We start from the raw sequence: 57443 nt of genomic DNA, 5'->3' as shown, positions 1-57443 counted from the left end.
GCCGCGGGTGCGCCGCCTTGCGTTTCCACCTTGAGGACCAGCGAGCCCTTCGACACCTTGTCGCCCACCTTGACCACGATTTCCTTCACGACGCCAGCGTGGCTGGAGGGAATCTCCATGCTCGCCTTGTCGGATTCGACGGTGATCAGGGACTGGTCAACCTTGACCGCGTCGCCCGGCTTGACCATCAGTTCGATGACTTCCACATCCTTGAAGTCGCCGATGTCCGGAACGAACACATCGACGACAGCCGGGCCTGCGGCGGGTGCCGGTGCCGCAGCGGGTGCCGGGGCTGCTGCCGCAGGCGCGGGCGCGGCGGCTTGCGGTGCCGGCGCTGCTGCGCCTGCGCCCTCTTCCAGCAGGAGAACCAGGGTGCCTTCCGCCACCTTGTCTCCCACCTTGACTTTGATTTCCTTCACGACGCCGGCGTGACTGGAGGGAATCTCCATGCTCGCCTTGTCGGATTCCACCGTGATCAGCGATTGATCGACCTTGATCGTGTCGCCCGGCTTGACCATCAGCTCGATGACTTCCACTTCCTTGAAATCGCCGATGTCCGGGACTTTGACTTCTACCATGCTCATAGCTTTAGCTCCGTTCTCACCCTCCCTCTCAGGGGGAGAGCCGGGGTGGGGGTGGGTTTCAGTCGCACATAGAGAAAGAAACCCATCCCCGCCCCAACCCTCCCTTTGAAGGGGAGGGAGTGTCTTATTGTTTAGGGAGTTACAACGTCACCGGATTCGGCTTGTTCGGATCGATGCCGTACTTCGCAATCGCCTGCGCAACCACCGATGCTTCGATCGTGCCGTCTTCCGCCAGTGCCTTGAGCGCCGCGACCGTGACATAGTAGCGGTTGACTTCAAAGAACTCGCGCAGCTTCGCGCGGCTGTCGGAACGGCCGAAACCGTCGGTGCCCAGCACCTTGTAGTTGCGGCCCTTCGGAATGAAGGCGCGAATCTGTTCGGCAAACAGGCGCATGTAATCGCTCGTCGCAACGACCGGGCCGGTGGTGCCTTGCAGCAGCTTGGTCACGTGCGGCACACGCGGCGCGTCGGTCGGATGCACGAGGTTCCAGCGGTCCGCGTCCTGCCCGTCGCGTGCCAGCAGCGTGAAGGACGGTGCCGACCAGATGTCCGCGGCAATGCCCCAATCTTCCTTGAGCAAGTCCGCGGCCGCGATGGCTTCGCGCAGGATGGTGCCGGAACCCAGCAGCTGGACACGCTTCTTCGACTTCTTGTCGCCTTCCTGCAGCAGGTACATGCCCTTGAGCAGGTCTTGCTCGGTGCCCGGCTTCAGGCCCGGATGCGCATAGTTCTCGTTCATCAGGGTGATGTAGTAGAACACGTCTTCCTGCTTCTCGACCATGCGCTTGAGGCCGTCGTGGATGATCACGGCGACTTCGTGGGCGAAGGTCGGGTCGTACGGAACGCAATTCGGAATCGTTGCTGCCATCAGGTGGCTGTGGCCGTCTTCGTGCTGCAGGCCTTCGCCGTTCAGCGTTGTGCGTCCGGCGGTACCGCCGAGCAGGAAGCCGCGTGCACGCATGTCGCCCGCGGCCCATGCGAGGTCGCCCACGCGCTGGAGGCCGAACATCGAGTAATAAATGTAGAACGGGATCATCACGCGGTTGTTCGTCGAGTACGACGTCGCCGCGGCGATCCACGAACTCATGCCGCCCGCTTCGTTGATGCCTTCCTGCAGGATCTGACCGGCCTTGTCTTCGCGGTAGTACATCACCTGGTCCTTGTCGACCGGTTCGTACAGCTGGCCCTGCTGATTGAAGATGCCGATCTGGCGGAACAGGCCTTCCATACCGAAGGTACGGGCTTCATCAACTAGGATGGGCACCACGCGCTTGCCAAGGCTCTGGTCGCGCAACAATGCGGTGATGATGCGAACGTAGGCCTGGGTCGTCGAAATTTCACGGCCTTCCGGGGTCGGATCGAGCACAGCCTGGAAAGCGGAGATCTCTGGCACGACCAGCGTTTCATCCGCCTTCACGCGGCGCTGCGGCAGGTAACCACCGAGTGCCTTGCGGCGCTCGTGCAGGTACTTCATTTCCGGTGCATCGTCGGACGGCTTGAAGAACGGGATTTCCGGCAGCTTGTCGTCCGGAATCGGGATGTTGAAGCGGTCGCGCATTTCGCGAACGGCTGCATCGTCCAGCTTCTTGGTCTGGTGGGCGGTGTTGCGCGCCTCGCCGGACTTGCCCATGCCGAAGCCCTTGATGGTCTTGACCAGCAGCACGGTCGGCTGGCCCTTGTGTTCCTGGGCGTTCTTGAATGCAGCGTAGATCTTGTGCGGATCGTGGCCGCCGCGATTCAGGCGCCAGATATCGTCGTCGGACATCTTGGACACCATTTCCAGCAGCTTCGGATGCTTGCCGAAGAAGTGCTTGCGCACGTAGGCGCCGTCCTTGGCCTTGTAGTTCTGGTATTCGCCGTCGCAGGTTTCCATCATCACGCGCTGCAGGATGCCTTCCTTGTCGCGTGCCAGCAGTTCATCCCAGTAGCCGCCCCAGATGACCTTGACCACGTTCCAGCCGGCGCCGCGGAAGTCGGCTTCCAGTTCCTGGATGATCTTGCCGTTGCCGCGCACCGGACCGTCGAGACGCTGCAGGTTGCAGTTGACGACAATGACGAGGTTGTCGAGCTTTTCGCGGCCGGCCATGCCGATCGCGCCCATCGATTCCGGCTCGTCCATTTCACCGTCGCCGCAGAAGGCCCAGACCTTGCGGTTGTCGGTCTTGGCAATGTCACGTGCGTGCAGGTACTTCAGGAAACGTGCCTGGTAGATCGCCATCAGGGGCCCGAGGCCCATGGACACCGTCGGGAACTGCCAGAACTCCGGCATCAGCTTCGGGTGCGGATAGGAAGACAGGCCCTTGCCGTCGACTTCGCGGCGGAAGTTCAGCATCTGGTCTTCGGTCAGGCGGCCTTCAAGGAAGGCGCGGGCATAAATGCCGGGGGAGGAGTGACCCTGGATGTACAGCAGGTCGCCGCCATGCTCTTCGGTCGGCGCATGCCAGAAATGGTTGAAGCCGATGCCCAGCATGTTGGCCAGCGAGGCAAAGGAAGAAATGTGGCCGCCCAGGTCGCCGTCGGCACGGTTGGTCTTGACGACCATCGCCATCGCGTTCCAGCGCATCCAGGAGCGCAGGCGCTCTTCGTATTCGAGGTTGCCGGGGCAGTGTTCGCCGAGGTGGGCGGGGATGGTGTTGACGTAGGCGGTATTGGCGGAGAACGGGATGTGGGCGCCGCGGCGGCGGGCCAGGTCGACCATGCGCTCCATCAGGTAATGCGCGCGTTCGGGGCCTTCGGTTTCGATCACGGCTTCGAGCGCGTCAAGCCACTCTTGCGTTTCCATTACATCGGGATCGTTGGCGGCTTGCGCCAACACTTGGTCGAGCTGGGCGGACATGGATGTGTCTCCTAGGTTAAGTGCCGGTTCCTGCCGAGTGGCGACAGGAAGATTTTTTTGACAAGAAATAGCCTGGATGGTGCGCGGTGAAAAGATTCTAACAGCACTTTTACAACTTTTCAAATTACGAGATCGTATTTTATATTATGAAATTTCATGCGGCATCGCAGCAATCCTGCCCCCTTTGCTTACAGCCCGACAAGGCCCGCGGACTTATAATCTTGTTTTAATCCGTACTCACCCTAACCACAACCATGCCTGCACAACTCATCGACGGAAACCTCCTCTCCCAGCAACTCCGCGCCGACGTCGCCAAGCGCGCCGCCGCCCTGACCGCGAAGGGCAAACAGCCCGGACTCGCCGTGGTCCTGGTCGGCGACAACCCGGCGTCCCAAGTCTATGTCCGCAACAAGGTGAAGGCATGCGAGGACAACGGCATCCATTCGGTCATGGAGAAGTACGACGCCGACATGACGGAAGAAGCGCTGCTGGCCCGCATCGATGCGCTCAACAAGGACCCGAAAATTAACGGCATCCTCGTGCAACTTCCCTTGCCGGCCCATATCAATTCCCACAAGGTGATTGAAGCGATCGCAGCAGAGAAGGATGTGGACGGCTTCCACGTCAGCAACGCCGGCCTGCTGATGACCGGACAGCCGCTGTTCCGCCCCTGCACGCCGTACGGCGTAATGAAGATGCTGGAGTCGATCGACTACCCGGTGCGCGGCGCCAACGCCGTCGTCGTGGGCGCGTCCAACATCGTCGGCAAACCGCAGGCCATGCTGCTCTTGCAGGCGGGCGCTACCGTCACCATTTGCAATTCGAAGACCCGGGACCTCGGCCATCACACGCGGCAGGCCGACATTCTTGTGGTCGCAACCGGCAAGCGTAATATCGTCACTGCCGACATGGTCAAGCCCGGCGCGGTGGTGATCGATGTCGGCATGAACCGCGACGATAACGGCAAGTTGTGCGGCGATGTCGACTTCGCGAATGCCAAGGAAGTCGCGGGCTACATCACTCCGGTGCCGGGCGGTGTAGGGCCGATGACGATTACGATGCTGCTCGTCAACACCATTGAAGCCGCAGAAAGAACCTGAACATAATGACTTCCGACCTGAATCCCCTGCTCGATTTTTCCGACCTGCCCCGTTTTGCGGACATCAAACCGGCGCATGTGACCCCGGCGGTTTCCGCCCTGCTCGACGAAAACCGCGCTGTCGTCGCGCGGCTGGAAGCGCCAATGGACAGGGTCACCTGGGACAACTTCGTCGAACCGCTCGAGAATGCGACCGAAAAGCTCGGCCGGGCATGGGGCGTCGTCGGACATTTGAATGCGGTGGTCGATACGCCGGAACTGCGCGCCGCATACAACGAGAACCTGCCGAAGGTGACCGAGTTCTGGACGGCACTGGGCCAGAACCTGGCGCTGTTCGACAAATACAAGGCACTCAAGGCGGGCAGCGAGTACGCGTCGCTGTCGCCGGCGCGCAAGAAGATCATCGAGAATGCATTGCGCGATTTCCGTCTCGGCGGCGCCGAACTGCCGGACGACAAGAAGGTGCGCTTTGCCGAGATCCAGGAAAAGCAGGCGGCACTGTCGACGAAGTTTTCGGAAAACGTACTCGATGCCACCAACGACTACGGCTTGTTCGTCGAGGATGAAACCGAGCTGGCCGGGCTGCCGGAAGATGTGAAGTACGCCGCCCGTGCCGCCGCGGAGAAGGATGGCAAGCCGGGATTCAAGTTCACCCTGCACTTCCCCTCCTACTTCCCGATCCTGCAGTATGCGGACAAGCGCGAGCTGCGCGAGCAGATCTATCGTGCGAACGCGACCAAGGCCTCCGAGCTGGGCGCAAAGCCGGAATGGGACAACACGCAGAACATCGTCGATATCCTGAAGCTGCGCGACGAAGAATCGAAACTGCTTGGCTTCCCGAACTTCGCCGAGGTGTCGCTGGTGCCCAAGATGGCTGAAACCCCGCAACAGGTGATTTCCTTCCTGGAAGACCTGGCGAAGCGCGCCCGGCCGTTCGCAGAGAACGACCTTGCCGAATTGCGCGCCTTCGCCCAAAAGGAATTGGGCCTCGACAAGCTCGAAGCGTGGGATGTCACGTACGCGTCGGAAAAGTTGCGCCAGCAGCGCTACGCATTCTCCGAACAGGAAGTGAAGCAGTACTTCCCCGAACACAAGGCCATCGAGGGCCTGTTCCGTGTGATCCAGACCCTGTTCGCCGTCGATGTGAAACCGGACACCGCACCGGTCTGGCACAAGGATGTGAAGTTCTTCCGCATCGAAAAGAACGGCCAGCTGGTTGGCCAGTTCTACCTTGACCTGTACGCCCGCCACGGCAAGCGCGGCGGCGCCTGGATGGACGATGCCCGCGGCCGCCGCAAGCGAGGAACAGGGGTGCAGACGCCGGTAGCCTACCTGACCTGCAACTTCTCGGAACCGACCGTCATCGACGGCAAGGCGAAACCTGCCCTGTTCACCCATGATGAAGTGATCACCCTGTTCCACGAGTTCGGCCACGGCCTGCACCACATGCTGACGCAGGTCGACGAACTCGGCGTGTCGGGCATCGCGGGCGTGGAATGGGATGCGGTGGAACTGCCGTCGCAGTTCATGGAAAACTTTTGCTGGGAATGGGACGTGCTGCAGCACATGACCGCGCATGTCGATACCGGCGCGCCTCTGCCGCGTGAACTGTTCGACAAGATGATCGCCGCAAAGAATTTCCAGTCCGGCCTGCAGACGCTGCGCCAGGTGGAATTCGCGTTATTCGACATGCACCTGCACTTCGACCACGATCCGTACGGCAGCAAGTCCGTACAGGAAGCGCTCAACGAAGTGCGCCACAAGGTGGCAGTCATGATCCCGCCCGCGTTCAACCGCTTCCAGAATTCCTTCGGACACATCTTCGCAGGCGGTTATGCCGCAGGTTACTATAGCTATAAATGGGCTGAAGTCCTGTCCGCCGACGCCTACAGCGCCTTCGAAGAGGCCGCAGCGGCCGGTGGAAACGTGCTTTCCGCGGAAATCGGCCAGAAATTCCAGCGCGAAGTGCTCGCCATGGGCGGGTCGCGCCCGGCGCTGGAATCCTTCAAGGCCTTCCGCGGACGTGAACCGAGCATCGATGCGTTGCTGCGGCACAACGGGATGACAGCCTGATCATCAGGGAAGAAAACCATGAAACGCATACTGCAATCCTGCTCCATCCTCATGCTGCTGTGCGTCAGCTCTGCAAATGCCCAGTTGTACAAGTGGGTCGGCCCGGACGGCAAGGTGACGTACAGCGATGCGCCGCCGCCGTCGGTCGCCACGAAAGTCGAAACCAGGTCGCTGACCACCTCGGGTGTCAACACCGCAGATCTTCCATATGAAGTCGCCGAGGCCACGAAGGCGCACCCTGTCACGCTGTACACCACCAGGGACTGCCAGCCGTGCGATGAAGGCCGCAAACTGCTCACCGAGCGCGGCATTCCCTTCACTGAAAAAACCGTCAACTCCAACGACGACATCGCGCAATACAAGCAGGCCGGCGGCGACGGGCAGCTTCCCCTTCTTACGGTAGGCAAGTTCCGGGAACGTGCCTTCGAAGCGGGTGCCTGGAACAATGTACTGACGACGGCAGGCTACCCCGAAAGCAGCAGGCTGCCGAAGAGCTACCGCAACCCGCCCGCGCAGGCAGCGGCCCCGGCAGCGCCGGCCGAGGAAAAGCGTGCGCCGGCGAATGCGGGCGCAAACAATACCGGTTCACGTCCCACAGCTACCGACCTGCCCCCGGCCATCGGCAACGCGCCGCCCGGCTTCCGCTTCTGACGCATGGCATGACTGACATGACCCGCATCGATTTTCACAGCAACGTTCCCGACAGGATCGCTTACGCCTGCCGTCTCACGCGCAAGGCGCGCGCGGCGAACTGCCAGGTCGTGCTGCTGGCAAAGGACCGGCAGGACCTGATGACGCTCGACCAGGCACTGTGGACGTTTGCCGAACAGGAATTCCTGCCGCACGTGATGGCCGGCGACCCGCTCGCGGCGCAGACGCCGATCATCCTGACCGACCGGGACGACGCCGAATTGCCGCATTACCATGTGCTGGTCAACCTGACCCCGGCCACACCCGCGCACTTCGCACGCTTCGAGCGCATGATCGAGGTCATTTCCTCCGACGAGTCGGAAAAGATCGCGGGGCGTGAGCGCTTTCGCTTCTACAAGCAGCGCGGATATCCACTGACACACTTCGAAGCAGACAAGGCATGAGCTCGACCACCCCGGACGCCGGCATCCCCCTCCTGACGGAAATCATCCCGGGCCCGGCGCCCGCCGACACCAAGCGTGCGGTCACGCCGCAAGCGGCGGTCGACGCCGTCAAGGACGATATCTCCACTCTCGAGGCACGCGCGGCCGCGATACTGGAAGAAGAGGAATGGGACCGCCTCGAACGCGAGATCCGGGAACGCGTGCTGTACCAGATCATCGAACGTATTGACTTCGTCCTCGAGCAACGCGTCCGCGACAGTCTGGCCGACGTGCTGCAGACTGCGGTCGAAGGACTCGCTGCGGATATCAAGGGCGGCCTGCATGCGTCCATGCGCGATGTGGTCACGCGCGCGGTGACCCATGAAATCACCAAGCTGAAATCCGCAAAAAAATAAAAAACTGGAATTTCTTTTTTCATGAAAGTCATCGTACTCGGCTCCGGCATACTGGGAACCGCCTCTGCGTGGTTCCTGAACAAGGCTGGGCATGAAGTTACCGTCATCGAGCGCCAGCCCGGCGTCGCACTGGAAACCAGCTTTGCCAACGGCTGCCAGATTTCCGTGTCGCATGCCGAGCCATGGGCGAATCCGTCGGCGCCCCTCAAGATACTGAAGTGGCTGGGCCGAGAAGATGCGCCGCTGCTGTACCGTTTCCGCCCCGAGTGGCTGCAATGGAAATGGGGCATGCACTTCCTGCGTGAATGCCTGCCCTCACGGACGGCGGCAAATATCCGCCAGATCGTCGCCATGGCAGAGTACAGCCGCCAGACGCTGCAGGCGGTGCGCGCGGAAACCGGCATTGCCTACGACCAGCTCACCCGGGGCATCCTGCACTTCTACACGGACCAGCATGAATTCGATCATGCCCAGGCGACTGCGGCGCTGATACGCGAACTGGGTTGCCCGCGCAGTACGGTCGATGCCGATGAAGTAGTCCGGATCGAGCCTGCGCTCGCCGGCATCCGCAGCAAGATTGTCGGCGGCGACTATACCCCCACCGACGAATCGGGAGATGTCTACAAGTTCACCACCGGCCTGGCGCAAAAGGCCGCCGAAGGAGGCGTGGAATTCCGGTTCAATGCCACCATTACGCGCCTGCTCACCGAAGGAACCGGTGCCACGGCAAAAGTGACGGGCGTCGAAATCATCGATGGCGAGGGACGGCACAATGTCTTGCGCGCGGATGCCTTCGTCGTCGCTCTGGGCAGCTTCTCCGCTGCCCTGCTCAAACCACTCGGCCTTGACCTGATGATCTATCCCGGCAAGGGCTATTCGGCGACCTACCGGATCACCGATCCCGATGCCGCTCCGACCGTATCGCTGACGGACGACGGACACAAGCTGGTGCTGTCGCGCCTCGGCGACCGCCTGCGGGTAGCCGGCACCTGCGAACTCAACGGATACACGCGGGAGCTCAATTCGACCCGCTGCGAGGCCATCACCCGCCGCACGCGCGAACTCTTTCCCGGTGCGTGCGACTACGAGAACCCCGTCTACTGGACCGGCCTGCGCCCGCTCACGCCGTCGAACGTGCCCTACGTCGGCAAGACGCGTTACGGCAACCTGTTCCTGAACACCGGTCACGGCACGCTTGGCTGGACGATGGGTTGCGGTTCCGGCCGCGCCATCGCCGACATCATCTCCGGCCGCCGACCAGACGTCGACTTCGCGTTCACGGGGATGAAGCCGCACGGGGATCATGGCATGAAAGCAGCCCGGCCCGCTCGCGCCTGAATCGCTTTTCCAGATAAAAAAACCGCCGTTTCTCCCGACCGGCGGTTTTTTTATCGACCTGTCATCCTCTTCGCCGCACGGGCGTTATAGGACAACAGGCTATTTCGCTACACGGACCTGCACTTCCGCCGCCTTCTCGTCGAAGGCGACGCGCGTGGCGAACTTGGCCCGCTTCATCGGGAAGCGCGACTGGAAATGGCGCACGTTGCCCGAGCCGGAAATCACCTTCCGCACGAATTGATAATAGGCATCCATATCGATCACATGCACCACGAGGAAATAGTCGTATTCACCGGAAACGAAATAGCACTGCATGACCTCTGGTTCCTTCGCCATGCGCGCCTCGAATTCCTGCATGTGCTCGTCGGACTGGTTGTTCAACGACACTTCAAGGAAGGCAAGCATGCCGTATCCCAATGCAAAGGGATCGACCAGGGCCACATCCGCACTGATGATGCCCGCGTCGCGCAGGTCGCGGATGCGGCGCAGGCAAGTCGGCTGGGAGATGTGCACCTTCTCGGCCAGGGTGCGCGTCGGCATCTGGTTGTCCTTCTGAAGCAGGTTCAGCAGCTTGCGGTCAACCTTGTCGAGTGCACGAAATTTAGGCATATAAAAATTGATGATTTTTGCAAAAAACCGCAGAAAAACTCTTTTCGAACCGTTTTTTCTGTTGTACCGTCTGCCTGTTCAGAAATCTGAATGGTAACAGTATGTCATGGGGCAGCCTTTTCCTACCCGGACAAGCCGCCTCTGGCCAATAAGCTACGGCTCTTCTCATCAAGGTGAAGACGAGTAGAAAACAAGTGAGTCTTGCAGCAACCTTGTGTTTTATCAATCCTTAGGAGGATATTTTATGCAGTTCACTACAAAAATGATTCCGTTGGCTGGCGCTGTAGCATTTGCCTTTGCAGGTGCGGCATCGGCACAGGAACAGGTCGTCAAGATCGGCCACGTCGGCCCGATCTCCGGCGCCATTGCACACCTGGGCAAGGACAATGAAAACGGCGCCCGCATGGCGATCGACGAACTGAACGCCAAGGGCGTGACCATCGGCGGCAAGAAGGTCAAGTTCGAACTGCTGGCCGAAGACGACGGCGCCGATCCGAAGCAAGGAACTGCAGCTGCACAGAAGCTGGTCGACGCCAAGGTCAACGGCGTGATCGGTCACCTGAACTCGGGCACCACCATCCCGGCCTCCAAGATCTACCACGACGCCGGCATCCCGCAGATCTCCCCGTCCGCGACCAACCCGAAGTACACGCAGCAAGGCTTCAAGACGGCCTTCCGCGTGGTGGCCAACGACGGCCAGCTGGGCGGCACGCTGGGCCGTTACGCCGTGCAGATCAACAAGGCCAAGCGCATCGCCGTCATCGACGACCGCACCGCTTACGGCCAGGGCGTGGCTGAAGAATTCATCAAGGGCGTCAAGTCCAAGGGCGGCGGCGCCGAGATCGTGGCGCAGCAGTACACCAACGACAAGGCAACCGACTTCAACGCGATTCTGACCGCCATCAAGGCCAAGAATCCGGACACCGTGTTCTTCGGCGGCATGGACGCTGTGGCCGGCCCGATGCTGCGCCAGATGAAGGCACTGGGCATCAACGCCAAGTTCATGGGCGGCGACGGCATCTGCTCCGAGCAGCTGGCCAACCTGGCAGGCGACTCGATGGGCGACGGCCAGGTGGTGTGCGCCGAGGCAGGCGGTGTGGAAGAAAATCAGAAGAAGGGCATGGAAGATTTCCGCGCCGCGTTCAAGAAGAAGTTCAACACCGATGTGCAGATCTACGCACCGTACGTCTATGACGCCGTGATGGTGATGGTCGAAGCCATGAAGAAGGCCAACTCCGCCGAACCGGCGAAGTACCTGCCGGAACTGGCCAAGATCAGCTACAAGGGCGTAACCGGCAACGTCGCTTTCGATGCCAAGGGCGACATCAAGGAAGGCACGCTGACCCTGTACACCTACAAGGGCGGCAAGCGCCAGCAACTGGCTGTGACGAAGTAATTCATATCGTCCCGCAAAAAGCCCCGGTCATTGGCCGGGGCTTTTTGTTTTGTGGAGCGGATAACAAAAAAGCGCTCGCAAGGAGCGCTTTTCATTGATGCCGGCCTGAAGCAATCACTTCTGGGTCATGACCCACTTCACCAGCGTACGTGCTTCCGCCTCGTTGACCTGTGCGTTCGCGGGCATCGGAACCGCGCCCCAGACACCGCTGCTGCCCTTCAGGACCTTCTGGGTCAGCTTGTCTTCAGCATCCTTCTGGCCTGCATACTTTGCAGCCACATCCTTGAATGCCGGACCGACAACCTTGGTGGCAACTGCGTGGCAGGCCATGCAGTTCTTGGCCTTGGCCAGGTCGGCGTTTGCCATTGCGGCACCAGAAGCCAAAGCAGCTGCAGCGAAAACCAGCAAAGAACGTTTCATTACTCTCTCCATAAGAAAAAACCCGCGTCATTTTACAGCGTAAGTGGCGTGTGCAAATGCGCCTTACCACCCCGAAACGCACTATACGACAAACCGGTTGACCCCGCGAATTGACCGTTACAAACTTTCGCAATATCCTGCAGGAAAGGGAGATGCCATGCCACTGATTATTGTCATTGTATTATTGTCCGCGCTCCGCTATTTCGAAGTCGGTCCTGTCGCCGCACTGTCGTGGTGGTGGATCATCGGATTGTTCGGAGTCGCCTTTGCCTGGTTCGAATTCGGCGAACGCATGCTCGGCCTCGACAAGCGCAAGGCCCACGAAGAACTCGAACGTGCCCGCAAGGAGCGGGTGACAAAGACCTTCAAGAAGTAATAATCCCCTCCTGAAAGCAAAACGGGGCTGCCTGAGCCGCCCCGTTCATTCCACCTTACTTCCACCTTATCTCTTCAGCTGCGACAGGTCGCGCACGGCCCCACGGTCGGCGGATGTCGCCAGCGCCGCATAGGCCTGCAGCGCCTGCGACACGATGCGTTCGCGGTTCTCAGGCTTCCATGCCTTGTCGCCCTTGGCATCCATCGCTACACGCCGCTGCGTCAATTCCGCGTCGCTGACCTTCAGATTGATGCGGCGTTCCGGGATATCGATTTCAATCGTATCGCCATCGTTCACCAGGCCGATCGCGCCGCCTTCCGCCGCTTCCGGCGAGGCATGGCCGATCACCAGTCCGGAAGAACCGCCGGAGAAGCGTCCGTCAGTAAACAGCGCACAAACCTTGCCCAAGCCCTTCGACTTGATATAGGACGTCGGGTACAGCATCTCCTGCATGCCGGGGCCGCCCTTCGGGCCTTCGTAACGGATGATCACGACGTCGCCCGCTTGGACCACGTCACCGAGGATGCCTTCAACGGCCGCGTCCTGGCTCTCGAACACGCGCGCCTTGCCGGTGAACTTGAGGATGCTCTCGTCGACGCCTGCGGTCTTCACGATGCAGCCCTTCTCCGCGATGTTGCCGTACAGGACAGCAAGACCGCCATCCTTCGAATAGGCATGCTCCTTGTCGCGGATGCAACCGTGTTCACGGTCGGTGTCGAGCTTGTCGAAGCGTTTGTCCTGCGAGAACGCGACCTGGGTCGGCACGCCGCCCGGTGCGGCGAGGAAGCGCTGGCGAACCGCATCATCCTTGTTCAGCATGATGTCGTTGCTGGCAATCGATTCGGCCATGGTCTTGCTGTGCACGGTCGGGACAGTGGTGTCGAGCAGGCCGGCACGGTCGAGTTCGCCGAGAATGCCGACGATGCCGCCGGCACGATGCACGTCTTCAATGTGGTAGTCCTGCGTCGCCGGCGCCACCTTGCACAGGCACGGCACCTTGCGCGAAATGCGGTCAATGTCGGCCATGGTGAAGTCCACGCCGGCTTCCTGCGCTGCCGCAAGCAGGTGCAGCACGGTATTGGTGGAACCGCCCATGGAGACGTCCAGCGCCATCGCATTCTCGAAAGCTGCCTTGTTGGCGATGTTGCGCGGCAGGACCGATGCGTCTTCCTGCTCGTAGTAACGCTTGGCGAGTTCCACGACCAGGCGGCCGGCACGGAGGAAGAGCTGCTTGCGGTCTGCGTGAGTTGCAACGATCGTGCCATTGCCCGGCAGGGACAGGCCCAGCGCCTCGGTCAGGCAGTTCATGGAGTTGGCGGTGAACATGCCGGAGCAGGAACCGCAGGTCGGGCAGGCGGAACGCTCGATATTGGCGACCTGTTCATCCGACACCTTCGGATCGCCGGCCTGGATCATGGCGTCGATCAGGTCGACCTTGATGATCTTTTGCATGCCTTCCTGCTTGCCATGCAGCGCTTCGATCACCTTGCCGGCTTCCATCGGGCCGCCGGAAACGAACACGACCGGAATGTTGAGGCGCATCGCGGCCATCAGCATGCCGGGGGTGATCTTGTCGCAGTTGGAGATGCAGACCATCGCGTCGGCGCAGTGCGCGTTCACCATGTACTCCACCGAGTCGGCGATCAGTTCGCGGGAGGGCAGCGAATACAGCATGCCTCCATGGCCCATGGCGATGCCGTCGTCCACGGCGATGGTATTGAATTCCTTGGCCACGCCGCCGGCCGCTTCGATCTCGCGTGCCACCATCTGGCCGAGGTCCTTCAGGTGGACGTGGCCCGGCACGAACTGGGTGAAGGAATTGACCACTGCGATGATCGGCTTGCCGAAATCGCCGTCCTTCATGCCGGTCGCGCGCCAGAGGGCGCGGGCGCCGGCCATGTTGCGGCCATGGGTGGTAGTGCGGGAGCGGTAGTGAGGCATGTTCAGTCTCCGGAATAATCTGTTCAGGCAAGCCGATTCCGTTCGGAACCGGGGGAAAGACGGCTAGTGTCCCTTGCCCTTAGCTGCGTGTCAAATATATGATTCCTTACCTATTAATATGAATTGCATATGAATATTGAACTGCGGCAATTGCGGTATTTCGTGGCGGTGGCGGAGGAGCGCCACTTCGGCCGGGCGGCTGCCCGCCTCCACATGACGCAGCCGCCGCTGTCGCAAACCATCCAATCGCTGGAAGCGGCGCTCGGCACGCCGCTCTTCGCGCGCACCAAGCGCAGCGTCGTCCTGACGCCCGCCGGTGCGGCGCTGCTGCCCGAAGCGCGCCGCATCCTGCAGCAGGCTGCCGCCCTGCCCGATCTTGCCCGCCGGGCAGCATCCGGCGAATCCGGCCTGCTGTCGCTATCCTTCGTCTCCACGGCAGACTACAGCGTGCTGCCGCCATTGCTGCGCGAGTTCCGCGAAAGCTACCCGCAAGTGCAGATCGACCTGCGTGAAGCGACCACCGACGTGCAACTGGAAGACTTGATGCAGGGGCGCATCGATGCCGGCCTGCTGATCCCGCCGTTGCACGAGAAGGCCCGGACCGAGCTGGACTACCTCACCGTACTGTCCGAGCCCCTGGTTCTCGCCGCGCCCCACGGATTGAAAGGACTGCGCGGCAAGAACGCCGTCTCGCTCAAGGCGGTGGCCGACATGCCACTCATCATTTTCCCGCGCCGCATCGCACCGGCTTTCCATGACGCGATTGTCGGCTGCTTCCGCGACGCAGGATTGACGCCACGCATCGGCCAGGAAGCCATCCAGATGCAGACTATCGTTGGCCTCGTGTCTGCCGGCATGGGCATTGCGCTTGTGCCACAATCCGTGTCGAACCTGAAGCGGCCGGGCGTCGAATACAGGCCGCTGACGGACAGGACGGCGGCATTCGAAACCGGCCTTGCCTGGCGCCGCGACAATGGCTCGCCTGTGCTGCACACCTTCCTCGAACTCTTGCGAAAGAAACGATAGATGCTGATCCATCCCCTTCCCGACCCGATCGCCTTCTCGCTCGGCCCCTTGTCCGTGCACTGGTACGGCCTGATGTACCTGGTCGCCTTCGTGCAGTTCCTGGTACTCGGGCGGATCCGCATGCGGCAGCCGCATCTTTCCGCGGCAGGATGGAAGGCGGAGGATCTGGACGACATGCTGTTCTATGGCGTGCTCGGCGTCGTGATCGGCGGACGTCTCGGTGAAGTCCTGTTCTACAACCCCGGCTATTACTTCTCGCATCCCCTCGAAATCTTCGCGGTGTGGAAAGGCGGCATGTCCTTCCATGGCGGCTTCCTCGGCGTAATGATCGCCATGGCGCTCTGGGCACGGAAAAAAGGCCGGGCCTTCTGGGAAGTCATGGATTTCATCGCCCCGCTGGTACCGCTCGGTTATGCGGCAGGCCGCATCGGCAACTTCATCAATGCGGAACTGCCCGGCCGCGTCGCCGATGCGTCCCTTCCCTGGGCCATGATCTGGCCGAACGTGGACAACCTGCCGCGTCACCCATCGCCCTTCTACCAGGCGCTGGTCGATGGCGTGCTGCTGTTCATCGTGCTCTGGCTGTATGCACGCAAGGCCCGGCCGGTGATGGCAGTCAGCGGCGTGTTTGCGCTCGGCTACGGCTGCGCGCGCTTCTTCACCGAATACTTCCGCACGCCGGATTACATCGTCTCGCTCGGCGGCCTGGACATCTCGGCGGGGCAAATGCTGTCCCTGCCCATGGTCGCCCTCGGGCTCGTTCTATTGCTGGTAGGATACAAGCTGCAAAGGAGCCGTTAGAGCCATCTGAAGCACAACAATATCAAGGAGACATCGCAATGAAACTCGCACGTGGGTTGCTGTTTGTCGCAGGTCTGCTTCTGTCCTTCACCGCCGGTGCGCAAGCCTGGCCCAACAAGCCCGTCACCTTTATCGTTCCCTTCCCCGCCGGCGGCGGCACCGACGCATTTGCCCGCCCGCTCGCCGCCCAGCTCACGAAGCAGCTGGGCAAGCAGGTCATCATCGACAACCGCGGCGGCGCCGGCGGAACGCTCGGGGCCGGCATTGCCGCGAGGGCCGCACCCGACGGCTACACCTTCTTCATCGGCGGAGCCCACCATGCGATCGCCCCGTCGATCTATCCGAAGCTGGACTATGACATCCAGAAGGATTTTGTTCCGGTTGCGCTGGTGGCCACACCGCCACAGGTCATCGTTGTGAACCCGCAGAAGGTGCCCGTAAACGACCTGAAATCCCTCCTAGAATACGTGCGGAAAAATCCCGGCAAGCTCAATTACGCCTCCGCCGGCAACGGCACGTCGCATCATCTTGCCGGCGAGCTCTTCAAGCTGCAGACCAAGACCTTCATCACCCATATCCCGTACCGCGGCGCGGGCCCTGCCCTGCAGGACCTGATCGCCGGGCAGGTCGACATGATGTTCGATGGTCTCGGCTCGTCGGCCGCGCACCTGAAAGGCGGCCGGATCAAGGCGCTCGCCATCGCCGCGCCTGCCCGTGCGCCCGGCTTCCCCGACTTGCCTACCGCAGCCGAAGCCGGCGTTCCCGGCTACGAGGTTTCGACCTGGTACGGTATGTGGGCTCCGAAGGGGACTCCCGCGGATGTGGTGGACCGTATGTCCGCCGAAGTACAGAAAGCGCTCGCGACGCCGGAAGTGAAGAACACCTGGCACAACATCGGATCGGATACGCCGAACCTGGTGCAAGCGCAGTTCGGCGCGATGGTTGCATCCGAAATCGTGCGTTGGGGGCAAGTCGTCAAGGAAGCGGGCGTGAAGCTCGACTGAACACCATGGAAAAAATCCGCATCGACAAGGATGGCGTCATCGCTACCGTGACGCTGTCGAATCCCGGCAAGCTCAATGCCATCGACATCTCCATGTGGCACGGACTTGCCGATACCTTCCGCGCTCTGTCCAAGGATGAATCCCTGCGATGCGTGATCGTTACGGGCGCCGACGGCAATTTTGCCGCCGGCGCCGACATCGAGGAATTCTCGTCGGTGCGCAGCAGCTATGCGCAAGGCGTCGACTATCACACGAAAAGCATTGCACAGGCGCTCGATGCGATCGCCCGGTGCATCCATCCCACTGTCGCCGCGATCGAGGGCGTGTGCGTGGGCGGCGGACTCGAGATCGCTTCGTCCTGCGACCTGCGCATCGCGTCGCCGGCATCGCGCTTCGGCATACCGATCAACCGGCTCGGCTTCCCGCTTGCCCCTGGCGAGTTGCAGGGATTGCTGCAACTGGTCGGCAAGGCAGTCGCGCTGGAAATTCTCCTCGAAGGCCGCGTGTTCGACGCAGCGGAAGCTAAAGAGAAAGGACTCCTGCACCGTATCGTCGACGACGTGCAGGCTGAGGCAAGGCAGACGGCTCAGCGCATCGCCCAGGGCGCGCCACTCGCCGCTCGCATGAACAAGAAGCTGGCGCGCAGGCTGTCACCGCCTGTACCGCCGCTTTCCGAAGAGGAATTGCGCGATGCGTTTTCCTTCTTTCATTCCGGCGACTACCGCGAAGGCGTCCGTGCCTTCCTCGAGAAAAGAAAACCCGAATTCAACGGCCACTAACTTTCCCCCATGAACGCCAACCTCTACGCACTTTTCGAATCCCGTTTTCCAGAAGACCGGAGTGCCTGCTGCATCGAAACCCACGACGGCCTGTACTACTCGTGGAACGACCTGGACCGCGCCACCGCCAAGCTGGCCAACCTGCTTGCCGGGCTCGGCCTGCCGAAGGACTCTCGCATCGCAGTGCAGGTGGAGAAATCACCCGAGGCGTTGATGCTGTACCTGGCGACGATACGCGCCGGTTATGTCTATCTTCCGCTCAACACGGCCTACCGCGCCGCGGAGATCGAATACTTCGTCGAGAATGCCGAACCGGCTGTCGTGGTGTGTTCGCCGCAGAATTTCGGTTGGGTATCGCAGATCGCATTCAAGTGCGGAACGAAGCATGTGTTCACCCTCGGCGACGACCGCCAGGGTTCGCTCCTTGCACGCGCCGCATTGCAGTCGAACAGTTTCGAGACGGTGGAAAAACAGCCGGACGACCTTGCCGCCATCCTGTACACCTCGGGAACCACCGGGCGCAGCAAGGGTGCCATGCTGACGCACGACAATCTGGCATCGAACGCAAAGGTCCTGCAGGATTACTGGCACTGGGAAACGGGCGACGTGTTGTTGCATGCGTTGCCGCTGTTCCATGTGCACGGCCTGTTCGTTGCCTCGCATGGCGCGCTGCTCAACGGCAGCAAGATGATCTTCCTGCCGAAGTTCGATGCCGCCGAGGTCATGCGCCACCTGAAGCGGTCAACCGTGTTCATGGGTGTGCCGACCTACTACGTACGGCTGCTGGCGGAGGCATCCTTCGGCAAGGACGCGTGCGCGAACATGCGGCTCTTCGTATCCGGTTCCGCGCCGCTGCTGACCGAAACCTTCAATGAATTCGCCCGCCGCACCGGCCACACCATCCTGGAACGCTATGGCATGAGCGAAACGACCATGCTCGTGTCGAATCCGTATGAAGGCGATCGCATCGGCGGCACCGTTGGCCTCCCATTGCCAGGCGTTTCGGTGCGTGTAGTAAAGGGCGACGGCTCGCCTTGCAATACCGGCGAAGTCGGCGACATCCAGGTCAAGGGCCCGAACGTATTCAAGGGTTACTGGCGCATGCCGGAAAAGACGGCCGAGGAGTTCACTACCGATGGCTACTTCAAGACCGGCGACGTCGGCAAGTTCGACGAGAACGGCTACCTGTCCATCGTCGGCCGCAGCAAGGACCTGATCATTTCCGGCGGCTACAACGTCTACCCGAAGGAAATCGAATCCTTCATCGATGAAATGGACGGCGTGGTCGAGTCGGCAGTGGTCGGCGTGCCACACCCGGATTTCGGCGAGGCCGTGACTGCCGTGGTTGTTCCTCAACCCGGAACCGTGCTCTCGGAGGCGGCAGTCATCGGCTTACTCAAGTCCAAGATCGCCAACTTCAAGGTGCCCAAGCGCGTGTTCTTCGTGCCGGAACTGCCGCGCAACACCATGGGCAAGGTGCAGAAGAACGTGCTGCGCGACCAGTACAAGGAAGCCTGATCTACCGGAATGCCTTGTACAGCATGTAACCCGCGAGGGCGAACAGCAGGATCGCAAATATCTTCTTCAGTGTCTTTACCGGAAGACTGTGCGCCGTCCTCGCGCCAAGCGGTGCCGTCGTCACACTCGCCAAGGCAATTACCAGCAAGGCCGGCAGGTAAATGAAGCCCAGTGAGCCGGACGGCAAACCTTGTTCATGCAAGCCGAAGTAGATGTTGGACAGCGTACCGGCCAGCGCGATCGGGAAACCGAGTGCCGCGCTGGTCGCCACGGCATTGTGGATCTTCACATTGCACCAGGTCATGAAAGGCACGGAGACGAAGCCGCCCCCTGCCCCAACCAGGCCCGCCAGCGTACCGATCACGCCTCCTGCACCGAACATGCCAGGCGTATCGGGGAGATTGCGCGATGCGGCCGGCTTCTTGTCGAGCAGCATTTGCACTGCCGAGAAGGTGACGAACACTGCGAATGCCAGGGCGAGTCCCGACGAATTCAGCTGCGCGCCAATCCACGGGCCGATCCACGAACCGACAAGAATGCCAGGCGCAAGCAGTTTCACGATGTCCCAGCGCACCGCTCCGCGCGCATGGTGCGCGCGCACCGACGAGATCGAGGTAAACATGATGGTCGCGAGCGAAGTCGCGATCGCCATGTGGACGATGTGCTCCGCCGGGAATTCTTTCGCCGTCAGGATCATGGTCATGAACGGCACCAGCAGCATGCCGCCTCCGATGCCGAGCAGGCCTGCAGCAAATCCGACTGCGGCGCCCAGCACCAGCAGCCCCGCGATCAGCGAGATATCCATCCGTTTGTTTCCGTTCGTTATTTGATGTGCCGGATGATACACCGCCATTCGGCAGGCGTTACCGGAGTGATGGAAAGGCGATTGCCTTTCCTCAGGATCTGCATGTCGGCGAGTTCGGGAATGGAGCGCAGTTCGGGAAGCGTCATCAATCGCGTCTTTTGCGTCGCCCGCACATCGACCAGCATCCAGCGAGGATTCTCGCGTGTGGCCTTCGGGTCGTAATACTTGCTCTTCGGATCGAATTGCGTTTCATCCGGATACGGGGTGCTGGACACTTCGGCGAGTCCAGCAATACCAGGCTCGTCGCAGCTCGAGTGATAGAAGAGGACGCCGTCACCAATCTGCATCGCATCGCGCATGAAATTGCGTGCCTGATAGTTGCGCACGCCGAACCATGCGACTGTGCTGCCGGGTGCAGCCAGTGCATCGTCAATGCTTACCTCTTCCGGTTCTGACTTCATCAACCAGTACTGCATCGCTGTTCCCCAAAGTAAGTACCAACGTCGATGACAAATATTGCGCGCATAAAAAAGCGGCTGCACGTATGCAGCCGCTTCTGAATTTAGTCCCGCCTGTGCCGTCTTTGCCGGCATCCCGAACCTTACGGTCCAAGGTGGTCACAGTTAGTTCAATTTCGGGTTCATCGGACTAGCGACGAAGCTCGCCCATCGAACAAAATCCCGCGACCTATGCTCATAAATGGTTCAAGGAATATATGGCAATCGCGAACACGGCAGGAGGCTTTAGAGTATCGCCATTCGCTTTTGATGTCAAAGCCTTTGCGGAAAATTTCCGATTGATTTTGTTGATCTAAAAAAGGTTTTCCTGTGGTGCAAGGGCCGCGTCGAGCACGGTATGCATCGCTGCGATTTCCTGCTTGACTTCAGCGAGCGTCATGCCGGCGAACGGGCCTTCCGCCGACTTCGATGCAAGCAATTCCGCAGCGATGCCGAGTGCCGCCATGACGGCGATGCGATCATTACCCTTGACCTTGCCTGCATCGCGAATATTGCACATGCGGTCGTCGAGGTATGCCACCGCCTGCTTCAGCGTATCCTCTTCGCCTTCCTTGCATGCAAGGCGATAAGGCTGGCCCATGATGGTGACGTCGAGCTGGATCATGCCGCCTCCTCATCCTGTTCGTCGGCAGCCGGGATCTTGTCGAGCAAGGCAGACACGCGTTTGTAGGCTTCCTCGATGCGCTTTGCCAGGTCCGCGTTTTCGGCGGTGAGCGAAGCGAGCGTCAATCGCAAGTCGGCGTTCTCGCGGCGCAGTCCCTGCGCCAGTTCGGCCAGTTTGACGATTTTTTCGGAAAGTTGATGAAAATCGGAAATCATGGCGTCACTATAGTAGGGCAATCGAATTTCCGTCAATAGATTCAATCACTTGGGGATGTTTTTTGAAGACAGCTCTCATCTGGAAGCTGGCGACTTCCCCCATTCATGGGAATCGCATTCCTTTGATGTTGGCCACTTGCATGCCCTTGTTCGACTCAATACAATCAATTCACATGGGGCGGTAGCTCAGCTGGGAGAGCGTCGCGTTCGCAATGCGAAGGTCGGGAGTTCGATCCTCCTCCGCTCCACCATCCTCGATGCACATCTGGCAACAATGTGGCGGACCTTTCTTCTCCTGCCTTCCGCCATTGGAACTCGTGCTTCCGCAGCGGCATCCATTCCATAAACAAAATTACGTCACCTGCATTGAGTGCAGGGTTTGACGATGGCTGCGCGACACCGTTCAAGGCGCTCGCCGCGCAGCGATGTGTTTCTGTATGATAAGCCGTGTCCCTGCGCCGCCCTTTCCAGGAAGAGCACCAGCGCATCACAGGCCGGAGAAAAAATGTTTAAAGACCTGAGCATTCAAAAAAAACTATACGCCGGTTTCGGTGCCATCATCGTCATCCTCCTGACGCTACTGCTTGCCAGCTATAACAGTTACTCAAATCTTGTCGACGCGAACCGGCTGGATCGCCATACGCTGCAGGTCCTGCTGGAAAGCCATTCGATCGAGACATCTCTTCTCGACATCCAGGCGGAATACCGCGGCTTCCTGTTGACCGGTAACGAGCGATTCCTGAGCCGGATCGATGAAAACGAACGCGATCTGAAACGTTTCGTCCAGAACGTGCGGACGTTGACGAGCGATAACCCGAGGCAGCAGGAACGAATCAAGAACATCGAAGGGCTGACGGCAAAATGGCAGGAAGAAGTTGTTCATCCTCTCATTGCGAAGCGCCGCGATCTGGGGCGCAGCGGGACGCCGGCCGACCAGATGGCACGGGAGCCGCTTGTATTACAAGGATTCGGTCACGTCACGGCCATCCACAATCTTCTGGTGCAATTCAACGAAGAAGAGAACCGTCTGCTTGCCGAGCGTGCCAGCAACGCTATCGAATCGAACAGGAACATGCTGGTGTTGCTGGTCGGAGGCGGTCTTGCAGGCGTAGCGGCCGCGATGGTAATCGCGTTCCTGTTGGCCCATGCCATAATGCGTCCGATCGGCAACCTGACGACGACCATCAGCGAGCTCGCAAGGGGAAACCAGTCCGCGCGCGCAGACGTGCTAAGCAAGGATGAGCTTGGCCAGGTTTCGACAGAGATCAATCGCATGGCTGCGGCAATACAGGAAGCACAGCAGCGCGAACAGGCGTTGACCGACGATCTGAAGAGAAAGGTCGATTCCCTGCTCGAAGTCGTCGTCAAGGCGACTGCCGGCGATCTCACCGGCAAGATCGCGGTGTCCGGGAGCGATGCCATCGGACGACTCGGTGACGGGCTGTCGACCATGTTCAACAATCTGCGCACCCTCCTCAACCGGGTGCAGAAGGCAGGCATCCAGGTCGCCACCTCGACCAATGAAATCGCCGCATCGGCACGGCAGCAGGAAGCGACGGGCGTCGAACAGGCGCAGACCAGCATCGAGGTCCTGAGCACGACCAAGGAAATCTCGGCCAATACCTCTCAACTCCTGAAGGCGATGGAAGAAGTCACGCGCGTCTCCGACTACACGACATCGGCCACGACCGAGGCGCAGACCAACCTGCAGCGCATGGATTCGACGATGCAACGGATGGTCGCCGCTACCGACACAATCAATACCAAACTCGCTGCGCTTTCCGAAAAGGCGAGCAATATCAACAATGTGTTGACCACTATCACCAAGGTAGCGGACCAGACCAATATCCTGTCCCTGAACGCTGCCATCGAAGCTGAGAAGGCAGGCGAGGCCGGACGCGGGTTCTCCGTCGTCGCCACCGAGATCCGTCGCCTTGCGGACCAGACATCGGTCGCGACCTGGGATATCGAGCAGATGCTGAAGGAGATGCAGTCCGCGGTATCGGCCAGTGTGATGGGCATGGACAAGTTCTCGGACGAGATCCGGCGCAGCGTCTCGGAAGTCAGCCAGGTCAGCGGACAACTGGCGGACGTCATCGGTCAGGTGCGCAACCTCACACCCCGCTTCGACATGGTGCTGGAAGGCATGCAGTCCCAGGCTATCGGCGCCTCGCAAATCACCGAAACCATGACCCAGCTGAACGAAGCGACGCAGCAGGCCGTCGATGCGCTCAAGTCGACGAGCGAAGCCGTGCAGCTGCTGCAGTACGCGGCACAGGACCTGCAGGCGGGTGTATCCAGTTTCGCCGTCAATATGTAGCCATGCAATTCCTTGTTTTCCATCTCGGCAAGGATCGTTACGGATTGAGCACGCGGCATCTGACGCGGGTGCTGCCGCTCATGGAACTCAAGCAGATGCCCGGCGCGCCGGGCTACGTTGCCGGCCTGATGAATCTTCACGGAGATTCCATCCCCGTCATCGACGTCTGTACGCTGGCCGGCGGCACGCCATGCACACTGCACTTCGATACCCGTATCCTCCTGGTCGATTACTGCGCCGATGATGTCTGGCACATGCTCGGCCTGGTCGTTGAGCGCGTGACCGGAGTGAAGGATATCGATCCGGCGATTTTTTTCGACCCGGGCGTATCCACAGCGGATGCGCCATTCCTGGGGAAAGTGGCCTCGGATGACGGCGGCATTCTCCAGCTCATCAATATCGAGCATCTGCTGACCAGCGAAGCACGCTCCATCCTGTTTCAGCGCCGCAGCGGGGTGTCGCGATGACGGCCCGGCACATTCACCGGATGCTGCAGCAAGCCACCGGACTGGAACTTCCGCCCGAAACGGTGGAGAGTGCCGTACGCAAACGCATGAAGCAACGTCATATCCGGGAGCGTTCTTCTTATGAGGCGGAAGCAGTCAGGGACAAGGAAGAATTCGGTTCGCTGATCGATCTCGTCGTCGTTCCCGAAACCTGGTTTTTCCGGGATCCGGAAGCATTTTCGGTTGCCGCCCGGTTTGCGCTTGACCGCCATGCGGCAACCGGCGTCCCGGTCCGCATTCTCAGTGCGCCGTGCGCAAGCGGTGAAGAGCCCTACTCACTGGCCATCGCCTTGCAGGCTGCCGGAATGGCGCAGGACAATTTCATCATTGACGCGGTCGACATCAGTTCGCAAGTGATCCATCGTGCGCAGCAAGGCATCTACACACGCAATGCATTCCGCACTGCCGACCTCGGGTTCCGCGACCGGTATTTCGTCCATCACGGCGACAGTTTCGAGCTTGCGCCGGAGATCCGCAAACTGGTCCGATTCCGCTGCGGCAACCTGCTGACGCTCGATCCTCTGGATGAGAAAACCTACGACATCATCTTCTGCCGCAACCTGCTGATCTATTTCAATGAAGCGACCCAGGCGGCCGCCCTGGGCAAGTTGCGCGTCCTGCTGGACGATGACGGACTGCTGTTCTGCGGGTATGCGGAAACGTCCACGTTCTGCATGAACAACTTCGTGCGCGCACCGTATTCGAACGCATTTGCAGTCCAGAAGAAGCAAAGCGCCCCTGTCCCGCAGGCAACGTATTCCGTCATGCCCTTCCTGCACCGTCGCGCCTGGCCCGTCACGGGGATGCCCACGCTCCCCCGGCCGGCCGCCGCGATACAGTCGGTGCCCCGGCGCGAGGCTGCCGTACAGGAAGAGCCCGATGCACTGCTCAAGCGTGCCAACCGGTCTGCCGACGAAGGCGCGATCGACGAAGCGAGCAGCGCATATCGCGCATATCTTGGACTGGTCCCGGATTCAGCGCAGGCGCACTTCATGCTCGGCCTGCTGCGCGAACAACGTGACGATGACAAGGAAGCGGCGGAGTGCCTGCGGCGGGCCATCTATCTGGATCCGAACCATTATGAGGCGCTCTGCCATCTCGCCTTGCTGGCGGAACGTCAAGGCGACAAGACGAAGGCGCGCACCTACCGGCAACGTGCGGCACGCGTGTTCGGGCGTCGCTCCGGGGAGCATGAACAATGACAGAAACAACCGGGCTGGCGGTATCAGATTGCTGGAATCGCATCGGGGTGCGCGGCGACCGCAGCTGCGAGAAGCTTGCCGACCACACCCACTGCCGCAATTGCGACGTCTATGCCTCCAGCGCGCAGTCGGTCATGCAGCGCCCTCTCCCTGCCGGGTATCGGGAGGAATGGGCCGACTACTTTTCCCGCGACGAGTCCAAGGAAAAAGAGCTGGACCGTTCGGTACTTGTATTCCGGATCCAGGGTGAATGGCTGGCCTTTCCGGCCGCGCTCGCCATCACGGTCACAGAAACGGTACGCCCCCACCGGCTGCCCCGCCGGAGCGGCGGCGTCCTCGGCGGGGTCGTGAACATCAAGGGGAAACTGTACCCCTGCATGTCGCTGGCCGCATTGCTGTCGATCTCCGGCGGCCAACCCGCCCAAGAGGAGCGCCGCCGTGTTTATCCTCGTCTGGTTGTGATGGCGCTGGCGGAACAGCACTTCGCGCTGCCCGTGGACGATCTGTACGGCATCCACCACTATGCGGGATCTGACGTACAGGCGGTCCCGACCACGGTGAACAAGGGCCTGCAACGCTACCTGACCGGCGTACTGGCTGTTGGCGACAAGCGCATCGGTTGCCTTGATGCCGGCCTGGTCGGATTCAACTTTGCGAGCGCGCTCAAATGAACGGCAGCGACAACAACGACTACAGCGGCTTTTCCTTGCTGGAATTGTTTCGCAGCGAAGCCGAGAGCCAGGTGCAAGTGCTGACGGAAGGCCTGCTTGCGCTCGACCGTAATGCCCAGGACCTGGCTGCAATCGAGCCGCTGATGCGTTCCGCGCACTCCCTCAAGGGTGCGGCGCGCATTGTCAACCTCGACGACGTGGAACGCCTTGCCCACGCCATGGAGGATTGCTTTGTAGCGGCGCAAAAGGGCAAGTTGCGTCTGAACAAGCAGCGCATCGACCGCCTGCTTTCCGGCATTGACCTGATCAGTCGCATCTCGTCCCTGTCGGAAACCGAAGCGCCAGCCTGGCTGAACACCAACAAGCTGAAGATCGGCGAGGTGCTGGTCGGTGTTTACGATGCTGCCGATCCCGGCAAGCTGAACGATGAAGAGCCGGCGGAGATGCCACCCGTCGCGATGCCTGTGCCGGTCAGGCGCGAGGAAGCCGCAGAACCGCCGAATGCGCGCGACGAGCAGGTGCTCAAGGTTAACGTCCGCAACTTCGACCGGCTGTTATCGCTGGCCAGCGAGTCCCGGGTCACGGCCAACGCCTTGCAGCCGTTCCTGCAGGCGATGCGGCATTTCAAGAAAAAGCAGCAGGAGATGTTTTCCGCCCTGGACCAGCTGGCCCAGGATCTGTCGCTGGCGGGCGCGGACGAACCGCTCAGGGAAAAAATCCAGTTCATCCGGCACAAATCCGATCCCCTCAAGCATGCGCTTGTCGAACGCCTCGCCGATATCGAATCCTACGAACGGCGCCTGATGGCGGGATCGCAGGAAATCCTCGACGAGGTCCTGACGCTGCGCATGCGGCCGTTCCGCGATGGTGCACAGGCGTTTCCGCGCATGGTCCGCGACCTCGCGCGCAGCCTGGGCAAGGATGTACGGCTGGAGATAGCGGGAGAAGACACGCTCGTTGACCGGGACATCCTGGCGCGCATGGAGAGCCCGCTCAACCATATCCTGCGCAATGCGGTCGACCATGGAATGGAACTGCCGGACGAGCGGCGTGCCGCCGGCAAGCCGGAGGAAGGCACGATCCGGCTGGAGGCGCGGCACAGCGCCGGAATGCTGTCCATCCAGGTGAGCGACGACGGGCGCGGCGTCAATCCGGAACATATCCGAAAAAAGATCGTGGATAGAAAAATGGCGACGCCGCAGATGGTCGCGGAGATGAGCGCCGATGAACTGCTTGAATTCCTGTTCCTGCCGGCATTCAGCCTGAAGGAAACGACCAGCGAGGTGTCGGGCCGCGGCGTCGGACTCGACGTGGTGCATGCGACCGTCCGCCAGCTCTACGGTGCCATCCGGCTGGAAACCGAACCGGGCAGCGGATTCCGCGCTCACATCACCCTGCCGCTGTCGCAGTCGGTGGTGCGTGCCGTCGTCGTGGAGATTGCTGGAGAGGCCTACGCGGCACCGATTGCCAAGATCGAACGCGTGATGACCGTCATGCCGGAAGAGATCCATATCCTGGAAGACAGGCAGTTCTTCACCATCGGCAACGCACATGTCGGCCTGGTCTCCGCAGCGCAATTGCTGGAACTCGACGAAGCGCCAATGCCGGCCGCAGCGATCCCGGTGATTGTCATCGGGGCTGCACAGCGACGCTATGCGCTCGTCGTGGACCGTATCATTGGTGAAAAAAATCTCGCGGTGCAGCCCATCGATGCGATCTTCGGCAAAGTGCGCGACATTTCCGCCGCGGCTGTGCTCGACGACGGCACCCCCGTGCTGATCCTTGATATCGCGGATTTGCTAGTCAGCGTTGACAAGCTGCTTAGCGAAGGCGGACTGCATCGTTTGCCCGATTCCGTAGCGGCCACCCGCAGGTCAAGGGTCAAGCGCATCCTGGTCGTCGACGACTCACTCACCGTGCGTGAAATGGAACGCAAGCTGCTGCTCTCGCACGGTTTCGAAGTGAGCGTGGCGGTGGACGGGATGGATGGCTGGAACGTCGTGCGCAGCAGCGACTTCGACCTGGTGATCACCGATGTCGACATGCCACGCATGGACGGTATTGAACTGGTGACGTTGATCAAGAAGGATAGCCGCCTGCACAACCTTCCCGTCATGATCGTATCTTACAAGGATCGTCCGGAAGACCGGTCCCGGGGCGTGACGGCGGGCGCCGACTATTACCTGACCAAGGGAAGTTTCCACGACGAGACCCTGCTCGAAGCCGTGTTCGACCTGATCGGAGACCCTGGCGCATGAAAATCGCGATCGTCAACGACGTGTTACTGATAACGGAATCGCTGCGACGCGTGATCGCCAATATGCAGGAACACGAAGTCATCTGGACCGCGAACAGCGGCGAGCAGGCAGTTCGCTTCTGCGCCGAGAACAGGCCGGACCTGATCCTGATGGATCTCATCATGCCCGGTATGGATGGCATCGAAACGACGCGGCAGATCATGCAGCAGTCGCCCTGCGCAATCCTGATCGTGACTGCTTCTCCTGAAGAAAACACCAGCATGGTCTTCCGCGCGCTGGGCGCCGGTGCGCTGGATGTGACCTCGACACCGGTCCTGTCCGGCAGTGCCGCTTCGGATGCGACCCTGCTGGCCAAGATCAAGACAGTCGGCAGACTGATTACCGCCGACCTCTCTGCAAATGGCACTGCCGCAAGAATATCGCCGTCGCCCTCCGCCGTACCCATGCTGCAGGATATCGATACGCTCATCGCCATCGGCGCATCGACCGGCGGTCCATTGGCGCTCGCAAAAATCCTGGGAAGCTGGAAGCCGCCGGCCAATGCGACAGCCGTGATCGTGCAGCATATCGACCAGGCATTTTCCAGCAGCTTTGCAAACTGGCTGGCCTCCCAGATCGATTTCCCGGTTGACGTCATCGAAGACGGCAGCCAGCTTCTGCCGGGCAGCATCATGGTGGCGAAGACGAATGACCACGTTATCCTGGACGGCAACCACCGGCTGCGATACCGTGCGAAGCCGGTCAATTATCCATATCGCCCCTCGATCGACGTGTTCTTCCATTGCGTTGCGGAGCATTGGAAGAAGAAAGCCATCGGCGTACTCCTGACCGGCATGGGGCGTGACGGCGCTGCGGGTCTGCTGGCGATGCGGAAGGCGGGAAAACTGACAATTGCACAGGACCAGGAGACCAGCGCCGTGTATGGCATGCCTCGTGCAGCGGCAGAAACCGGCGCTGCGGAAATGATTTTGCCGCTGAAAAAAATTGGTACGATGCTAAACACCAGGGTTGCAAAGAAAACTGATTGACAGTGTAGCAAGAGAACTGACGGGTTCCCGCTTGTATTCCGCGGCGGCCAGGCAACGCACGGTTCGCAAGACAGGAAATGCAAGGGAATCACGGTCATGACAGGCCAAACTCAGCCGGCGAGTCCGGCAATCATCACAACGCCGCAGAAAACAAGAGTGCTCCTGGTCGATGACCAGAGGATCATCGCCGAAGCCGTGAGGCGCCTCGTCAATGCAGAACCGGACATCGAGTTCATGTCCGTGCAAGACCCGCTTGCCGCATTGACGACGGCCCAGGAATGGAAACCGACAGTAATCCTGCAGGACCTCGTCATGCCGGATGCTGACGGCTTTGCCATGGTGGCGCAATTCCGCGCGGCCCCGGAAACGTCCGGCGTACCGATCATCATGCTGTCCTCGAAGGAAGAATCGAGCCTGAAGGCGCAGGGATTCGCCATCGGCGCCAACGATTATCTGGTCAAGCTCCCCGATCGCATTGAATTGCTGGCGCGCTTGCGTTACCACTCCGGCGCCTACCTCAGCCGGCTCGAACGTGATGCGGCGTTTCGCGCATTGCGTGAAAGCGAGCAGCGTCTGGCCGAAGCGAACATGCAGTTGCAACGGCTGGCCGAGCTTGACGGCCTGACCGGCATCGCCAACCGCCGCCGTTTCGACGAAATGCTTGCCATGGAGTGGCACCGTGCGCAACGGCAACAGCGCCCGCTGTCCCTGCTGCTTTGCGACGTGGATTACTTCAAGCTGTACAACGACACCCACGGACATCTTTCCGGCGACCAGTGCCTGCGGGAAGTTGCCGCAATCATCCACAGGAACACCCGGCGTCCGGCGGATCTTGCCGCTCGATACGGCGGCGAGGAATTCGCATTGATCCTGCCGGAAACAAATGCAGACGGTGCAATGTCCGTTGCCGAAGCATGCCGCAGGGCCGTGGAGGCGCAAGCCATTCCCAACCAAGCCACCCCGAGGGCCAGGATCGTTACCTTGTCCATTGGCGTGGCAAGCATCACTCCCACTGGAAGTGCGCACCAGGCCGACCTGATCGGCCGCGCAGACAAGGCACTGTACGAGGCCAAGGACCGTGGCCGGAACCGGAGCATGGCGCACGCGTAAGCAAGTGTATCCGGGTTGAACTTTGAACCCGGCGCCACCTCTTATCAGACAGTCAATTACCCTGTTCCGGGGCAGGCTGTTGCATACCCGCGCACTTTGAGCGCGGACATGAACGCGCCGCTCCACGCATTCGCCGGCATGCCTGCACCATGGATCAACCCACCTTGCACCGGGAGCGATATCGCACTTTCGCCATTGCCTGCGGTTCCATCGTCGCAATTACCGGCCTCGTGATTACCGCTGGCTGGGCCGCCGGGATACCTGCTCTCACATCCTTCGGAGCAGGCCGCGACCGGATAAACTTCAATGCCGGAGCAACCCTCATTCTGCTGGGTGTTGCGCTCCTGATGCTCCTTCTGGAAGAGCGGAGCCGCATTGCGCGCACCATATCGCAATGGTGCGCAGGAACGGCGTCTGTCATTGCCGGCCTCACGCTGCTGGAGTACGCCGGCAACTGGGATCTGGGTATCGACCAGCTTTTCTTCCAGGAATGGGACACTCACGAAACCCAGTATCCGGGGCGGATGTCGGTCGTTGGATCCGTCGTTGTCTTCCTTCTCGGCATCGCCCTGCTGCTGGCCGTCCGCAATGCCCATGCCGCCTGGATCGAAGTGGCTGTCTTGCTGGCTGCCGTCAATGTGTCGATTCCCCTCATCGGCTACCTGTACGGAAAGGCCGCGCTGTACCAGATTCCTTTTTACGGCATCGTTGCCTTTCCCGTTGTTATCGCGCTCCTGCTCCTGTGCGCCGGCATCCTCGCGGCACGTCCCGACCAGGGGACCATGGCTCTGCTCACCAATCGCAGCGCGGGTGGAATCACGGCCCGCAGGCTGCTGCCCGCCGCGCTCGTCCTGCCGGTTGTCATCGAGCGCCTGCAATTCTGGGGACATGAAGCCGGCTTCTACGACATCACCGTCGGCATGATCATGATCACGCTCGCCAGCATGTTCGTCTTCACGCTGCTCATCCTGTGGAATGCGCGCATCCTCCTGCGGCTCGATGCCCAGCGCAACGAGGCCGAGGACACGGTACACCAGGCGCTCGATGTCCTTGAGAGCAACCTGCACGCGCTTTCGGCTTCCAACGCCAGGCTCGCTTCGGAAGTCGGCGAGCGCCGCGCGGTGGAAGAATCGTTGTTCCACGAACACGAGCGTGCACAGGTGACCCTCAATGCCATCGGCGACGGCGTAGTGACGACGGACATGCTTGGCAATATTGCATACATGAATCCCGCCGCTGAAAAAATGACCGGATGGACCAACGCACAGGCTTCCGGCAAACCGCTGCATGCGGTATTCGATGTGATCGAACCGGTTTCACGCCAGCCCCTCACCTACTCCGTCGATGCCGTCCTGCAGTGCAATGCCGAGGCCGCGTTGCCGCCGCAAGGCATCCTGATCCATCGCAACGGCAGCGAATCGGCGGTCAACAATTCCTGCTCGCCCATACGTGGGCCAAACGGACAGGTGATCGGCGCCGTGCTTGTGCTGCATGACGTCAGTGCCGTGCATGCCATGGCCGCCCGCATGAATTACGTGACGCAGCATGACGCCCTGACCGACCTGCCGAACCGTTTCCTGTTCAACGACCGCCTGGCGCAGGCGATCGGCCTGGCGTTGCGTCATGAGTTGCGCGCTGCCGTCCTGTTCCTCGACCTGGACCGGTTCAAGCATGTGAACGATACACTCGGGCATGTCATCGGCGACAAGCTGCTGAAGGAAATCGCGGCGCGGCTGAAGAAGGGCCTGCGCGAGACCGACACCGTATCCCGGCATGGCGGGGATGAGTTCATCCTTCTGCTGCAGGAGATCAACGATACCTTCAGCGCCGCCCGTGCCGCCGGCCAGATCCTGGGCTCGATGGCCGAACCGTTTTTTATCGATGGGCATGAATTGCATCTTTCGGCCAGCATCGGCATCAGCATCTGCCCGGAAGACGGACGCGACGGCGAAACCATCATCAAGCATGCCGAGGCGGCGATGTACCAGGCCAAGGCGCAAGGGCGGAACAACTACCAGTTTTTCATGCCGCGAATCAACGAACGGGCGATCCGCCGCTTCGCGCTTGAAGGCAGCCTGCGCCGCGCCGTCGCGCGGGAAGAATCGGCCGTCTACTACCAGCCCAAGCTCAGCATCGCGGAAGGCAAGGTCATCGGCGCCGAAGCACTGATCCGCTGGCACGACCACCATAACGGTCCGGTGTCTCCTTCGCAATTCATCCCCATCGCCGAGGAAAGCGGGTTGATCATTCCCATCGGTGAATGGGTGCTGCGCCAGGCATGCAGGCAGAACCGCGCCTGGCAGGATGCGGGCTATGAGCCGATGCCGGTTGCGGTGAACGTGTCGGCAGTGCAGTTCAGGGAAAAGAACTTCCTGCGCATGGTGGAACGCATCCTCAACGAAACCAGGCTGGACGCGCGTTACCTGGAACTCGAACTGACCGAAAGCGTGACGATGCAGGACCTGGAGCTGACCGTTCCTCTGCTGAAGGCGCTCAAGAACATGGGCGTGAGCCTGTCCATCGATGACTTCGGCACCGGCTACTCGAGCCTGAGCTACCTGAAGCGTTTCCCCATCGACTCACTCAAGATCGACCGCTCCTTCGTGCAGGATATCGCAGGCGGAAAGGACGACTCCGCCATCATCTGCGCCATCATCAGTATGGCCAAGAGCCTGAAGCAGCGCGTCATCGCCGAGGGCGTGGAAACCGCCGCGCAGTATGAGTTCCTGCGCGACCATGGATGCGATGAAATACAGGGGTACTACTTCAGCGGCCCGCTTGCAGCGATCGAGTTCGAACACCGGATACTGCGAAGGCAGCCGGCACTCAACTGACGATCAGGCGGCCGTCAGCGGTGATCAGCGCCGTCCTTACCGTTCTTCCCGGATAAACTTGCTCGGCTGCCGCGCGGTAACGCTCCAGCTGGGCACGGTAATCGGCAACCTCGCTGTCGAGCAAGTCGCGCTTGTAATCCAGGATCCAGGCTTCGTCGTCGAACACGACCATGCGATCGAAGCGCAGCAGTTCTCCGTCGCACAACACTTCCATCTCGTTGCGTGCAAACCGGAAATGCCGGGGATTGAAGAAGCGCTCCAGTTCCGGTTGCGACAGGATCAGTGCTGCCTGTCCGCGCACTGTCGACGCCACCGGCAAGGGACAGCGAAGCCAGCGGGCGAGCTGTCCGGCGGCGGGAAGCGCCACCGGCCACCGTGCCGCCTGCGTGACGCGTTCGAGGAGTGCGTGCAGCGCGATGCCTTCTTCGATTGCCGGATCATGCAGGATGGGCTCGCGAACTGCCGGCTCGCCCAGCACCGGCGGGTCGAAGATGGGAATGCTGAAGTGCACCGCAGTCTTCACCTCCGCGCCCGTTGCGATGCCTTCCTCCTGCCCGAAGCCGGCCTCGGGCACGGCCAGCAGACGGTGGTACCAGCTTCCCTCGACGCAGCCATCCTCCAGGGCACCGCGCGTCCCGGCCACGCCGCTGACGATCAGCATGTCCTTGGCGCGCGTGGCGCCGACATAGAGCAGGTTCCAGTCCTCCTGCCGCTTGAATGCCTCCTCGGCATCGAACAGATGGTCGCGTGCCGCACCACGCTCGCCCTTCCTGCCGAAGCAGGAGAAATGCGTGGGCGCTTCCGCATCCTGCGGCCAGTCGCACAGGATGCCGCTGTCGTCCCGCGCCGGTTCGCTATGGTTGGCATCGACCATGACCACGATCGGCGCTTCCAGGCCCTTGGCGCTGTGAATGGTGAGGATGCGAACCGCATCGACCGCCGCTGCCACAGTTGCTTCATCCGGCGCATCGTTCTCGGCACCCTTCCTGAGCAGGCGCAGGGCATCGATGAACTTCGGCAGGCTGGGGTAGCGACCGGCATCGAGGTTGAGCGCCAGTTCGGTAAAGGCTTCGATGTTGCCGATCACCTGGGCACGCACTGACGGCTGCGCTGCCTCGGCATAGCGCGCCACCAGCTGCCCCTGGTGAAGAATGAGGTCCAGCAGGTCATGCACCGGCAGGCGCGGCGCCTCATCCAGCCACCGTTGCAGCAAGCCGGCAGCACGCCGGATTGCGGGAGACGCATCATCCGATGCGGCCGCAAGCATGCGGTTCCACCACACGCCTTCGCCGCGCCGCGCGATGGCAATCAGGTCCTCGTCGCTGGCGCCGAAGACCGGTGATTTCAGCACATGTGCAAGCGCCCGGTTGTCGGCCGGCGTGATCAGGAAAGTCAGCAATGCGATCAGGTCCGCCACTTCAAGCGACTCAAGCAATCCGCCCCGCTTGTCCGATACGAACGGGATGCCTGCCTCGCGCAGCGCGCTTTCGTAGGCCGCGAGGTAGGTGCGCTTCTTGACGAGCAGCATGACGTCCGACCATTTCGCGATGCGCTTGTGCCGTGCTTCGAGTTCGCGCATGGCATGGCGCAGCGCACAGGCAACTGCCCGGCCTTCGTCCACGCGACGGGCATCTTCTTCCTCGTCGCGTGCCGCCGAAAGCGGATCGCGCAGCGAAAATTCGGTTGGCGCTTCCTGCTCCTTTTCTTCTTCCCTGATCAACGGCAGGCGCCACACGGCCCCGTCCTGTTCGGCGACGGTGGTCTGCGGCGAGAAAATGGGATTGGTGACGAAACTGCCGTTCAACACCTCGACCACCTTCCGCGCATTGCGGCGCGTCTGGTTGGTGCGCAGCACGTCGGCCCCGAGCGCGGCGAGCATGTCGCGGGCCGCCGAGAATACACGCGGCTCGGCCCGCCGGAACCGGTAGATCGATTGCTTCGGATCGCCCACGACGAACACGCTCGGCTTTTGCGCGTCGTCGCCATAGGCGTCGAGCCAGGCACGCACGATGGTCCACTGCAGAGGATTGGTATCCTGGAATTCGTCGAGCAGGATATGGCGATAGCGGGCGTCCAGCCGGCTTTGCAGGTAGGCAGCGTGGCCGGATTCGGTCAGCAGCCGGTAGGCGTGCCATTCGAGGTCGCCGAAATCGAATACGCGCTGTTCTGCTTTCACCGCTTGGTAGTGATCCAGGTAGGCCGCTCCTGCAACGAACAGTGCTTCGTTCAATGCCAGGACCTGGCGTTCCGCACTGCGCTTCTGAACGCGCTTGAGCAACTCGCCGACCGCCTCGAATTCCTCGTCGAAGGCACTGATTCCGTTCGCGCCCAGGTTCTGCTCGATGGACTTGGTGAGGTCCTTGGTTTTCTGGTTCTTGCGCGCCTCGCCCGCATCGCTGAAGAACTCGTTGCACAATGCGTCGAAGCTCTCGATGCTTGCACCGGAGCTCACGGCCTTCTCGATGGCGGTGGCGCGCTTCTGGTTTACCGCGGATCCACCGCCTAGAATGCGCGCAAGCGTCATGACACGGCCGAGCAGCCGCTCGTCACTCCACAATGCCAGCCGTGCGTCGGTAACGCCGTCCTCGCCGCACAATTCACGCAACCAATCGAGCGGGACATCATCTCCGTCCTTCGTGATGGCCCACCACTCCGCACGCTTGTCGACGAAGGCATCGAGCATGCGCCGCGCATTCCAGTCTCCCATCATCTCGTACAGGGAGAGCAGCGCCGTCCTGACTTCCGCCTGCTCATCGTCATTGAGCGATTGCATGAAGCGGCTGTAGGCGTCCATCAGGAGTTCGCCGTTCGATTCGGTGAGCGTGTAACCGTGCGGCACGCCCGACGACAGCGGTGCAATCTGGACCAGCCGTGCGAACCAGCTGTGGAAGGTATCGATGGACAGCGATTGGGGACTCCCCAGCACGCGCTCGTAGAGCCTGCGTGCAACGGGAAACACTTTCGGCAGCTCGGACTCGGCAATGCCGCGCTCAAGCAGGAGACCCCGCACCTCGTCTTCCGGTTTGAGCGCGAGGTCGTGCAAGAGATGCAGCAGGCGTTCCCGCATTTCCTGCGCCGCCTTGCGGGTAAAGGTGATCGCCAGCAGTTCGGACGGTTCCGTGCCGGACAGAAGCAGCCGCAGCATGCGCGCCACAAGCAGCCAGGTCTTGCCGCTGCCGGCACAGGCTTCGACGACGACCGAGCGCGCCGGGTCGCAGGCAATGCGGGTGAACTCCATGGCGTCGGCGGCTGCGCCGTTGACTTCGTAGGCGCGCGGCGAAGGCGTTTGCATTGTCATCACCACGCCCCCTTGCGGCACAGGCCGCGCACTTCACAATAAACGCATACCTTTTCGATGCCGTTTGCCGGCAGCGCCGCGCCTTCCGCGATGAAACGGATGTTGGAGACGATCTGCGACTCGAGCGCAGCCTGCCATTGGGTATAGTCCTTGGCCTCGACGTCGCCGGTCTTGTCCTTCGTGCTTTCCAGCGCCACGTAATGCGCTGTACTGACGGGCAGGTCGGACAGCAGCCCGTAGAACGCCAGCTGATGGTCTTCCGTATCCTTGAGCTTGTCGCGCAGCGATTGCAGCGTCTTGGTCTTGTAGTCGAGCACGGCGCGCTCGCCGGCATCGTTTTCGTCGATGCGGTCGATGAAGCCATGCAGCGTGATCTGTCCGCCTTCCCAGCGCAAGGTCTTGTCGAAACGCTGTTCGCCGAGTACAAACTTCCATCCCTGGTTTTCGCGCTCGTTGGCCCAGTCGATATAGGCGGGAATGACCTTTTGCCAGCGCGCGTAGTATCCCAGCGCCGCCGCGCTCTGCTCCAGCGCCTTGCCAAAGACGCCTTCGGATATCGAGCGCAGCAGTTCCTCCCGTCCCTCTGGCGGTACGTGGCTGTCGCGAATCCGTTCGTGGTAGGCGCGCAGGATCTCATGCAGCCAGTCGCCGTAATCGCGCTTTTCCGGCATGTCGGACAGCTCGTCGAGCCCGGACAGGCCAAGCATGCGCGTAGCGAAGAATTGATAGGGACAGGCGACCAGGCTGTTGTAGCCCGAAGCGGACAGTTTGCGCGGCAGCAGGCCGGGGGCAGCCGGGGCCGGCATCGCAGGCGGCCGGGATTCGAGGTCGCGTACCGCGATCTCCACCTGGCGATACGTCAGGGGAGCGGCGCCTGCGCGTTCCAGCACAAGTTGCAGGCGTTCGATCCAGTTGCCCGCAGGATTGGGTTCGCCGTTGCGATGGGATTGCCACGACAGGACCACCTCGGGATTGGCGATGAGAAGTTCCGCAAAATCGCGCAATTGCACCCGCTGGCGCATCTCCCTCGTCTCCAGTCCGAGCTCACGACGTACCGTATTTGCGAAGAACAGCGTTTCGGTGCTTTGCGACGGGAGGTGGTCCGCATCCGCGCCGACCATCAGCACCGCATCGAAGCTGCGCAGCGGCGCACCGCTCAGTTGGAGCATCACGACGCGGCGGTCCGACTCGGGCGGGACAAACGGCGCCGATTCCAGTTGCAGACTGAGGAAGGCACGCCATTCGGGGAACGAGAACATGTCCTGCATGCCGTCGCAGTCCTGCGCCAGCAGGTCCAGGAGCGTGACGACCTGCACACCGGCGGCATCGTTCTGCAGCGCGTCGTGCATGCCAAGCGCATCGAGTGCATCGCGCGTGACCGCGCCCCATTCACGCAGGCTCTTGCGGCCGGAGAAGCGGGCTGCCTGTCCGGCAACCTGCCTGATCAGATCCTGCGCCTGCGGTACATCATCCAGGGCGCGCGTTGCCGCATCCCATCCTCCGAGGACATTGCAACGCCGCAGCGTGCTCTCGACCTCCATCACGCGCACTACTTTGTCTTCCATGTCCGGGAAGAGGTATGGCGATTTCAGCAGGTCAAGCAGGGCGACGGTCTCGCCGCGCGTGCTGACGACATCGAGCAGGGCCGCGAGCGCGGCGGCAGTCCGCGTGGTGGAAAGCTTCCATCCGGTCTCGTCCGTGACGTAGACCTGTGCGCGCTCGAGCAAAGCGCGGATGCGGCGCGCGACCACGCGGTCCTGCGCAATGATCGCAATGCGTTCACGCCCTTCCCGCAACCAGTCGACCACGAGCTGCGCGCCGCGTTGCGCCTCTTCTTCCAGGCTGGCGGATGCGCACAGGCCGATGCCCTGCAGGGGCAGGATCTCGACGGGCGCACTTGCAAACCACGAATCGCGCCCCTCCTCTTCCAGCATTTCCATCCACGCACTGGCGAACACGCCAGGAACGGCGTGCGCATGCCAGTCGAGTGCGATGCGCAGCACGGGCTGTCGTTCGGCATAGGCGGCAAGAAATGCTTCCTGCAGTGCATTCGCCGGCACCGAATTGATCCAGATCAATGGAGAGTCCGCCTGCTCCGCCAGCTTCATCATGCGTGCATGGCATACCGCAGTCATGTCCGTGCTGTCCAGCTGGCTTTTCCAAAGCGTCCACACCAGTTGCGCTTCGTCGGACAGGACATTGCGCGCCGGCAGCGGAAGCTGTTCCAGGGCAGCCTGCCAACGTTCCTCGGCGGCATCCGGAGACAGGTCCATCGATGGCAGCAATGCCTCCGTCAATTCGTCGAACAAGGTCAGCAAGACCTGCGCGAGCGGCAACAGGTCGGTGTTGCGCCGCGCAGTGAAGAGTTTCTTCAGCCATGCATGCTGCCGCAAACCGGCGTACAGGGACATCAGCCGTTCGCTCTGGGAAGGCACGCCGGACTCCGCCTCGTCGGGAGGCAGCATCCTGACCCAGGAGGACATCGTCGTGATCCTCGGGGGAATGAAGGCGTGCTGCAGCACCTCCGCCATCGCCGATTTCAGACACTGGGCATGGATGAATCCCGGCACCAGGACGCGCACGGCAGAGAAATCGCGCAGCCCGGGACCAGCCCCGCCCGGCATATCTTCTTCGAGAAGGGCATGTGCGACATCCTTCCAGAAGGCGGAAGACGGCGGTATCAGCAGGGAACGTTGCGGCATGGGTATCGTGGAGGATGCGGGCGCGCTCATAGAATAACGCGGGAGCGCATTTGCCGAGCATTTTATGCGACTCCGGGCAAAAAATCGGGCAGCTCTCTACACATTTCGTGAAAATCGGTTATGATTTACCAACTCCCCGCCGCACTACGTCTTGCAGCATCCGTCAACGGTCTTGAATTCGCGCACGACGTCTCCACTTGCATATTGCGATCCCGGAAAAATTATCCGCGGTGTTGGGCAAGTCAGCAGGCGCCTGATTTACATCTTTGACCCTCTCACGAGGAAACCATGAGCGAAAACATTAAATACATCACCGATGCATCCTTCGAGTCCGACGTCCTCAAGTCCGACAAGCCGGTCCTGGTCGACTTCTGGGCCGAGTGGTGCGGTCCCTGCAAGATGATCGCCCCGATCCTCGAGGAAGTCGCCAAGGAGTACGACGGCAAGCTGCAGATCGCAAAGATGGACGTCGACGCCAACCAGGCCGTTCCGGCCAAGTTCGGCATCCGCGGCATCCCGACGCTGATCCTGTTCAAGAACGGCGTTCCCGCCGCACAAAAGGTCGGCGCAATGGCAAAGGGCCAGCTGACGTCGTTCATCGACAGCAATATCTGATTCAAGCGCGGCGCTGCATTCCAGCGCCGCGCTGTTTTTTGTTTTAACCATCCTCGCAGTTCCCTCCCCCACCTTAAACTTCCCATCCCGGGACACTCACCATGCATTTATCTGAACTCAAGCAGCTCCACGTCTCGGCCTTGCTGGACATGGCAATCAGCCTTGAAATCGACAACGCTGCCCGCCTGCGCAAGCAGGAGCTGATGTTTGCCATCCTGAAGAAGCGCGCGAAAGCGGGCGAACAGATTTTCGGCGACGGCGCCCTCGAAGTCCTGCCCGACGGTTTCGGTTTCCTGCGCTCGCCCGACGCCAGCTACATGGCCTCGACGGACGACATCTACATTTCGCCCTCGCAGATCCGCCGCTTCAACCTGCATACCGGCGACTCGATCGAAGGCGAAGTCCGCACCCCGAAGGACGGCGAAAGATACTTTGCACTGGTGAAGGTGGACAAGGTCAACGGCGAACCGCCGGAAGCGTCCAAGCACCGCATCCTGTTTGAAAACCTCACGCCGCTGCACCCGAACAAGCTGCTGCACCTCGAACGCGAGATGCGCGGCGAAGAGAACATCACCGGCCGCATCATCGACATGATTGCGCCGATCGGCCGCGGTCAGCGCGGCCTGCTGGTCGCATCGCCGAAGTCCGGCAAATCCGTGATGCTGCAGCACATCGCACATGCCATCACGACCAACCATCCGGACACCACGCTGATCGTGCTGCTGATCGACGAACGTCCCGAGGAAGTGACTGAAATGCAGCGCTCGGTGCGCGGTGAAGTGGTCGCCTCGACCTTCGACGAACCGGCCACCCGCCACGTGCAGGTCGCTGAAATGGTGCTCGAAAAGGCCAAGCGCCTGGTCGAAATGAAGCGCGATGTCGTGATCCTGCTCGACTCCATCACCCGCCTGGCTCGCGCCTACAACACCGTGATCCCGGCCTCCGGCAAGGTGCTGACCGGCGGCGTGGACGCCAACGCGCTGCAGCGCCCGAAGCGCTTCTTCGGCGCCGCGCGTAACGTCGAAGAAGGCGGCTCCCTGACCATCATCGCCACTGCGCTGATCGAAACCGGCAGCCGCATGGACGACGTGATCTATGAAGAATTCAAGGGCACCGGCAACATGGAAGTGCACCTCGAGCGCCGTCTGGCCGAGAAGCGCGTCTACCCGTCGATCAACCTGAACAAGTCGGGCACGCGGCGCGAAGAACTGCTGATCAAGCCCGACCAGCTGCAAAAGATCTGGATCCTGCGCAAGCTGCTGTACGGCATGGACGAGATCGAGGCGATGGAATTCATCCTCGACAAGATGAAGGCCACCAAGAACAACGCGGAATTCTTCGAAATGATGCGTCGCGGCGGAAGCTGACCGGTTCCAGTGGCTGCAAAAGGGCGTCTTCGAGACGCCCTTTTGCTTTTTTGGCAAGGACTCGCCGGCGGAACGCCCTGCTTTCGCAAACCCCTGATTTCATTGTATAATTACGGGTTTTCAACCTGGCAAGTGATTGGCAATCGGGTCAAGAAGCAGCAGGACCGACGAAGTGCCCTTTGGCTACCAAACCAAGCAGAGGAAATTATGAAAGAAGGCATTCACCCGAATTACCGCGAAGTCGTGTTCCAGGACATGTCCAACGACTTCAAATTCATTACCCGCTCGACCATCGAGACCCGGGAAAAGATCACCCTGGACGGCAAGGAATACCCGCTGATCAAGCTGGAAGTGACCGCCGAATCCCACCCGTTCTACACCGGCAAGCACAAGATCGTCGACACCGCCGGCCGCGTGGAAAAATTCCGCCAGAAGTTCGGCAAACTCGGTTCCAAGACTGCTGCTGCAGGCTGATCCCGGTATTGCATCCGAAAAAGGCAGCTGCGGCTGCCTTTTTTGTTTTGTACGCAGGTTTCCATTTCCATCCTGCATTTCGCACTTTTACGGCACAATATCGCCGAATCCAATAAGACAAGAACAAGCCAATGGCACAGTTGAAGCCAGTCCGTCTCCCCGCATCCGCCACGAACGCGCTTCCCCGCTGGGCCCTGTTTGGGCTTTGCCTGCTCTACATCCTCCCCGGCCTGTTCGGCCGCGATCCCTGGAAGACCGATGACGCCGCTGCTTTCGGCGTCATGTGGACGATGGCGAATGGCGGCCTCGATGACTGGCTCTGGCCGCACATCATCGGCCTGCCCTTCGCCGACAAGGGGCCGCTGGCATTCTGGATCGGCGCACTGTGCATCAAGCTCTTCGGCCCGCTGATCGGCGACCCGCTCGCCGCGCGCATCGCCACGGCCGGCTTCTTCCTGCTGGGCTCCCTTGCCGTCTGGTACACCACCTACCTGCTTGGCCGCCGCCCGGAGGCGCAACCGCTGCGCCTGGCATTCGGCGGGCAGCCGGAACCCAGCGACTATGGCCGCACCCTTGCCGATGGCGCGCTGCTGATCTATCTCGGCTGCCTCGGCCTGCTGCTGCACAGTCATGCGACGAGCACCGAAGCGTTGCAGGTGTCGATGATCGCCCTGTCCCTGTACGGCGCGACCCGCCTGTTTGAAGTCCGCTCGGTCGCATCCGCCGCAATCCTCGGCCTCGCCCTTGGCCTGAGCATCCTTGCCCGCGGCTGGGTGGCGCCGCTGGCCTTGTGGCTGGGACTCGTCCTGCTGGCATCGCTGCGCGACCGCGCGCTGATCTGGCGCCTCATGCTGGTCTCGCTGCCGGTTGCGCTGGCCGTCGGCGGCAGCTGGATTCTCGTCTGCAAGTTCGTCCGCCCCTTCAACAGCTCCCCGTTCGATGCGTGGATGCTGTGGAACTACCGCCAGCTCGGCATGCCCTCCTGGAACTCACTGCGCTTCTTCGTGAAGAACGGCATCTGGGCCGCATGGCCGGCATGGCCGTTCGCCGGCTGGGCCGTCTACGCATGGCGGCGCCAATACCAGGCACCGCACGTCACGCTGCCGCTGACCTTTTTCATTACCGCCGCCCTGCTCGCCCTGCTCAACCAGCATCCGGACGAAGGCGTGCTGCTGCCGATGCTGCCGCCGCTGGCCATCCTTGCCGCATTCGGCCTGCCCACCATGAAGCGCGGCGCCATCAATGCCGTGGACTGGTTCTCGGTCATGACGCTCACCACCTGCGCCGCCTTCATCTGGCTCGGATGGATTGCCAAGCAGACCGGCTGGCCCGCCCAACTGGCGAAGAACGCATTCAAGCTTGCGCCAGGGTTCAAGCCGGAATTCAATCTCATCGCCTTCGTTGTCGCCATTCTCGGCACCATTGGCTGGTTTGCCCTGGTGCACTGGCGCGTGTCGCGTCGGCCGTCCGTGCTGTGGCGCGCGGTCGTGCTTTCGTCCGGCGGCGTCATTCTGTGCTGGCTGTTGCTGATGACGCTGTGGCTGCCTTGGATCAACTACGGCAAGAGCTACGCAGGCGTCGCACGCCAGATCGCCGAGAAACTTCCTTCCGGCCAGTATTGCGTTGAAACCAATGTCGGCCCGGCGCAGCGCGCTTCCTTTGCCTACTTCGGCGGCGTACCCTTCGCGGAATTTGAAGATGGGCGCTGCAACTATCTCCTGCTCCAGGACAACAGGCGGAACAAGGACGATTCGAAGCTGCTCAAACGTGCGGGCGAGCAATGGCGTCTCCTGTGGGAAGGCCGACGCCCTGCCGACCGCAACGAACGCTTCCGCCTCTACCAGCGCGTAAATTGACGCAAGACCGCCCGAATCACACCCTCCGCATCGCCGCTCTCGCCTGGCCGATGCTGATCGGGCAACTGGCCGTGATCGCCAATGGCGTCATCGATACCGCGATGACGTCGCGGTTTTCCGCCACCGACCTGGCAGCACTGGCGCTGGGCGCGTCGATCTACATCAGCGTCTTTGTCGGATTGAACGGCGTGCTTGCCGCCATTTCGCCAGTGATCGGTCAGCTGTTCGGTGCGGAGCGATACGAGAAGATCGGCGCCGAAGTCAAGCAAGGCGCATGGCTCGCCCTCTTCCTTACGCTGGCCGGCTGCACCGTGCTGCTGTTCCCGCAACCCCTGCTTTCGCTCGCACACGCTTCACCTGAACTCAGCGAGAAGGCGACCCTTTACCTGCGCATCCTCGCGCTGGCCTTGCCCGCGACGATGGGATTCAGGTTGTACGCATCCCTCAACACCGCGATCGGCCGCCCGAAGATGGTCATGTCGCTGCAGGTCGCTGCGCTTGTGCTGAAGGTGCCGCTCAATGCACTGTTCATCTTCGGCGGGCTCGGCCTTCCGGCACTGGGCGGCCCGGGATGCGCACTCGCGACCGGCATCACGGTATGGCTGACCTTCATCGTCGGCTTCCTCATCCTGCGTTTCAGCGAGTCGTACCACGGCTTCCGTATTTTCAGGACCGGGTTTGTACGGCCCAGATGGGAAGCCATGCGCGAACTGCTCAAGCTTGGCATCCCCATGGGGTTGAGCTATCTGATCGAAGTCACCGCCTTCGCCTTCATGGCGCTGTTCATTGCACGCCTCGGCGATACGACTGTCGCGGGTCACCAGATCACGGCCAATTTCGCCACCGTGCTCTACATGCTGCCCCTATCCATCGCAAACGCGACCGGCACGCTGGTTGCTCAATCGATCGGCGCACGCCAGCCGGATGTGGCGCGGAAGGTCGGATACGCGGGCATACGGCTCGCTGCCGTGCTTTCGGTCACGATCGGATGCATCGTGTGGATCGCCCGCGACCTCATCGTCCGCGCCTATACGCCGAACGAAGCAATCATGGCGACGGCACTGCCCCTGTTCGCCTTCATCGCGTTTTACCAACTGTTCGATTCGGTGCAGGTCACCACCGCCTTTGTGCTGCGCGCCTATAAGGTGGCCGTCGTGCCGACGCTGATGTATGCCGTGGCGCTTTGGGGAATCGGCCTCGGCGGGGGATACGTGCTGGGGCTGAATCCGTTCGGCATCAGCCCCGCCAGTCTCCAGGGCGCAGCGGGATTCTGGATGGGCAACAGCGTTAGCCTTGCCCTTGTCTCCGCAGGATTGCTCTGGTATCTCCGCGTAGTGCAGCGCGAGGCTAGACTTTCATCGGCAGGATGACCATCTGCAAGCTCTCGAAATGCAGGCGCCGCTGGATCGCCAGTGCCGCCTGATTGTGCAGCAGGCGCGTAAACCAGTTGTCGTGCTCGAAGATCAGCTTGCTGGTGAAGAAGATGGAGCTCGGGTATTCCTTGTTGATGGTTTCGCACAGCTTTGTGACTTCGTTTACCACATCGGTGCCGAAACCGAGGTAGGCCGACGATGCCATGCCATGAGAATGGCAGAAATCAACGAAGAACTTGAGCGTGGCATTCGCCTCCGCCCGCATCTGCTCAACCGCGCCCTCGCCACCGTATGCATGCGCATCCACAGTACGCGCATTGACGAAGATGAAGTTCTTGAAATGGCCGGGGAACATGCGCTGCACCCACAGCAAGGCATGCAAACCACCGCCGCGCGAGGAACCGACGATGAATACCGCCGTCTGGTTGTTCGGGTCAGGGTCAACCGCGCCGGCATGCGAGCCGAAGGGTTGGTTGGCGAACACCTGGTCGACCATGTGGATCGCATCCTTCGTCTGCCGGTAGTGATTGCGGATCCAGATACACAATGCCGCAATCGCGCCGATGATGACAGCCGCCGCCCAGCCGCCGGCCCTGAATTTCTCCACCAGCAGCACGGTCAGGATGCCCGCGCAAATCATGAAGCCGGTCAGCGACAACAGGAAGCGGCGGAACCAGTATTGCTGGCTGCGGCGGTTCTGCCACCAGTACAGGCACAGGCCGTAGAGCGAAATCGCAAAGGTCAGGAATACCGATACCGAATACAACACGACCAGCAGGGTCACGCTGCCGCCGGTCCAGAACAGGATGGCCAGCGCGGCGACGCCCATCACGAGGATGCCGTTCTGCGTGACGAGGCGGGTCGAGAGGTAACGGAATTTGTGCGGCACCCAGGAGTCGGCCGCCATGTTGGACAGCACCGATGGGCCGCCGAGGAATCCGGTATTGGCGGCAACAAACAACAGGCCGGCCTCGAACGCGAGCACGACGATCAGCAGGATGCGGTTGGTCCAGTCGCTGAACCCGATGCTCTCGATGATCGCCTTGAAGGTGGAAGCGTTGAGCGTCTGACCGACAACAGGTTTGGCGTCCCACAGGAGATAGAGCAGGATGATGCCGCTCGCGGTAAAGGCGAGCGAAAGCGCCATGTACACCATCGTCATCTTGCCGGTGCGCACGCGCGGTTCGGCGAGGATGTTGACGTTGTTGGAAACGGCTTCGAGGCCGGTGTAGGTGCCGCCACCCTGCGAGTAGGCAAGGAGGAGCATGCCGGCGATGCCGATCCAGCCGATGTCCTCGGCGAGGATCGACGTTTCGTTCAGCGTATTTGGAACGAGGTCGGGCAGGTTCGATGCGTGCGCGAAGATGCCGTAGACGATCAGGACAAAATGGGTAAGAACGAATCCGAGGAAGACCGGCAGCAGCACGCGGATCGCTTCCTTCAGGCCGCGCAGGTTGAGGATGATGAGCACCGCGATGAAGAACGCCTCCGCCCACAGCTTGTACGCATGGAATCCGAGCGGCAGCAAGGACGCCAGTGCTTCCACGCCGGCCGCAATCGAGATCGCAATCGTCAGCACGTAGTCGAGGATCAGCGCACAGCCCGCGACAAGTCCGAGGTAGGGTCCGACGAGATGGGATGCGACCCGATAGCCGCCGCCGCCCGTCGGGAACAGTTCGATGACCTGGTTGTAAGCCAGCGCGATCACGAAAACGGTGACGGCGGTGGCGATGGCGAGGTACAGGCCGAGCTGGGTATGGGTGCCCAGTGCGCGGAAGGTTTCTTCCGGACCGTAGGCCGAAGAGGACAAACCGTCCGCCCCCAGTCCGACCCATGCGAGGAATGCCACCAATGCCAGCGAGTGGCGCGTCTCGGACTTCATCGGATCCAATGCCTTGCCGAGCACGATCTCGCGGATTTTGGACTTCATTCTTTTGTTATGGAGCTGTCTAATCGAATCTGGCGATGATACGCCTAACAATTCCCCTCTGCCAACGTTGGCGGGGGCCGCGCTGTTGCTCGATCGCTGCAAATCAGCGATAATGCGCGCTTGTGTGTCGCCGAGATGGCGGAATAGGTAGACGCACGGGACTCAAAATCCCGCGGTGGTGACACCGTACCGGTTCGATTCCGGTTCTCGGCACCAAATTTCAAATGTGAATACGCACCCGATGAGGTGCGTTTTTCATTTGGCGAGCATTTCGCAGGATCGCGTTTTTCCAGTGTGTTTATAATGCATGCCAACTGCGCCCCCTTCCACATGGCGCATTGATTGTCTTCACACACTCCTGATGCCTGTTTCCCTCGATAACCTTCTCGTCGTTGGCATTTCGTCGCGCGCCCTGTTCGACCTGGAAGCGGAAGAAGCCATTTTCCGCAACGAGGGACTGGAGGCGTATCGCAAGCACCAGCTCGAGAACGAAGGCGAGATCCTGAAACTCGGCGCCGGCTTTGCGCTCGTGCGCGCATTGCTCAAGCTGAACGCGCTGGTACATAACCGGCGCTTCGTCGAAGTGGTCATCATGTCCCGCAATTCGTCGGAGACATCGATGCGCATCTTCAACTCGATCAAGCACTACGACCTGGATATCACCCGCGCCGTCCTCTCCGGCGGCGCGCCGCTCTCGCCCTACCTGCGCGCGTTCAATGTCAGCCTCTTCCTGTCGCTGCATGAGGACGACGTGCAATCCGCGATCAATTCCGGCGTGGCCGCGGCAAGGCTCTACCAGAAGCCGGAGAATGCCTTCGAAGAACTGGGCCAGATCCGCATTGCTTTCGACGGCGATGCCGTCATCTTCTCGGACGAGTCGGAACGCATTTTCCAGACGCAGGGCATCGAGGCCTTCGAGCACCACGAGCGGGAAAACGCGCTGAAGCCGCTGCCGGAAGGCCCCTTCGCGCGGCTACTCAAGGCGCTTTCCTACATCCAGAACAATTTCAAGTCGGCCGATGGCCGTTCGGTGCCGATCCGCACCGCCCTGGTTACTGCGCGCTCGTCGCCGGCTCATGAACGGGTGATCCGGACTCTGCGCGCCTGGGATGTCGCGATCGACGAAACCTTTTTCATGGGCGGCGTGGCCAAGTCCGACGTCCTGGCGGCTTTCAAGCCGCATATCTTCTTCGACGATCAGCCGGGTCATTGCGATCGCGCAGCGCCGCTCGTTCAGACCGGCCTGGTTCCAACCCGCAGCATCGAGCCGTAATCGGCAAATTCTTGACAAAAGATACTTTCCGGAAAGACAGGCATCGCCTATCTTAAAGAAAGTTGCTTTCTCAAAATAATTCTTCACATCAACAAATTCAGGGCAACGGGGTAGAATTGCGACAATAGACATTTCCGCATTGCAATTTCATCATTTCTCATGAGCGACGGCGCACCTTCGTTAAAGCAACTGAACCGCACCTTTATCGGAAGCGTGCTGTTCATCGACATCGTCGGCTATTCAACACGTACGGTGCCGGACCAGCTGGAAATGAAGGAATTGTTCAACACCATGCTGGCCGAAGCGGTGCAGAATGTGGTGTCGAGCGAACGCCTGATGGTGGATACGGGCGACGGTGCCGCCATCGCTTTCCTGGGCGACCCGGAGGATGCGCTGTTTGCGGCACTTTCGCTGCGCGACTCCATTGATGCAGCGGGCAGCGCCGTGGGCGACCCCGGATTCGTCCGGATGGGCATCAACCTCGGACCGCTGAAAGTCGTGCGCGACATCAACGGGCATACCAACATGATCGGCGACGGCGTCAACGATGCCCAGCGCGTCATGAGCTTCGCCGAACCTGGACAGGTGATGGTGTCGCATTCCTATTTCGACATCATTTCCCGCTTTTCGCGCGACTATGCCCAGCTCTTCGTCTACGAAGGCACGCGCCAGGACAAGCATGTGCGCGATCACGAGGTCTATCGCTTCGGCCCGCCCAAGGACAACGAAGACCTGACCGAGAAGCTGCGCGACCGCTCGCGCGCCCGGAATACCTTGCCTGATGCCGAGGCGATCCCGCCGCAATCCGCTGCGCAGAATTCCGCCCTTCAGGCCGGGAGGAAAAACCATGAGAAACGCACCGGCTTGCGCCCGGGATTGATCGCCACGGCAGTCGGCGCCACCACTCTCGTCGGCGCAGTATGGTCGTGGACAGGCCAGCCTGCGCAGCCGCCGAGCACGGCTGGCGTCACGGCTGATTTCCAGGCTCTTGGGAATGATGTCGGGTATCGCCCGCGAGTCGAACCGGCAAAAGCGGCAGATATCAGGGCCGACGTCAAACTCGCCGCCCGGAATCCGGACACGACGAAGAAACCGGCCCAGAGAAACGCGGCACCGGACGACGCCGGCGAAAAGCCGGAGACTACGGTCAAGCCGTCCGAACCGCCCGCCAAGCCAGGCGCGGTCAAGCTTGCTATCCAGCCGTGGGGCGAAGTCTATGTCGACGGCGCAAAACGCGGCGTCACTCCGCCGATGAAATCGCTCAGTCTCGCACCGGGCAAGCATCACATCGAGATCCGCAACGGCGGCTTCGCCCCCTACAAGGAAACAATCGAGGTCAAGAGCGGCGGTGACATCACTGTCCAGTACGTCTTCTGACCGGAGTACACATTTATGCAATGCATGAAACTTGCCGCGCTGCTGCTGGCAGCCTTTGCCGCCGGTTGCGCACAAGTCCCGACACAAACCGACGGCAGCACAAGGCCCATCCTTTCCGCTCCTGAAGCCCAGTCGCAGTACCAGCAAGGACTGGCAAGCTACCGCGAAAACCGCTTCGACACAGCACTGGGCAACCTTGCCACTGCCGTTGCCAGCGGCAATCTCAAGCCTGCCGAAGCAAACAATGCGCGCAAGCACATGGCGTTCATCCACTGCGCCGCCGGACGCGAATTGCCGTGCCGCGAACAGTTCCAGGCGATCCTGCAATCCGACCCCGGCTTTGACCTGGCGCTGGCCGAATCAGGCCACCCGCAGTGGGGGCCGGTGTGGCGCTCTGTGAAGGGAACGGTGGAGGAAAAGCGCGCCTTGTCGAAGGCAAGCAGCGCGAGCGCAACCCCTGCGCAGCAAAAGCTGGCCGAGGGCATCAAGGAATATGAGGCTGGCCGCTACAAGGAGGCGCTGGAGGCATTGCAGGCAGCGCTCAAGGCGGGCCTGCCGGCGAAAGCAGACGAAATGCGCGCGCACAAGTACACCGCGTTTGCCACCTGCCTGACCGCGCGGGCGAAACAGTGCCGCGCCGAGTTCAAGCTGATCTTTGCGAAGGATCCGGCATTCGAACTGCTGCCGTCGGAAACCGGCCATCCTGCATGGTCCTCGGCGTACCGGAGCGAAAAGACCGCAGCCGCGAAGAAGGCCGGCACACCCAAGGCGGACAAGAAACAGCCGCCTGCACGCTAAATCAACCTCAAATAAAAAGAAGCCGCTCCTCGCAAAAGGAGCGGCTTTTTTCTTTGGCAACGCGGTGTTTATCGATCCGCGACGACATCCATCACGCACAGCGCGGTCATGTTCACGATACGGCGGACAGTGGCCGACGGCGTGAGGACATGGACAGGCTTGGCACAGCCGAGCAGGACCGGGCCGATGGCGATACCGTTACCCGCGGACATCTTCAACAGGTTGTACGAGATGTTGGCGGCATCGATGTTCGGCATCACCAGCAGGTTGGCGTCGCGCGTGAGCGGCGAGTCCGGCATCATCGACTTCAGCAAGGCCGGGTCGAGCGCGGTGTCGCCGTGCATTTCGCCGTCGATTTCCAGGTCCGGTGCACGCTCCTTGATGATCGCCAGTGCGGCGCGCATCTTCTTCGCGGACTCGCTGTTGCTGGAGCCGAAATTCGAATGCGACAGCAGCGCGGCGCGCGGTGCGATACCGAAGCGGCGCATTTCTTCTGCTGCCATGATGGTGATCTCGGCCAGCTGTTCCGCCGTCGGGTTCTCGTTGACGTGGGTATCGACGATGGCGACCTGGCGGTCCGGCAGGATGAGCACGTTCATCGCGGCATAGACGTTCGCGCCTTCACGCTTGCCCAGCACCTGGTCGATGTAGTGCAAGTGCAGGGGCACGGTGCCGAAGGTGCCGCAAATCATGCCGTCGGCATTGCCGCGGCGGATCATCATCGAACCGATCAGCGTGTGGCGGCGGCGCATTTCCAGCTTGGCCCACTGCTCGGTGCCGCCCTTGCGGCGGGTAATCGCCAGGTACTCTTCCCAGTACTCGCGGTAACGCTCGTCGTATTCCGGATTGATGGTTTCGAAATCGATATCGGGACGCATGCGCAGGCCGAACTTTTCGATGCGTTGCGCCAGCACCGCGGGACGGCCGACCAGGATGGGCTTGGCCAGCTTCTCGTCGATCACCACCTGCACTGCGCGGAGGACGCGCTCTTCCTCGCCTTCGGAAAACACGATGCGTTTCTTGCCGGCGGGCGCCTTCTTGGCAACCTGGAAGATCGGCTTCATGAAGGTGCCGGAACGGTAGACGAACTGCTGCAGGCTGGCAGCGTACGCCGCCATGTCCTTGATCGGACGCGATGCGACGCCGGACTCTTCCGCCGCCTTCGCGACCGCCGGGGCGATCTTGATCATCAGGCGCGGATCGAAGGGCTTCGGAATCACGTATTCCGGGCCGAAGGACAGGTTGCTGATGCCGTAGGCGGTGGCGACGATGTCGGACTGCTCGGCCTGGGCCAGGTCGGCGATCGCATGCACCACGGCGATTTCCATTTCGCGCGTAATCGTGGTCGCGCCGCAGTCGAGCGCGCCGCGGAAGATGTACGGGAAGCAGAGGACGTTGTTGACCTGGTTCGGGTAGTCGGAACGGCCGGTCGCGATCACGGCGTCGTTGCGCACGGCCTTCACTTCTTCCGGCAGGATTTCCGGGGTCGGGTTTGCCAGCGCCAGGATCAGCGGCTTGGCGTTCATCTGCTTGACCATTTCCGGCTTGAGCACGCCACCGGCGGACAGGCCGAGGAAGATGTCGGCGCCCGGGATCACTTCAGCCAGGGTGCGCGCGCTGGTTTCCTGCGCGAAGCGCTCCTTGTCCGGATCCATCAGTTCGGTGCGGCCCTTGTAGACCACGCCGGCCAGGTCGGTGACATAGATGTTCTTGAGCGGGAAGCCGAGGTCGACAATCAGGTCCAGACAAGCGAGCGCAGCAGCGCCGGCACCGGACACGACCAGCTTGCATTCCTCGATCTTCTTGCCGACCACTTTCAGGCCATTCAGCAAGGCCGCGCCGACGATGATCGCGGTGCCATGCTGGTCGTCGTGGAAGACCGGGATCTTCATGCGTTCGCGCAGCTTGCGCTCGATGTAGAAGCACTCCGGCGCCTTGATGTCTTCGAGGTTGATGCCGCCGAAAGTCGGTTCCAGCGCCGCAATCACGTCGATCAGCTTGTCCGGGTCGTTTTCGTTGATTTCGATGTCGAACACGTCGATGCCGGCGAACTTCTTGAACAGCACGCCCTTACCTTCCATCACCGGCTTCGAGGCGAGCGGGCCGATCGGGCCGAGGCCGAGCACGGCGGTGCCGTTGGTGATCACGGCGACGAGGTTGCCGCGGGCGGTGTATTTGAAGGCGTTGGCGGGGTCGACGACGATTTCTTCACAGGCGGAAGCGACACCGGGGGAATAGGCTAGTGCGAGGTCGCGCTGGTTGGTGAGCTGCTTGGTGGGGGTGACGCTGATTTTTCCGGGGGTGGGAAATTCGTGGTACTCGAGAGCGGCCTGGCGAAGCTGTTGGCGGAGTTCTTCTTTTTGATCGGGAGATTCCATGATGTGGCCGTCCTTTTTAGCTTACGGAAAGCTTACGATTTTATCAGATGAAATTGTGCGTTCTTATACGTATTTATCCTAGTCGATACAGGCGCGGAATGAGTTTTCCTTCGAAAAAAACGAAGAATCCTGAGCTCGATCATTGGAAATACGATTAACTATCGAAAACATAGGAACAATCAATTTTATTTATCAATTATCGATAGCTATCATTCTCTCCAAGTTGATTGCATTCAATTAATCGCTTAAAGGAGAGAAAACATGGCAAACCAACATTCCGTCACCATCCAGAACCTCGAAGCCGCCTTCGCCGGCGAATCGATGGCCCATATCAAATACCGCTATTTCGCCAAACTGGCCCGCGAAGCCGGTGCGGACGACGTCGCGAAGATTTTCGAGGAAACCGCCGAGCAGGAAGTGATGCACGCGTTCGGCCACCTCGACCTCCTGTATCCGAAAGCAAAGCTCTCCCCGGCAAAGGCGCTGGAAATCGCGATCGAAGGCGAGACCTATGAGTACACCGAGATGTACCCGAAGTTCCGCCATCTCGCCGTCCAGGAAGGCAATGACGCGGCGGTGGCCGAGTTCGACGAGCAGATCGCGGAATCGAAGGAACACGCCGACAACTTCCGCCGCACGCTGGAAATCGCCGCCAAGCGCTTCGCCGCGCTGGCCAAGGTGGAAGAGCGCCACGCGAACAATTACCGCAACGTGCTTGCCGCCACGGCGAAGTAAGGTTCCGGCCACATAAACGACATCAGACAGAGAGGATCACCATGAAGACATATCAGTGCATCGTTTGCGGTTTCATTTATGACGAAGCGGCCGGCATGCCGGAAGACGGCATCACCCCGGGCACGCGCTGGGACGACATTCCGGCCGACTGGGAATGCCCGGACTGCGGCGTGGCAAAAGCCGATTTCGAGATGGTCGAAATCTGAGCATCATTACCGATACCGGCAAGGAAAACATGAAACCCGTCATCATCATCGGCACCGGCCTCGCCGGCTACACCCAGGCGCGCGAGTTCCGCAAGCTGGACAAGACGACCCCGCTGTTCATTCTCACGGCGGATGACGGCGGCTTCTATTCGAAGCCCATGCTGTCGAACGCGTTTGCGCAAGGCAAGCGCGCCGACCAGCTTGTCACCCAGACCGCCGTGCAAATGGCGGGACAACTGTCAGCCACGATCATGACGGGCACCAGGGTGCTCGGGGTCGATACGCGGGCGAAGACCGTGGGAACCAGCAGCGGCACCTTCCCGTACGACAAGCTCGTGCTTGCCGTCGGCGCACAGCCGATCCGCCTTGTCATCAACGGCGATGCCGCTGACCAGGTGGCGTCTGTCAACAATATCGCGGACTATGCGCACTTGCGCGAGAGGATCGGCGAGCAGGCGCGGATCGCGGTCATCGGCGCAGGGCTGATCGGATGCGAGTTTGCGGACGACCTGGCCAGTGCCCGGCATCGCGTTACCGTCATCGACCCCAATGAGCGACCGCTCGCCGCGCTGGCCGCACCCGCCTTGTCGCACGGCCTGCATGCCGCGCTGGCGCAGCGCGGCGTCCATTTCTGTCTTGGCACGACCGTCACCCGCGTGGAACACAAGCATGATGCGCTCGATGTCGCTCTCGCGGACGGCCGCAGTCTCGACGCCGACGTGGTGCTGTCCGCCGTCGGGCTGCGCCCGGACCTGCGGCTGGCGCATGCATCCGGGTTGCACACGGCGCGCGGCATCGTGGTCGATGCGCAGGGACGCACGAGCGCCCCCGATGTGTTCGCCCTCGGCGACTGCGCGGAGTACACCACCGAGTCGGGTACGCGCATCCTTCCCTACGTCGCCCCGATCATGACTGCCGCGCGGGCCATCGCCCGGACACTCTCCGGTGAACCGACCGACATCGAACTCAAGCCATCGCCGGTCATCGTGAAGACGCTGTCCTTCCCCATGGCGCTGATGCCGCCCCCGGCGACGCCGAAGGCCGATGGCGCATGGCATGAAACCCAGTATGGCGAACGCATCGTCTGCCGCTACTACAACGGCGAGGGAACGATGGTCGGCTTCGGGGTTGCGCCACAGGAAGCCAACATCCGCCAGACGCTGCTTGCCGAGCTGGGTTCGAGCAGGGCCACGCTCGCCGCCTGACGCGAGGGCAGCACACGATTGGTACAATCGCGTCATGCTGTCCGAATTCGACCTGATTGCGCAATACTTCACCCGCCCGGTGCGAGACGCCGGGCGTGTTGCATTGGGCGTGGGGGATGACTGCGCGCTGGTCTCCCCTTCCCACGGCATGCAACTGGCCATTTCCTCCGACATGCTGGTGGAAGGCCGTCACTTTTTTCCCAACGCCGAGCCGCGTTCGCTGGGCCACAAATGCCTGGCGGTCAATCTTTCCGACCTTGCTGCGATGGGTGCCCGGCCGCTTGCATTCACGCTGGCGCTCGCGCTGCCCGGAGCACGCGCCGAATGGCTGGCCCCGTTTTCCGAGGGCATGCTTGCCCTTGCCGACCTGCACGGCTGCGAGCTGGTCGGCGGCGATACCACGAAGGGCCCGCTCAACATCTGCATCACCATCTTCGGGGAAGTTCCGCCCGGGCAGGCCTTGCGCCGCGACGCGGCGCGGCCGGGAGACGACATCTGGATTTCCGGCACGCTGGGCGACGCGCGGCTGGCGCTGGCGGGATACAGGAACGAACTGACGCTGGCGCCTGAAACGCTCGCCGCCGCCGCGCCGCGCATGCATGCGCCGACGCCGCGGGTCGCACTCGGCCTGGCCCTGCGCGGCGTCGCCCGCGCGGCGATCGACATTTCCGATGGACTGGTGGGCGATCTCGGCCACATCCTCGCCCGTTCCCGGGTCGGCGCGACGCTGTGTACCGACGAACTGCCCGCCAGCGCCGCGCTCGCCGGCCAAAGCCGGGAATTGCGTCGTCGCTTTGCGCTCGCAGGCGGCGACGATTACGAACTCTGCTTTACCGCCCCGGCCGACCGGAGGGACGACGTCCTGGCCGCGGCGCAGCTGTCCGGCACGCCAGTGACCCGGGTTGGCCGGATCGACGACAACGCGGGACTGCGCCTGGTCGATGCGTGCGGCGCGCCGCTCGACCTCCAACTGGCGTCCTTTGACCATTTCGCCTCGCCATGAACACACTCGATCCCGGACAGACCGCTTACGTCACCAAGCCCAACGCGCGCTTCATGCTGTCGCATCCGGCCCATATCCTTGCCCAGGGCTTTGGCAGCGGCCTGTCGCCCGTCGTCCCCGGCACCACGGGCACGCTGTTCGGCTGGCTGGCATTCGCCGTGCTGTCCATGCGCTGGCCGGAATTCTTCACCCAGCTGAACTGGACCATCCTCATTGCCGCCGGCTTCGTGATCGGCATCTGGGCGTGCCACAAGACCGGCCGCGACATGGGCATCGCCGACCACGGCAGCATGGTATGGGATGAAATCATCGCGTTCTGGATCGTGATGCTGGTGCTGATGCCGGCCAGTTTCTCTACCCAGTTCTGGGCTTTCCTCTGGTTCCGCTTTTTCGACATGGTCAAGCCGGCGCCGATCGGCTATTTCGACCGCCGCTTCAAGGGCGGCTTCGGCGTGATGTTCGATGACCTGGTCGCGGCCTTCTATACCCTGCTGCTGTTCGCGGCCTGGCGTTCGCTGTAAAAAAAGCGCGGCCGGGTTGGCCGCGCAAGCTCGAACTCTCACTCCTCGCAAAAGGCCTGCGTCGCACCGCAAGCCATGCTGGAAGTCATTCTGCGCCAGGCCGACCATGATTTCGTTGAGAAATATCACACGCGAAGCGTGCCGCGAACGCTTCTCGCCCCGGTGGTAAAGTAATCCCTCCCACGCGGCGCAACGAGACTGGAAGCACACATGGACAGTATCATCGATCTGGCAACCCGGACAGGAATGGCACTCAAGGCCAAAGGCCTTCTTCTTGCGACCGCCGAGTCATGCACTGGCGGAGGAATCGCGCACGCCATCACCGAGATCGCCGGTTCGTCCGAGTGGTTCGACTGCGGTTTTGTCACCTACTCCAACGCATCGAAAACCCGTCTCCTGAACGTTCCTGCCGCGATCATTGACCAGTACGGCGCAGTGAGCGAGGAAGTCGCCGCCGCCATGGCCGAAGGCGCCCTTGCCAACAGCAACGCGCAGGTCAGCGTCTCCACCACCGGCATCGCCGGACCGGGCGGCGCGGTGCCGGGCAAGCCGGTCGGCACCGTGTGTTTCGGCTGGACCTGCAACGGCAGGACGGTCACCGAGCGGCTGGTATTTGCCGGCGACCGCCGAACGGTGCGCGAACAGACGGTCATCCATTCCCTGCAGGGACTCCTGCGCCACCTGGAGAACGCATGATGCTTGAGAACTTCAAACAACAGCAGTTGCAGGTCAACGGCGTCACCATCAATTTCCGTCACGGCGGCGACGGCCCGCCGATGCTCCTGCTGCACGGTTTTCCGCAGACGCATGTGATCTGGCACAAGGTGGCGGACGCGCTGGCGCGGAAATACACCCTGGTCATGCCCGACCTGCGCGGCTATGGCGACTCTTCCCGTCCGCCGGGACTGCCCGACCACAGCAATTATTCCAAGCGGGTGATGGCGCAGGACATGGTCGAACTGATGCGGGCCC

49 protein-coding genes, 2 tRNA genes and 1 other RNA gene (2 of these 52 running past the window's edge) are annotated in these 57443 nt (G+C 61.3%); 38 read left to right on the top strand and 14 right to left on the bottom strand.

What is annotated here, in order from left to right; translation table 11 throughout:
- Nucleotides 1-584 carry the beginning of a dihydrolipoyllysine-residue acetyltransferase gene (aceF, locus tag AC3WOY_RS19605; protein ID WP_492426774.1) on the bottom strand. It extends 1042 nt beyond the left edge of the window, so 584 of the gene's 1626 nt are visible here — the first part of the coding sequence; it begins with the start codon at nt 582-584; the stop codon falls past the left edge of the window.
- Between the two features lie 139 nt (nt 585-723).
- Entirely contained in the window at nt 724-3420 is a 2697-nt protein-coding gene (aceE, locus tag AC3WOY_RS19600; protein WP_492426772.1) for a pyruvate dehydrogenase (acetyl-transferring), homodimeric type, read from the bottom strand.
- A gap of 254 nt (nt 3421-3674) precedes the next feature.
- Here aceE and folD point away from each other — a divergent pair, with 254 nt between their 5' ends.
- Genes folD through AC3WOY_RS19570 form a run of 6 tightly spaced genes read left to right on the top strand, consistent with a single transcriptional unit; the run spans nt 3675 to nt 9419 of the window.
- Nucleotides 3675-4520 carry a bifunctional methylenetetrahydrofolate dehydrogenase/methenyltetrahydrofolate cyclohydrolase FolD gene (gene folD, locus AC3WOY_RS19595; RefSeq protein WP_492426770.1) on the top strand — a complete coding sequence of 282 codons (846 nt, stop codon included), beginning with the start codon at nt 3675-3677 and terminating at the stop codon, nt 4518-4520.
- A 5-nt stretch (nt 4521-4525) separates the two neighbouring features.
- Entirely contained in the window at nt 4526-6592 is a 2067-nt protein-coding gene (locus AC3WOY_RS19590) for a M3 family metallopeptidase (protein ID WP_492426768.1), read from the top strand.
- Nucleotides 6593-6610: 18 nt separating this feature from the next.
- The gene (locus AC3WOY_RS19585; RefSeq protein ID WP_492426766.1) at nt 6611-7243 is read left to right on the top strand and encodes a glutaredoxin family protein; all 633 of its coding nucleotides are present in this window, start codon (nt 6611-6613) and stop codon (nt 7241-7243) included.
- 17 nt (nt 7244-7260) lie between these two features.
- Nucleotides 7261-7686: a DNA polymerase III subunit chi gene (locus tag AC3WOY_RS19580; protein ID WP_492429367.1), complete on the top strand. Its 426-nt coding sequence runs from the start codon at nt 7261-7263 to the stop codon at nt 7684-7686.
- Nucleotides 7683-8081 (top strand): DUF2486 family protein, encoded by a 399-nt coding sequence (locus tag AC3WOY_RS19575; RefSeq protein ID WP_492426764.1) that lies wholly within the window; start codon nt 7683-7685, stop codon nt 8079-8081. The genes AC3WOY_RS19580 and AC3WOY_RS19575 overlap by 4 nt, the downstream gene beginning before the upstream one ends.
- A 21-nt stretch (nt 8082-8102) precedes the next feature.
- Entirely contained in the window at nt 8103-9419 is a 1317-nt protein-coding gene (locus tag AC3WOY_RS19570) for a D-amino acid dehydrogenase (protein WP_492426762.1), read from the top strand.
- 99 nt (nt 9420-9518) lie between these two features.
- On the opposite strand, the gene AC3WOY_RS19565 is transcribed toward AC3WOY_RS19570, so the two are convergent.
- Entirely contained in the window at nt 9519-10028 is a 510-nt protein-coding gene (locus AC3WOY_RS19565) for an Lrp/AsnC family transcriptional regulator (RefSeq protein WP_492426760.1), read from the bottom strand.
- A gap of 244 nt (nt 10029-10272) precedes the next feature.
- Between AC3WOY_RS19565 and AC3WOY_RS19560 the strand changes: the two genes are divergently transcribed.
- Nucleotides 10273-11424 carry a branched-chain amino acid ABC transporter substrate-binding protein gene (locus tag AC3WOY_RS19560; RefSeq protein ID WP_492426758.1) on the top strand — a complete coding sequence of 384 codons (1152 nt, stop codon included), beginning with the start codon at nt 10273-10275 and terminating at the stop codon, nt 11422-11424.
- Between the two features lie 114 nt (nt 11425-11538).
- Here the strand turns inward: AC3WOY_RS19560 and AC3WOY_RS19555 are convergent, their stop codons facing one another.
- The gene (locus AC3WOY_RS19555; protein WP_492426756.1) at nt 11539-11844 is read right to left on the bottom strand and encodes a c-type cytochrome; all 306 of its coding nucleotides are present in this window, start codon (nt 11842-11844) and stop codon (nt 11539-11541) included.
- Nucleotides 11845-12001: 157 nt separating this feature from the next.
- On the opposite strand from AC3WOY_RS19555, the gene AC3WOY_RS19550 reads away from it, so the two are divergent.
- The gene (locus AC3WOY_RS19550) at nt 12002-12220 is read left to right on the top strand and encodes a TIGR04438 family Trp-rich protein (protein ID WP_492426754.1); all 219 of its coding nucleotides are present in this window, start codon (nt 12002-12004) and stop codon (nt 12218-12220) included.
- A gap of 66 nt (nt 12221-12286) precedes the next feature.
- On the opposite strand, the gene ilvD is transcribed toward AC3WOY_RS19550, so the two are convergent.
- On the bottom strand, nt 12287-14161 hold the full coding sequence (gene ilvD, locus AC3WOY_RS19545) for a dihydroxy-acid dehydratase (RefSeq protein WP_492426752.1): 1875 nt from the start codon (nt 14159-14161) through the stop codon (nt 12287-12289).
- Nucleotides 14162-14290: 129 nt separating this feature from the next.
- Here ilvD and AC3WOY_RS19540 point away from each other — a divergent pair, with 129 nt between their 5' ends.
- Genes AC3WOY_RS19540 through AC3WOY_RS19520 form a run of 5 tightly spaced genes read left to right on the top strand, consistent with a single transcriptional unit; the run spans nt 14291 to nt 19289 of the window.
- Nucleotides 14291-15187, top strand: a complete 897-nt coding sequence (locus tag AC3WOY_RS19540) for a LysR family transcriptional regulator (RefSeq protein WP_492426750.1) — start codon at nt 14291-14293, stop codon at nt 15185-15187.
- On the top strand, nt 15188-15988 hold the full coding sequence (gene lgt / locus AC3WOY_RS19535; RefSeq protein WP_492426748.1) for a prolipoprotein diacylglyceryl transferase: 801 nt from the start codon (nt 15188-15190) through the stop codon (nt 15986-15988).
- Nucleotides 15989-16026: 38 nt separating this feature from the next.
- The gene (locus AC3WOY_RS19530) at nt 16027-16992 is read left to right on the top strand and encodes a Bug family tripartite tricarboxylate transporter substrate binding protein (RefSeq protein WP_492426746.1); all 966 of its coding nucleotides are present in this window, start codon (nt 16027-16029) and stop codon (nt 16990-16992) included.
- Between the two features lie 5 nt (nt 16993-16997).
- Nucleotides 16998-17771, top strand: a complete 774-nt coding sequence (locus tag AC3WOY_RS19525) for an enoyl-CoA hydratase/isomerase family protein (RefSeq protein WP_492426744.1) — start codon at nt 16998-17000, stop codon at nt 17769-17771.
- A 9-nt stretch (nt 17772-17780) separates the two neighbouring features.
- Nucleotides 17781-19289 carry a malonate--CoA ligase gene (locus AC3WOY_RS19520; RefSeq protein ID WP_492426742.1) on the top strand — a complete coding sequence of 503 codons (1509 nt, stop codon included), beginning with the start codon at nt 17781-17783 and terminating at the stop codon, nt 19287-19289.
- Between the two features lies 1 nt (nt 19290).
- Here AC3WOY_RS19520 and AC3WOY_RS19515 read toward each other — a convergent pair whose 3' ends face one another.
- The 5 genes from AC3WOY_RS19515 to AC3WOY_RS19495 form a co-directional block, all read right to left on the bottom strand.
- Nucleotides 19291-20094 (bottom strand): sulfite exporter TauE/SafE family protein, encoded by an 804-nt coding sequence (locus AC3WOY_RS19515; RefSeq protein ID WP_492426740.1) that lies wholly within the window; start codon nt 20092-20094, stop codon nt 19291-19293.
- A gap of 17 nt (nt 20095-20111) precedes the next feature.
- The gene (locus AC3WOY_RS19510) at nt 20112-20570 is read right to left on the bottom strand and encodes an EVE domain-containing protein (RefSeq protein WP_492426738.1); all 459 of its coding nucleotides are present in this window, start codon (nt 20568-20570) and stop codon (nt 20112-20114) included.
- Nucleotides 20571-20655: 85 nt separating this feature from the next.
- Nucleotides 20656-20837: non-coding RNA, 6S RNA (ssrS, locus tag AC3WOY_RS19505), on the bottom strand.
- A 67-nt stretch (nt 20838-20904) separates the two neighbouring features.
- On the bottom strand, nt 20905-21216 hold the full coding sequence (locus AC3WOY_RS19500; protein WP_492426736.1) for a cell division protein ZapA: 312 nt from the start codon (nt 21214-21216) through the stop codon (nt 20905-20907).
- Nucleotides 21213-21452 carry a DUF904 domain-containing protein gene (locus AC3WOY_RS19495; protein WP_492426734.1) on the bottom strand — a complete coding sequence of 80 codons (240 nt, stop codon included), beginning with the start codon at nt 21450-21452 and terminating at the stop codon, nt 21213-21215. Before AC3WOY_RS19495 ends, AC3WOY_RS19500 begins: the two co-directional genes overlap by 4 nt.
- 154 nt (nt 21453-21606) lie before the next feature.
- Here AC3WOY_RS19495 and AC3WOY_RS19490 point away from each other — a divergent pair.
- The 9 genes from AC3WOY_RS19490 to AC3WOY_RS19450 all read left to right on the top strand — a co-directional run bounded on the left by AC3WOY_RS19490 (nt 21607) and on the right by AC3WOY_RS19450 (nt 33360).
- Nucleotides 21607-21682: transfer RNA gene (locus AC3WOY_RS19490), tRNA-Ala, on the top strand.
- A gap of 254 nt (nt 21683-21936) precedes the next feature.
- A complete protein-coding gene (locus AC3WOY_RS19485) occupies nt 21937-23751 on the top strand; it encodes a methyl-accepting chemotaxis protein (RefSeq protein WP_492426732.1) in 1815 nt (604 codons plus the stop codon).
- 2 nt (nt 23752-23753) lie between these two features.
- Nucleotides 23754-24218 carry a chemotaxis protein CheW gene (locus AC3WOY_RS19480; RefSeq protein ID WP_492426730.1) on the top strand — a complete coding sequence of 155 codons (465 nt, stop codon included), beginning with the start codon at nt 23754-23756 and terminating at the stop codon, nt 24216-24218.
- Nucleotides 24215-25459, top strand: coding sequence for a CheR family methyltransferase (locus AC3WOY_RS19475; protein WP_492426728.1), 1245 nt, complete (start codon nt 24215-24217; stop codon nt 25457-25459). The genes AC3WOY_RS19480 and AC3WOY_RS19475 overlap by 4 nt, the downstream gene beginning before the upstream one ends.
- Entirely contained in the window at nt 25456-26130 is a 675-nt protein-coding gene (locus AC3WOY_RS19470) for a chemotaxis protein CheW (RefSeq protein ID WP_492426726.1), read from the top strand. The genes AC3WOY_RS19475 and AC3WOY_RS19470 overlap by 4 nt, the downstream gene beginning before the upstream one ends.
- Entirely contained in the window at nt 26127-28388 is a 2262-nt protein-coding gene (locus AC3WOY_RS19465; RefSeq protein ID WP_492426724.1) for a hybrid sensor histidine kinase/response regulator, read from the top strand. Before AC3WOY_RS19470 ends, AC3WOY_RS19465 begins: the two co-directional genes overlap by 4 nt.
- Nucleotides 28385-29416, top strand: coding sequence for a chemotaxis-specific protein-glutamate methyltransferase CheB (cheB, locus tag AC3WOY_RS19460; RefSeq protein WP_492426722.1), 1032 nt, complete (start codon nt 28385-28387; stop codon nt 29414-29416). The genes AC3WOY_RS19465 and cheB overlap by 4 nt, the downstream gene beginning before the upstream one ends.
- A 96-nt stretch (nt 29417-29512) precedes the next feature.
- On the top strand, nt 29513-30526 hold the full coding sequence (locus AC3WOY_RS19455) for a diguanylate cyclase domain-containing protein (RefSeq protein WP_492426720.1): 1014 nt from the start codon (nt 29513-29515) through the stop codon (nt 30524-30526).
- Between the two features lie 149 nt (nt 30527-30675).
- Nucleotides 30676-33360, top strand: coding sequence for an EAL domain-containing protein (locus tag AC3WOY_RS19450; RefSeq protein WP_492426718.1), 2685 nt, complete (start codon nt 30676-30678; stop codon nt 33358-33360).
- Here the strand turns inward: AC3WOY_RS19450 and AC3WOY_RS19445 are convergent.
- Entirely contained in the window at nt 33353-36658 is a 3306-nt protein-coding gene (locus AC3WOY_RS19445; RefSeq protein ID WP_492426716.1) for a UvrD-helicase domain-containing protein, read from the bottom strand. The two genes, AC3WOY_RS19450 and AC3WOY_RS19445, sit on opposite strands and share 8 nt — an antisense overlap.
- Nucleotides 36658-39360 (bottom strand): PD-(D/E)XK nuclease family protein, encoded by a 2703-nt coding sequence (locus tag AC3WOY_RS19440; protein WP_492426714.1) that lies wholly within the window; start codon nt 39358-39360, stop codon nt 36658-36660. The genes AC3WOY_RS19445 and AC3WOY_RS19440 overlap by 1 nt, the downstream gene beginning before the upstream one ends.
- A 288-nt stretch (nt 39361-39648) precedes the next feature.
- Here AC3WOY_RS19440 and trxA point away from each other — a divergent pair, with 288 nt between their 5' ends.
- From trxA to AC3WOY_RS19415, 5 genes are all read left to right on the top strand, one after another.
- Entirely contained in the window at nt 39649-39975 is a 327-nt protein-coding gene (gene trxA / locus AC3WOY_RS19435; protein ID WP_324902634.1) for a thioredoxin TrxA, read from the top strand.
- Nucleotides 39976-40076: 101 nt separating this feature from the next.
- Nucleotides 40077-41342, top strand: coding sequence for a transcription termination factor Rho (rho, locus tag AC3WOY_RS19430; protein ID WP_420475903.1), 1266 nt, complete (start codon nt 40077-40079; stop codon nt 41340-41342).
- A gap of 207 nt (nt 41343-41549) precedes the next feature.
- Nucleotides 41550-41816 carry a type B 50S ribosomal protein L31 gene (locus tag AC3WOY_RS19425; RefSeq protein ID WP_420475904.1) on the top strand — a complete coding sequence of 89 codons (267 nt, stop codon included), beginning with the start codon at nt 41550-41552 and terminating at the stop codon, nt 41814-41816.
- Nucleotides 41817-41956: 140 nt separating this feature from the next.
- On the top strand, nt 41957-43672 hold the full coding sequence (locus AC3WOY_RS19420) for an ArnT family glycosyltransferase (RefSeq protein WP_492429366.1): 1716 nt from the start codon (nt 41957-41959) through the stop codon (nt 43670-43672).
- A gap of 50 nt (nt 43673-43722) precedes the next feature.
- Nucleotides 43723-45042: an MATE family efflux transporter gene (locus tag AC3WOY_RS19415; RefSeq protein WP_492429365.1), complete on the top strand. Its 1320-nt coding sequence runs from the start codon at nt 43723-43725 to the stop codon at nt 45040-45042.
- Here the strand turns inward: AC3WOY_RS19415 and AC3WOY_RS19410 are convergent.
- Nucleotides 45020-46975, bottom strand: coding sequence for an APC family permease (locus AC3WOY_RS19410; protein ID WP_492426711.1), 1956 nt, complete (start codon nt 46973-46975; stop codon nt 45020-45022). The genes AC3WOY_RS19415 and AC3WOY_RS19410 overlap by 23 nt on opposite strands.
- A gap of 129 nt (nt 46976-47104) precedes the next feature.
- Between AC3WOY_RS19410 and AC3WOY_RS19405 the strand changes: the two genes are divergently transcribed.
- The 4 genes from AC3WOY_RS19405 (at nt 47105) to AC3WOY_RS19390 (ending at nt 50423) form a co-directional block, all read left to right on the top strand.
- Nucleotides 47105-47191, top strand: a tRNA-Leu gene (locus tag AC3WOY_RS19405).
- 145 nt (nt 47192-47336) lie between these two features.
- Nucleotides 47337-48248 carry a 5'-nucleotidase gene (locus AC3WOY_RS19400; RefSeq protein WP_492426709.1) on the top strand — a complete coding sequence of 304 codons (912 nt, stop codon included), beginning with the start codon at nt 47337-47339 and terminating at the stop codon, nt 48246-48248.
- A 159-nt stretch (nt 48249-48407) separates the two neighbouring features.
- Nucleotides 48408-49625, top strand: a complete 1218-nt coding sequence (locus tag AC3WOY_RS19395) for a PEGA domain-containing protein (protein WP_492426707.1) — start codon at nt 48408-48410, stop codon at nt 49623-49625.
- A 15-nt stretch (nt 49626-49640) separates the two neighbouring features.
- Nucleotides 49641-50423, top strand: coding sequence for a TssQ family T6SS-associated lipoprotein (locus AC3WOY_RS19390; protein ID WP_492426705.1), 783 nt, complete (start codon nt 49641-49643; stop codon nt 50421-50423).
- Nucleotides 50424-50491: 68 nt separating this feature from the next.
- Here the strand turns inward: AC3WOY_RS19390 and AC3WOY_RS19385 are convergent, their stop codons facing one another.
- A complete protein-coding gene (locus tag AC3WOY_RS19385; RefSeq protein WP_492426703.1) occupies nt 50492-52801 on the bottom strand; it encodes an NADP-dependent malic enzyme in 2310 nt (769 codons plus the stop codon).
- Between the two features lie 261 nt (nt 52802-53062).
- Between AC3WOY_RS19385 and AC3WOY_RS19380 the strand changes: the two genes are divergently transcribed.
- The 7 genes from AC3WOY_RS19380 to AC3WOY_RS19350 all read left to right on the top strand — a co-directional run.
- Entirely contained in the window at nt 53063-53536 is a 474-nt protein-coding gene (locus AC3WOY_RS19380) for a rubrerythrin family protein (protein ID WP_492426701.1), read from the top strand.
- Nucleotides 53537-53577: 41 nt separating this feature from the next.
- On the top strand, nt 53578-53742 hold the full coding sequence (locus tag AC3WOY_RS19375) for a rubredoxin (RefSeq protein WP_492426699.1): 165 nt from the start codon (nt 53578-53580) through the stop codon (nt 53740-53742).
- A gap of 29 nt (nt 53743-53771) precedes the next feature.
- Nucleotides 53772-54947 carry an FAD-dependent oxidoreductase gene (locus AC3WOY_RS19370; RefSeq protein ID WP_492426697.1) on the top strand — a complete coding sequence of 392 codons (1176 nt, stop codon included), beginning with the start codon at nt 53772-53774 and terminating at the stop codon, nt 54945-54947.
- A gap of 34 nt (nt 54948-54981) precedes the next feature.
- Nucleotides 54982-55950, top strand: coding sequence for a thiamine-phosphate kinase (thiL, locus tag AC3WOY_RS19365; protein ID WP_492429364.1), 969 nt, complete (start codon nt 54982-54984; stop codon nt 55948-55950).
- A complete protein-coding gene (locus tag AC3WOY_RS19360; RefSeq protein WP_492426695.1) occupies nt 55947-56471 on the top strand; it encodes a phosphatidylglycerophosphatase A family protein in 525 nt (174 codons plus the stop codon). The genes thiL and AC3WOY_RS19360 overlap by 4 nt, the downstream gene beginning before the upstream one ends.
- Nucleotides 56472-56681: 210 nt before the next feature.
- Complete coding sequence (locus AC3WOY_RS19355) at nt 56682-57167, top strand: CinA family protein (RefSeq protein ID WP_492426693.1); 486 nt, start codon at nt 56682-56684, stop codon at nt 57165-57167.
- Nucleotides 57167-57443 carry the start of an alpha/beta fold hydrolase gene (locus tag AC3WOY_RS19350; RefSeq protein ID WP_492429363.1) on the top strand. The gene runs 599 nt beyond the window's last position, so only the first 277 of its 876 coding nucleotides appear in the window; the start codon lies at nt 57167-57169; the stop codon falls past the right edge of the window. Before AC3WOY_RS19355 ends, AC3WOY_RS19350 begins: the two co-directional genes overlap by 1 nt.

The sequence above is a fragment of the Noviherbaspirillum sp. FW303-A3 genome (genome assembly GCF_058788695.1).
This window is presented reverse-complemented; position numbering and strand designations above follow the sequence as displayed.

What these genes read in the sequence shown, in the direction of transcription:
- AC3WOY_RS19380 (WP_492426701.1), top strand. Translation starts at nt 53,063, where the DNA reads ATGGCAAACCAACATTCCGTCACCATCCAGAACCTCGAAGCCGCCTTC.
- AC3WOY_RS19465 (WP_492426724.1), top strand. Translation starts at nt 26,127, where the DNA reads ATGAACGGCAGCGACAACAACGACTACAGCGGCTTTTCCTTGCTGGAA.
- AC3WOY_RS19530 (WP_492426746.1), top strand. Translation starts at nt 16,027, where the DNA reads ATGAAACTCGCACGTGGGTTGCTGTTTGTCGCAGGTCTGCTTCTGTCC.
- AC3WOY_RS19500 (WP_492426736.1), bottom strand. Translation starts at nt 21,216, where the DNA reads ATGATCCAGCTCGACGTCACCATCATGGGCCAGCCTTATCGCCTTGCA.
- AC3WOY_RS19450 (WP_492426718.1), top strand. Translation starts at nt 30,676, where the DNA reads ATGGATCAACCCACCTTGCACCGGGAGCGATATCGCACTTTCGCCATT.
- AC3WOY_RS19455 (WP_492426720.1), top strand. Translation starts at nt 29,513, where the DNA reads ATGACAGGCCAAACTCAGCCGGCGAGTCCGGCAATCATCACAACGCCG.
- AC3WOY_RS19565 (WP_492426760.1), bottom strand. Translation starts at nt 10,028, where the DNA reads ATGCCTAAATTTCGTGCACTCGACAAGGTTGACCGCAAGCTGCTGAAC.
- AC3WOY_RS19360 (WP_492426695.1), top strand. Translation starts at nt 55,947, where the DNA reads ATGAACACACTCGATCCCGGACAGACCGCTTACGTCACCAAGCCCAAC.
- AC3WOY_RS19470 (WP_492426726.1), top strand. Translation starts at nt 25,456, where the DNA reads ATGACAGAAACAACCGGGCTGGCGGTATCAGATTGCTGGAATCGCATC.
- AC3WOY_RS19385 (WP_492426703.1), bottom strand. Translation starts at nt 52,801, where the DNA reads ATGGAATCTCCCGATCAAAAAGAAGAACTCCGCCAACAGCTTCGCCAG.
- AC3WOY_RS19370 (WP_492426697.1), top strand. Translation starts at nt 53,772, where the DNA reads ATGAAACCCGTCATCATCATCGGCACCGGCCTCGCCGGCTACACCCAG.
- AC3WOY_RS19375 (WP_492426699.1), top strand. Translation starts at nt 53,578, where the DNA reads ATGAAGACATATCAGTGCATCGTTTGCGGTTTCATTTATGACGAAGCG.
- AC3WOY_RS19400 (WP_492426709.1), top strand. Translation starts at nt 47,337, where the DNA reads ATGCCTGTTTCCCTCGATAACCTTCTCGTCGTTGGCATTTCGTCGCGC.
- AC3WOY_RS19555 (WP_492426756.1), bottom strand. Translation starts at nt 11,844, where the DNA reads ATGAAACGTTCTTTGCTGGTTTTCGCTGCAGCTGCTTTGGCTTCTGGT.
- AC3WOY_RS19475 (WP_492426728.1), top strand. Translation starts at nt 24,215, where the DNA reads ATGACGGCCCGGCACATTCACCGGATGCTGCAGCAAGCCACCGGACTG.
- AC3WOY_RS19540 (WP_492426750.1), top strand. Translation starts at nt 14,291, where the DNA reads ATGAATATTGAACTGCGGCAATTGCGGTATTTCGTGGCGGTGGCGGAG.
- cheB (WP_492426722.1), top strand. Translation starts at nt 28,385, where the DNA reads ATGAAAATCGCGATCGTCAACGACGTGTTACTGATAACGGAATCGCTG.
- AC3WOY_RS19575 (WP_492426764.1), top strand. Translation starts at nt 7,683, where the DNA reads ATGAGCTCGACCACCCCGGACGCCGGCATCCCCCTCCTGACGGAAATC.
- AC3WOY_RS19525 (WP_492426744.1), top strand. Translation starts at nt 16,998, where the DNA reads ATGGAAAAAATCCGCATCGACAAGGATGGCGTCATCGCTACCGTGACG.
- folD (WP_492426770.1), top strand. Translation starts at nt 3,675, where the DNA reads ATGCCTGCACAACTCATCGACGGAAACCTCCTCTCCCAGCAACTCCGC.
- aceE (WP_492426772.1), bottom strand. Translation starts at nt 3,420, where the DNA reads ATGTCCGCCCAGCTCGACCAAGTGTTGGCGCAAGCCGCCAACGATCCC.
- AC3WOY_RS19480 (WP_492426730.1), top strand. Translation starts at nt 23,754, where the DNA reads ATGCAATTCCTTGTTTTCCATCTCGGCAAGGATCGTTACGGATTGAGC.
- AC3WOY_RS19390 (WP_492426705.1), top strand. Translation starts at nt 49,641, where the DNA reads ATGCAATGCATGAAACTTGCCGCGCTGCTGCTGGCAGCCTTTGCCGCC.
- AC3WOY_RS19585 (WP_492426766.1), top strand. Translation starts at nt 6,611, where the DNA reads ATGAAACGCATACTGCAATCCTGCTCCATCCTCATGCTGCTGTGCGTC.
- trxA (WP_324902634.1), top strand. Translation starts at nt 39,649, where the DNA reads ATGAGCGAAAACATTAAATACATCACCGATGCATCCTTCGAGTCCGAC.
- AC3WOY_RS19515 (WP_492426740.1), bottom strand. Translation starts at nt 20,094, where the DNA reads ATGGATATCTCGCTGATCGCGGGGCTGCTGGTGCTGGGCGCCGCAGTC.
- AC3WOY_RS19445 (WP_492426716.1), bottom strand. Translation starts at nt 36,658, where the DNA reads ATGACAATGCAAACGCCTTCGCCGCGCGCCTACGAAGTCAACGGCGCA.
- AC3WOY_RS19550 (WP_492426754.1), top strand. Translation starts at nt 12,002, where the DNA reads ATGCCACTGATTATTGTCATTGTATTATTGTCCGCGCTCCGCTATTTC.
- AC3WOY_RS19560 (WP_492426758.1), top strand. Translation starts at nt 10,273, where the DNA reads ATGCAGTTCACTACAAAAATGATTCCGTTGGCTGGCGCTGTAGCATTT.
- AC3WOY_RS19415 (WP_492429365.1), top strand. Translation starts at nt 43,723, where the DNA reads ATGCTGATCGGGCAACTGGCCGTGATCGCCAATGGCGTCATCGATACC.
- ilvD (WP_492426752.1), bottom strand. Translation starts at nt 14,161, where the DNA reads ATGCCTCACTACCGCTCCCGCACTACCACCCATGGCCGCAACATGGCC.
- AC3WOY_RS19440 (WP_492426714.1), bottom strand. Translation starts at nt 39,360, where the DNA reads ATGCCGCAACGTTCCCTGCTGATACCGCCGTCTTCCGCCTTCTGGAAG.
- AC3WOY_RS19410 (WP_492426711.1), bottom strand. Translation starts at nt 46,975, where the DNA reads ATGAAGTCCAAAATCCGCGAGATCGTGCTCGGCAAGGCATTGGATCCG.
- AC3WOY_RS19485 (WP_492426732.1), top strand. Translation starts at nt 21,937, where the DNA reads ATGTTTAAAGACCTGAGCATTCAAAAAAAACTATACGCCGGTTTCGGT.
- AC3WOY_RS19570 (WP_492426762.1), top strand. Translation starts at nt 8,103, where the DNA reads ATGAAAGTCATCGTACTCGGCTCCGGCATACTGGGAACCGCCTCTGCG.
- rho (WP_420475903.1), top strand. Translation starts at nt 40,077, where the DNA reads ATGCATTTATCTGAACTCAAGCAGCTCCACGTCTCGGCCTTGCTGGAC.
- AC3WOY_RS19510 (WP_492426738.1), bottom strand. Translation starts at nt 20,570, where the DNA reads ATGCAGTACTGGTTGATGAAGTCAGAACCGGAAGAGGTAAGCATTGAC.
- AC3WOY_RS19355 (WP_492426693.1), top strand. Translation starts at nt 56,682, where the DNA reads ATGGACAGTATCATCGATCTGGCAACCCGGACAGGAATGGCACTCAAG.
- AC3WOY_RS19395 (WP_492426707.1), top strand. Translation starts at nt 48,408, where the DNA reads ATGAGCGACGGCGCACCTTCGTTAAAGCAACTGAACCGCACCTTTATC.
- AC3WOY_RS19520 (WP_492426742.1), top strand. Translation starts at nt 17,781, where the DNA reads ATGAACGCCAACCTCTACGCACTTTTCGAATCCCGTTTTCCAGAAGAC.
- AC3WOY_RS19425 (WP_420475904.1), top strand. Translation starts at nt 41,550, where the DNA reads ATGAAAGAAGGCATTCACCCGAATTACCGCGAAGTCGTGTTCCAGGAC.
- AC3WOY_RS19580 (WP_492429367.1), top strand. Translation starts at nt 7,261, where the DNA reads ATGACCCGCATCGATTTTCACAGCAACGTTCCCGACAGGATCGCTTAC.
- thiL (WP_492429364.1), top strand. Translation starts at nt 54,982, where the DNA reads ATGCTGTCCGAATTCGACCTGATTGCGCAATACTTCACCCGCCCGGTG.
- lgt (WP_492426748.1), top strand. Translation starts at nt 15,188, where the DNA reads ATGCTGATCCATCCCCTTCCCGACCCGATCGCCTTCTCGCTCGGCCCC.
- AC3WOY_RS19590 (WP_492426768.1), top strand. Translation starts at nt 4,526, where the DNA reads ATGACTTCCGACCTGAATCCCCTGCTCGATTTTTCCGACCTGCCCCGT.